The organism is Sphingomonas eleionomae (assembly GCF_049889035.1).
Taxonomy (GTDB): domain Bacteria; phylum Pseudomonadota; class Alphaproteobacteria; order Sphingomonadales; family Sphingomonadaceae; genus Sphingomonas.
Window position 1 is genome coordinate 446957 of sequence record NZ_JBLTWP010000002.1, and the last position, 55237, is coordinate 502193.

Below are 55237 nucleotides of genomic sequence, written 5' to 3' on the forward strand. Positions count from 1 at the left end.
GGCCCGGCTGGCAAAGGAGGACTGAACGATGGCATGGGTCTGGCTGATCCTGGGTGGATTGTTCGAAGTGGGGTTCACCACCAGCCTTCGCCATGTCGACGGCTTTCGCAGCCTGCCCTGGACGATCGCCTTTCTGGTCAGCGTCACCCTGTCGATGCTGCTGCTGGAAATCGCGGCGCGCACGATTCCCATGGGCACGGCCTATACCGTCTGGGTTGGGATCGGCGCGCTCGGCACGATCCTGGTCGGCATCCTTGCCTATGGCGAAAGCGCAACGCCGGTGCGGCTGTTGCTGATGCTGGCGCTGATCGGTTGTATCGTCGGGCTGAAGCTGACGGCGGGTAAATAGGGCCGGACAGCAAAGGGGCCGACGCACCATCGGTGCACCGGCCCCATTTCAAACAGCTTGAACGGTTCAGCCCTGAGCGGTTTCGACGCCGGTCTGATCGACGGATTCGGCCGCAGCCTCCTTGTCCTGCTTGTAGCGTTCGATCGCTTCAAGCGTGATGCGGCGCGCATCTTCCGCCCCGCCCCAGGTGCCGACGCGGACCCACTTCTTCTTTTCGAGGTCCTTGTAGTGGGTAAAGAAATGCTCGATCTGCTCCATCACGATACCGGGCAGATCGTCCTTTTCCATCACGTTGGAATAATAGGGAAAGACAGTGTCATGCGGCACGCAGATCAGCTTTTCGTCGCCGCCCGCTTCGTCTTCCAGGTTCAGGACCGCGATGGGGCGGGCCGCAACGACGCAGCCGGGGACGAAGGGCGAGCGGGCGATGACCAGCGCGTCCAGCGGATCGCCATCGGGCGACAGCGTGTGCGGCACGAACCCGTAATTGGCCGGATAGCGCATCGGGGTGTGCAGGATGCGATCGACAAACAACGCACCCGACGCCTTGTCGAACTCATATTTCACCGGCTCGCCGCCGGTCGGCACTTCGATGATGACGTTCAGGCTGTTCGGCGGATCATTGCCGACCGGCACCATGTCGATACGCATTGCTTTTTCCCCTTGGCTATTTGGCGCTGAGCAGCCGGTCGAGGCCGTTTTCTCCCGCGCCAGTCTTTTCGAGGCGCGGATAGCGCAGCCCATCGTGATAGTCGATGGCGGCCTCCCGGAAATGCGTGCCATATTTGACCAGCAACCGGATCGGCTCGCGTCCGCCCTTTGCAGCCTTCACCGCCGTCTTCAACTGGTCGGGGGTATATGCCTCGCCGCCCACCGCAGTCACGGTGCCGCCCACCGCAAGTCCCGCCTTGAACGCCGGGCTGCCCCAGTCGACGCCGCTGATCGTGCCGTCCTTGCCGATGGTCAGGCCCAGCGAATAGGTGAGGTTGACCCCTCCGGCCTTGGCCTCCGACCCCTTCAGGAAGGCGGTCGGCTCTTCGCTGTACACCAGCTTGTAGCCATTGCCGGTAAACCCGCCCAGCGGCGCACCCTGGCTGACCAGTTCGGTCCGCGCCTTCAGATGCTTCGCCCAGTCAAAGGGCTGAATGCCGTTCAGGATGCGGACGACATCGTCGAACGTATAGGTGACGACGCCCCAGTCGCCGTCATTGATGCCGAAAAACGCCTTGGCGAAATCGTCCATCGATTTGGTGCTGCCCGAAAGCTCGCGCAGCTTGGCATCCACCTCAAGCCAGATCAGCAGGCCTTCATTGTAGTAATCCTCGCTCCGCTGCCAGCTGGTCCAGCCCTTTGGCCGGCGGGCGGAGATGATGGGATCGTTCGTCGTGTCGATCAGCGGACGCCAGGTGCGGCCCGCGCGCGTGTCGAGCGTTGCTGCAATGTTGGCCAACATGTCCAGCGTATCCTGCTTGCCGACAATGCCGGAGCGCGCCTGCAGGACATAACCCCAGAACTGCGTCTGCCCTTCATAGACCCAGAGCAGGCTGTCGCGCATCGGATAGCGGAAATCCGGCGTCCACAGATCCGCCCCGCGGCGAAACTTGCCGTTCCAGCTATGGGTATATTCGTGCGGCAACAGGTTGCGGCTGCCCGGCCCCTTGTCCCATTCGGTGAAATAGCCGGGGCCGACCCCGTTTTCGGAGCTGCGGTGATGCTCAAGGCCGATCCCGCCCATCTCGTCGGTAATGGCGAACAGGAATTCATACTTGTCGTAATGCTGCGCGCCGAACAGCTTCACGCCCTGTTCCACCAGCCGCTTGTGCGCCTCGATATGCTCCGGCTTGGCCTCCAGCTCCTTGGGATTGTCGGCAAAGACGTTGAGGTCGACGCGGTCGGACAAGGCCCATTCCTTGAAATAGGCACCGGCAAAGACCGGGCTGTCGACCAGCGTGTCGTAATCGGTCGTCTGATAGCTGTAGACCGACCCGCGATTGGTGGCGGGCAGACCGGACCGCGCAGTCCAGCCATCGGGATAGGTCACGGTCATGCTGACCGGGATGTTCCGCGTGAAATAGCCGGCGGGATACAGGCTCATCGAATTGGGCTGAAGGTTCAGCATCTTGGGCGCCATCACGATGCGGCCCTGATTGCCCTGCGTCGCGGAGGCGAACTGGAACCGCGCCTCGACCGAACGGACGCCGGCCGGGATGTCCAGGTGAAACGCGTTCATGTCCAGCACGTCGCGTTTCCACGGGATCACCTTGCCATTGCCGGTAAAGACCAGGCCGGTCAGCTTTTCGATCTGCCCGCGCGGGGCATGGGCACCGGGCAGCCATTCGGGGAACAGCAGGATCATCGGCCCGGCCTTGGCAACCGGGATCGTCTCCTTAACGGTAAAGATCCCCTGCGCCACGTTGGTTGCGTCGATCTCCAGCTTCAGCGTGCCGGGATATTGCACGTCGCGCGCGGCCGGCACCTTGTCGACGATCGGCACCGGCTGCGGCTTGCTGTTCTGGGCAAGTGCGGGCGCAGTGGTGGCAAGCAGCAGCGCGCCAAGCGCGAGAGGACGGTTCATCAGGCGGGAGACCTTTCGGCAAATCGGTGTGATGCAGTGCAGTAAAGCGCCGCATCTGCCGCTCGTCCAGCCCAATCATCAATCATCCTTCACGGCTTGCTTACCATTGCCGCGCTACTCGGGCGGGGATGTATCACGACGCCACCCTTGCCCCGCGCACGGATGCCGATCCGCGGCCGCGATCGGCCGTGTCGCACGGGGTCGGGCTTGCCGGGCTGGCCGGCATGACGGCGTGGCTGGCGCTGGCCCTTTGGCTGGGCATGGACGGACCATTCGCCGCGCTGGTCAATGTTGCGGCGGCGGGCGTGCCGATGGTCCTGTGGTCGGTGCTGGTTGACAAGGTGCACCGCAACCCGTCGACCGGGATCGACTGGTCGCTGAAGCGGCCGCTCAGGGACAGCATCGACACCAGCATTACCAAGCTGGTCGGCCTGTGGCTCACCTGGGCCGCGATCGCAGGTGTCTATGCCGTTGCCCGCTTCTACTGGCAGGGCAATTACCAGTTCGCGATGTGGTGTTTCCAGATGGCCGCGCCGTGGCTGCTTGCGCTGTCCATCCCCTATGTCCTGTGGATCGACCGTCACCTGGTCGAGCCGCGCGACGGCCCCTGGCACCTTGGCGCGTGGCTGATGAACCTGGATGAGCCGATCGACCGGGAGGCCATTTACGGCCATTTGCGGGCATGGGCAGTGAAGGGGTTTTTCCTGGCCTTCATGCTCGCGATCGTGCCAGGCGGCTTTGGTGAGGTGATCCGCTGGGACCGGTCGATGCTGCTGGGCGATCCGGTGATGCTGGCGCGCTTTCTGATCACCCTCATGTTCATGGTCGATGTCGCGTTCGCCACATCGGGCTATATCCTGACGATGAAGCCGCTGGATGCGCATATCCGGTCGGCCACGCCGTATACGGCCGGATGGGTGTCGGCGCTGATCTGCTATCCCCCGTTCGCGCTGATGGGCAATGGCGGGCCGCTGGATTATCATCCCGGCACATCGGAATGGACGTTCTGGCTGCGCGATTATCCGGCGGTCATGGCCGGGTTCGGCGCAGTACTGGTCGCGCTGACCGCCATCTATGCTTGGGCGACAATCGCGTTCGGCATCCGGTTTTCAAACCTGACCCATCGCGGCATCCTGACCCACGGTCCCTATGCATGGACCCGGCATCCCGCCTATGTGTCCAAGAACCTGTTCTGGTGGATCGCCACGCTGCCGTTCCTGACGACGACGAACAGCTGGACCGATGCGATCCGCAACACGGTGCTGATGGCGGCGGTGACAGGCGTCTATTACTGGCGCGCGAAAACCGAGGAAAAGCACCTTGGCGCCGATCCCGACTATCAGGCCTATAGCGACTGGATGACCCGCAACGGGCCGGTTCCGCGTTTCTTCGCCGCTATCCGCCGGGTTGCCGCGACGCGCCTCTGATCAAATCTGGCGGGGCGTGCCATCGGTCAGCACATGGCTGCACAGCTGCGCCTGCGGCGTGTCGCCGTCATGCAGCTGGGCAACCGTGACCCAGCCGTCGGCGCGCAACTGTGCCGCCACACCGGCATCGGTGCCGATGGGCAGGAACAGGCGGCGGCGTTCTGCAACCGCCAATCCCGCTTCCAGAATGGGATCGGCATAAAGCGAAAAGCCGATGGCCGGTTCGGCAACGCCGCCATCGTGCATCACGACATAGGCGCCGCCCCGGCCGATTTCGCCGCGCACCCCGGCGGCAAAGATCGAAAAGCCCAGCCAGCTTTGATATTCGAACCCATGCCGCTCTGTGGGGTCCAGCGTCAGGGAAACCTGCCCGCCAATGCCCTCGGCCAGCGCGCGCAGCCCGTCGATCCGGCTGGCCAGCGCGCCGGAGGCATCCCATGCGGCCAGCCGCTCGATGGCGCGCCCGAACGGCCCCGCCGCCTCGATCAGCGGCAGATAATCTGGCGCGATCGCCGCAACGCCGGCGTGATCCTTTGCATCCAGCCGTTCGTTGAGCGCCGCCAGCTGCGCAGGCGACAGCCGGTCGCCGGCCAGCGTCTCGACCAGATCGGGCAGCGTGAAATCGATGGACAATCCGGTCAGTCCGGCCGCCGTCAGCGCCTCGACTGCCACACCCACCACTTCGCGCGCGGCGCTGACCGAATCGAGGCCGATCAGCTCTGCCCCGATCTGACGCAGCGCGCGATCGGGCGCTAGCTGACCCGCGCGCAGCTTCAGCACCGGCCCGGCATAGGACAGGCGGACGGGGCGCGGATGGTGCGCCATCCGGCTGGCGGCGATGCGGCCGACCTGTGCCGTGATGTCGGGGCGGATGGCCAGGGTGCGCTGCGACACGGGATCGACGAAGCGGACCGCATCCTTGAGGCTGGACGCCTTGAGCCGCTGGCCAAGCGTGTCGGCAAACTCCGCCAGCGGCGGATCGACCTGCTCATAGCCATGGGCAAAGGCGGTATCGAGGATGCGCCGCTCCAGCCGGGCCGCGGCATCGGCCAGCGGCGGCAGGCGGTCGTGAAATCCTTCGGGCAGCAATCCGGTCATGGCTGCAAGCCGCTAGTCGAAGGGGCCGCTCATCACAAGCGGCCCCCCGAATGTTGCGGTCAGAACTTGAGCGCCATCGCCGTCTTGACGCCGGGCAGGGCGCGGACGCGGGCGATCAGCTCGGGCGTCACCGCCTCGTCGACCGACAGCAGCAGCACCGCCTCGCCGCCCGCTTCGCGGCGACCGAGGTGGAAGGTGCCGATGTTGACGCCCGCCTCGCCCAGCGTGGAACCCAGACGACCGATAAAGCCGGGCGCATCCTCGTTGACGACGTACAGCATGTCGCCGGCCAGATCGGCCTCGATCTTGATGCCGAACAGCTCAACCAGGCGCGGGGCCGCGTTGCTGAACAAGGTGCCTGCAACCGATCGCTCACCGGCATCGGTCTTGACCGACACGCGCACCAGGCTGTTGTAATCGCCCGCGCGTTCGTTGCGCACCTCGCGCACCTCGATCCCGCGTTCCTTCGCCAGGAACGGCGCGTTGACCATGTTCACCGTGTCGGAATGGACGCGCAGAAACCCGGCCAGCGCCGCCGACACCATCGGTTTCAGGTTCAGTTCCGCTGCAGCCCCTTCGGCATGGATGGAGACCCGCGGCACGCCGCCATGGGCCAGCTGGCCGACCAGGCTGCCCAGCCGTTCGGCCAGCGCCATATAAGGCTTCAGCCGGGGTGCCTCCTCTGCCGACAGGCTGGGCACGTTCAGCGCGTTGGTGACGCCGCCGGTCAGCAGGTAATCGGCCATCTGTTCGGCGACCTGCAACGCGACATTCACCTGCGCCTCGTTGGTCGATGCGCCCAGATGCGGCGTGGCGACAAAGTTGGGCGTGCCGAACAGCGGATGCGCCTTGGCCGGTTCCTCGACAAACACGTCCAGTGCCGCGCCCGCGATATGGCCCGAATCCAGGCCCGCCTTCAGCGCGGCCTCGTCGATCAGACCGCCGCGCGCACAGTTGATGATCCGCACGCCCTTCTTGGTCTTGGCCAGGTTTTCTGCCGACAGGATGTTGCGCGTCTGATCGGTCAGCGGCGTGTGCAGCGTGATGAAATCGGCCCGGGCAAGCAGTTCGTCCAGCTCCACCTTGTCCACGCCGATTTCCAGCGCGCGCTCGGGCGACAGGAACGGGTCGAATGCCGCGACCTTCATCTTCAGGCCTAAAGCACGGTCGGCAACGATCGATCCGATATTGCCCGCACCGATCAGGCCCAGAGTCTTGCCGGTCAGCTCGACGCCCATGAACCGGTTCTTTTCCCACTTGCCCGCCTGCGTGCTGGCGTCCGCCTCCGGCAACTGGCGGGCGAGCGCGAACATCAGGGCAATGGCGTGTTCGGCGGTGGTGATCGAATTGCCGAATGGCGTGTTCATCACCACGACACCGGCTGCGCTGGCGGCGGGGATGTCGACATTGTCGACGCCGATGCCGGCACGGCCGACGACCTTCAGATTGGTGGCATGGGCCAGAATGTCCTTGGTCACCTTGGTCGAGGACCGGATGGCCAGGCCGTCATATTCGCCGATGATCGCCTTCAGCTCATCGGGCGTCTTGCCGGTGATCTCGTCCACCTCGACCCCGCGATCGCGGAAAATCTGGGCGGCGAGCGGGGACATTTTGTCGGAAATCAGAACCTTGGGCATTTTTCTTCTCCCTCTCCCCTTTAGGGGAGTTTTGCGGTCGGTCATGCCCCCGGCATGACCTGAACAGCGCGGGGCGCGGTTCACCTAAAACTGGCCGGGGAGAGGGGCAGTTTCTCGCTCCGGCCCTATGCTGTGAGTGGATTGCTTGTGGAGCCGCCCCTCTCCCAACCCTCTCCCCTGAAGCGGAGAGGGCTATAAGGGTTTCAGGCTGCCTTGACGGTCGCGTAGGCCCAGTCGAGCCAGGGACCGAGCGCCTCGATATCGGCGGTATCGACCGTGGCGCCGCACCAGATGCGAAGACCGGCGGGCGCATCGCGATATCCGGCGATGTCGAATGCGGCCCCTTCCTTTTCCAGAAGGCCCGCCATCTGCTTGATGAACGCCTCGTCCGCGCCCTCGACGGTCAGGCAGACGCTGGTGCGGGACCGCGTGGCCGGATCGGCGGCAAGATGGCCCAGCCAGTCGCGTTCGGCCACGATCCGGTCGAGCGCGGCGGCATTGGCATCGCTGCGCGCGATCAGCCCCTCAAGGCCGCCAAGCGACTTGGCCCATTCCAGCGCAAAGATGGCATCCTCTACCGCCAGCATCGACGGCGTGTTGATCGTCTCGCCCTTGAACACACCCTCGGCCAGCTTGCCCTTGGCCATCAGGCGGAACACCTTGGGCAGCGGCCAGGCGGGGATATAGGTTTCCAGCCGTTCCACAGCGCGCGGGCCAAGGATCAGGACGCCATGCGCGCCCTCGCCGCCCAGCACCTTTTGCCAGCTGAAGGTGGCGACATCGATCTTGGTCCAGTCGATGTCATAGGCGAACACCGCACTGGTCGAATCGGCGAAGGACAGCCCCTCGCGGTCGGCCGGGATCCAGTCCGCGTTCGGCACGCGAACGCCGCTGGTCGTGCCGTTCCAGGTGAACAGCACATCGTTCGACCAGTCGACCGCGTTCAGATCAGGCAGATGGCCGTAATCGGCGCGGATGACGGTGGGATCGAGCTTCAGTTGCTTGACCGCATCGGTCACCCAGCCTTCGCCAAAGCTTTCCCATGCCAGCGCGGTGACGGGCCGTGCGCCCAGCATTGCCCACATCGCCATTTCATAGGCGCCAGTGTCGGACGCGGGCACGATACCGATGCGGTGGGTGTCCGGCAGGCGCAGCATCTCGCGCATCAGGTCGATGGCGTATTGCAGGCGTTGCTTGCCAAGCTTTGACCGGTGCGAACGGCCGAGCGAATCGACGGCCAGCTTGTCGAGCGACCAGCCGGGCGGCTTGGCACAGGGACCGGAGGAAAAATGGGGGCGCGCCGGAAGAGTGGCGGGCTTGGCGGGCGCAAGGGTTGCGCCGGCGGCAGTCAAGTCAGTCATGTCAGTCTCTCCTTGCAGAGAGCACGCGCGGCGTTGGGACCGCGTGGCCCATCGACCGCCCTATAGACCCGCACTTCGCTGTCAACCGATTTCGCCGGGCCGTCCGGAATGTGCGGCCTGTCGTGCCGGGCGTTGCGTGGTTGCCCCGCCATCCGTCATAGCAAGGCCATGCCCAGTTGCTTGCGTCCGACCCTCCCTTTCATCCTGCTCCTGATGCTGGCCGGATGCGTGTTCGGCGGGGGCGGGGATGAACGCTCGCAACAGCGCATCCGCCCGCGGGCCGGCGGGCCGGTGACCGTGCGGCGTCCAGCGACGGCGGATACGCTGCAATGCCATGCCGAGCTGGCGCAGGCGGGCGTCAGCTTCACGCCCTTGCCCGATCAGGATTTCGGCAGCGGCTGCCTGGTCGAAGGCGCCGTGCGGCTCGACGATTACGGCCTGCCGACCAGCGGGCTGAAGGCGATCCGGTGCCCGCTGGCCCAGCGATTTGTGGCCTGGACCCGCTATGCGGTGCAGCCTGCGGCCCGGATCGTTTATGGTCAGGCGGTGGTGCGCATCGAAACCTATGGCACGTTCAGTTGCCGGGGCATCGTGGGCAACGGCACTGCGGCGAGCGGCCGGGTGTCACAGCACGGGCTGGCCAATGCCATCGACATTGCCGGCTTTACCCTGTCCGACGGGCGCCGGGTGACACTGACCGATGGATGGAACAGCCAAGACGAGCGCGATCGCAGGTTCCTGCGCCTAATCCACGAAAGCGCGTGCAAGCGGTTCACCACGGTGCTCAGCCCCGATTACAATGCCGCGCACTACAACCATTTCCATTTCGACATGAGCGGTCGCGGCTTTTGCCGGTAAGGCGGGGTCAGCCCGCAGCCTCGACCTGTTCGGCCAGTTCCAGCCACCGCATCTCGGCCGCGTCCTTTTCATCCCGCGCCTTGGCGATGGCGTCGGTCAGCGCGGCAAACCGCTTTGGATCGGCTGTGTAGAGTTTCGGATCAGCGAGCGCCGCCTCGTCCCGCGCAATGGCGGCATCCAGTTCCTCGATCCGCTTGGGCAGCAGATCATAGTCGCGTTGATCCTTGTAACTCAGCTTGACCGATTTCGGCTTGGGCGGCGCGGCCTCGACGGGCTTGGCGGTCGCCTTCTTCGCCTCTGGTCGGATGCGGCGCTTGTCCTCCCAGTCTGCATAGCCGCCGACCACCGCATCGATGGTGCCGCTGCCGTCCAGGCCCAGCGTGACTGTTACCGTGCGGTCCAGAAAGTCGCGGTCATGGCTGACGATCAGGACGGTGCCGTCATATTCGCCGATCACGTCCTGCAACAGATCGAGCGTTTCGAGGTCCAGGTCGTTGGTCGGTTCGTCCAGCACCAAGAGGTTGCTGGGCCGGGCGAATTCGCGCGCCATCAGCAGTCGCGACCGTTCACCGCCGGACAGGGTGCCGACTTTCGCGTCCACCATTTCCGGCGGGAACAGGAATTCCTTCAGATAGCCATGGACGTGCTTGCGCGTGCCCCGCACGTCCAGCCACTCGCCGCCATCGGCCAGCACGTCCCGCACCGTCTTGTCCGGCGCCATCTTGCTGCGCTGCTGGTCGATGACGATCATGTCGATGGTCTTGGCCAGCTTGATCTCGCCCGCATCGGGCGCGACTTCGCCGGTCAGCAGCTTGATCAGCGTGGACTTGCCCGCGCCATTGCGCCCGACAATGCCGATCCGGTCGCCGCGCGTGATTCGAAAGCTGAAATCCCGGATGATCGCCCGGTCGCCATAGGATTTGGTTACGCCCTTGGCGTCGATCACGACTTTGGTCTTGCTGTCATCGGACGATGCGGCAAGTGCGGCCGTGCCCTGCATCCCGGTCATCGCCGCCCGTTCGGCGCGCATCTCGATCAGCTTGTTGAGCCGCCCCATGTTGCGCCGCCTGCGCCCGGTGACCCCGCGCTGCAGCCAGTGCTCCTCCAGCTTCAGCCGGGCATCCAGCCGTTCGGCCGCGCGCTGTTCCTCGGCCTCGACCTGTTCGGTCCATGCCTCGAACCCGCCAAAGCCGATTTCGGAGCGGCGCATGGTTCCCCGGTCCAGCCAGAAGGTCTGGCGCGTCAGGCGCGTCAGGAATGTGCGATCGTGGCTGATCACGACGAACGCGCCGCGAAACCGGGTCAGCCAGTCCTCCAGCCATTCGATTGCGGCGATATCCAGATGGTTGGTCGGCTCGTCGAGCAGCAGCACATCGGGATCCTGCGCCAGCGCGCGGGCGATTGCCGCCCGCCGCCGCTCGCCGCCCGATGCGGTCGCCGCCTCGCGCTCCATGTCGATGCCCAGCTGGTCGGCGATGGCCGCGACCTCGTGCCGTTCCGGCGCATCCGCACCCGCCAGCGCAAAGTCCATCAGCGTCGCATGGCCAGCGACAGAAGGGTCCTGTTCCAGCAGGATGACGCGCGTGCCCGGCACGATCACCCGCTTGCCCTCGTCCGCCTCGATCTTGCCCGACAGCAGCTTGAGCAGCGTCGTCTTGCCTGCGCCGTTCCGCCCGATCAGCGCCAGCCGGTCGCGCGCGCCGATATACAGGTTCAGCCCCTGGAACAGCCAGCCGCTGCCCTGGACCAGACCCAGATTTTCAAAGCTCAGAATGGGTGCCGCCATGCCGCGCCACCTAGGTGGACTGTGGCGCTGCGGCAAGCACCGGAAAGGATTCGGCCTTGCGCGGCGCTTACCGTCCCATTCACGGGTTGTTCAACGCGGCAATTTTATGGCAACGCCCATGAATATGGCGGGCAAATCCCTCTTTCTGGCGGCGCTTGTGCTGGTCAGCGGTGCAGGCTTCGACGCGGCGGCGGCGCAGCGGCGCCCGCGCGTCGACCAGCAGGCAGCGCATCAGGGCCGTGCCGAAGGGCGATTGCTGCCGTCCCGCGAGATCGAGCGGCGCGTCGTTCCCCAGATGAAGGGCGCGGAATATCTGGGTTTCGATTTCGATTCGGGGACCGCCATTTACACGCTGAAATTCCTGCGCGATGGCAATGTGATCTGGGTTGATGTCGATGCACGGTCGGGTCGCATCCTGGGTCGCACCGGCCGCTAACGCGGTACACACGCAAAAAAGAGGAGCAACGGATGCGCGTTCTGATCGTCGAGGATGAGCCCAATCTGCGCCAGCAGCTCCATAACACGCTGGTCGGCGCCGGATATGCCGTGGACACCGCCTCCGATGGCGAAGAAGGGCATTTTCTCGGCTCGACGGAGAGCTATGACGCAATCATCCTCGACCTGGGCCTGCCCGAAGTGGACGGGCTGACCGTCCTTGACCGCTGGCGGCGGGAAGGGCGGACGACCCCCGTGCTGGTGCTGACGGCCCGGGACAGCTGGTCGGACAAGGTCGCCGGGCTGGACGCCGGTGCCGATGATTATGTCGCCAAGCCGTTTCAGTCGGAGGAGCTGATCGCCCGTCTGCGCGCCCTGATCCGCCGCGCGTCTGGCAATGCGTCGGCCGAACTGATCGCGGGCGACATTCGCCTCGACACGCGGTCGGGCAAGGTGACCAAGGCCGGCGAGCCGGTGAAGCTGACGGCGCAGGAATATAAGCTGCTGTCCTATCTGCTGCATCACAAGGGCAAGGTGGTCAGCCGGACCGAGCTGATCGAGCACATCTATGATCAGGATTTCGACCGCGATTCGAACACGATCGAGGTGTTCGTGACGCGCATCCGCAAGAAATTGGGCGCGGACGTTATCACTACGATCCGTGGCCTGGGCTACAGCCTGGACGAACCGGCCGACGCCTGAGGGGCGGCGCGGGATGCGGGCTGGCATGGCATTGAGCAACCTGTTTCCCCGGATGTCCTGGCCGCGGGACAAGGCGAGCCGCGCCGCAGCCCCGGACGACGTCACCCCCTCGCGCCATGTGCGGGTGACGGGATCGCTGAGCAGGCGGATGATCGTCATCGCCACCGCCTGGATCCTGCTGTTGCTGGCGGGCGGCGGCTTTGCCCTTGATCGGGTGCTGACCAGCACGATCACCCGTACGTTCGACGATCAGCTGACCTATGTGCTCAAGACGCTGATCCTGTCGGCCGAACTCGATTCAACGGGGCAGGTGGTGTTCAACCGCGAACTTGCCGATCAGCGGTTTCTGGAGCCCAGCTCCGGCTTTTACTGGCAGGTCAGCGGCGGCGGGGTGGAACCCTTTCCCTCCCGCTCGCTATGGGACCGCCGGTTGCGCACCGACGGCGTGCATTTCGATCGCGGCGTCCATGTCTATGACAGCAACCAGTTTCGCGACGAGGTGCTGCGGGTTGCCGAACGCGACGCGCAATTGCCGGGATCAAAGACCGTCTGGCGGTTTCAGGTGGCACAGGACCGGGCGGCGCTGAATGGGCAGCTGGCGGAACTGCGTCAGACGGTCGTGCGCAGCTTCGCCATTCTCGGCATCGGTCTGATCGTGATGGCGGTGCTGCAGACCTGGTACGGCCTGTTGCCCCTGCGCAAGGTTCAAAAGGAAATCGCCAATCTGCGCGCCGGAACGACGACCCGGGTGGCAGGCACCATGCCGGCCGAGGTTGCGCCGATGATCGAGGAGCTGAACGCACTGGTCGCGCATAACGACCGTCAGGCGGAAGAGGCGCGCCGCCATGCCGGCAACCTTGCCCATGCGCTGAAAACGCCGCTGACGGTCATCATGAACGGCGCGGCGGCGGGTCAGGCTGATCTGGCCGACACCGTGATCCGGGAAGCGCGCACGATGCGGCGACAGGTGGACCACCATCTGGCCCGCGCCCGCGCAGTCGGCAGGCGGGGGTCGGCGCACAGCCGCGCCGCCGTATGGCCCTCGGTCGAGGCGGTCGAGCGGGCGGTTGCCCGGCTCTATCCCAATGTCCGCATCGATGTGACCGGACCGACCGATCCGATCGCCCGGATCGAACGTCAGGATCTGGACGAAATCCTGGGCAATCTGGTCGAAAATGCCGCCAAATATGGCGGGGGCAGCGTGTTCGTCACCGTGGTGACCGAAGCCGGCTATGTCGAAATCCAGGTCGAGGACGATGGCGTCGGCATTCCGGAGGCGGATCGCATCCGCATCTTTGACCGCGGCGTCCGGCTGGACAGCGGCAAGCCGGGCACCGGCCTTGGCCTGGCCATCGTGCGCGACGTTGCCGAATTGTACGAAGGCACCGTGGCGCTGGAGGAAAGCGAGGATCTGGGCGGCCTGCTCGTCCGGCTGCGCCTGCCGTCCGCCTGAACCGGCCATGGTCCCTGCCATGGTCCGCGCCCTCGTCGGCCCGGCCATTTCCTTTCCTGCCCATGCACAGTAAGGGGCAGCGCCATGCCGCCTGCGCTTGCCCATATCGACACCTGGATCTTTGATCTGGACAACACGCTGTATCCGGCGTCGTCGAACCTGTTCGCCCGGATCGATGCGCGGATGACCGATTATATCGCCCGGCTGCTCGGCCTGTCGCAGGACGAGGCCTATGCCCTGCAAAAGCAGTATTATTTCGATCATGGGACGACGCTGGCGGGGCTGATGGCCCGGCATGGCGTCGATCCGCAGCATTTCCTGGACGATGTCCACGCGGTCGAACTGGACGTGATCGACCCCGACCCGGTGCTGGCTGCGCGCATCGCGGCGCTGCCTGGCCGCAAGCTGGTCTTTACCAACGGCGATACCGCCTATGCCGAGCGGGTGCTGGACAAGCGCGGGCTGGGCAGCGTGTTCGAGGGGGTGTGCGACATCCTGGCTACCGGACTGGTCCCAAAACCCGATCCGCGCGCCTATGCCACGCTGTGCGCCGATCATCGGGTGCAGCCGCAAAACGCACTGTTTGCCGAGGATCTGGCCCGCAATCTTGCGCCCGCCAAGGCCATCGGCATGGCGACGCTGTGGATCGACGGCGGATCGGAACAGCCGCCCGCCGACGCCCTGCCCGATTATATCGATTTCACGACGCATGACCTGAGCCACTGGCTCGCAGACCTTCATGGGGAACTCGCATGACCGACGCGCTTCAAGCCACCATCGATCAGGCATGGGACGATCGTGCCAGCCTGTCGCTGACCACCACCGGCGAAGTGCGCGATGCCGTCGAATCGGCGATTGCGCTGCTGGACGCGGGCGAGGCGCGCGTGGCCGAACCGGATGGCGAAGGGGGCTGGCGCGTCAATCAGTGGCTGAAAAAGGCGGTGCTGCTGTCGTTCCGCCTCAATGACAATGTCGTCATCGATGGCGGTGCGGCGGGGGCGCCCGCATTTGACAAGGTGCCGAGCAAGTTTGCCGGATGGGACGATGCCCGGTTCCGTGAGGCGGGGTTCCGCGTCGTGCCCGGCGCGGTTGCGCGGCGCGGGTCGTTCATCGCCAAGGGCGCGATCCTGATGCCCAGTTTCGTCAACATCGGCGCCCATGTCGGTGAGGGGACGATGGTCGACACCTGGGCAACGGTCGGTTCCTGCGCGCAGATCGGGCGGAACGTTCACCTGTCCGGCGGTGCCGGGATCGGCGGGGTGCTCGAACCGCTTCAGGCAGGCCCCGTGGTGATCGAGGACGGCGCATTCATCGGCGCGCGTGCCGAAGTGGCAGAGGGCGTTCGCGTCGGCGAGGGCGCAGTCCTGTCGATGGGTGTCTATCTGGGTGCGTCGACCAAGATCATCGACCGCGAGACGGGCAAGGTTCACCGCGGCTTCGTGCCCCCCTATTCGGTGGTGGTGCCCGGCAGCATCGGCGGCGGCGACGGCAAGCCTGCGCTGTATTGCGCCGTGATCGTCAAGCGGGTCGATGCCCAGACGCGGTCGAAGACCAGCATCAACGATCTGCTGCGCGATTAAGGGCGGGTCGGGCCGGCTTAGCACCAATGAGCTGGGCGCAAATGAAAAAGGCGGGGCCGAAACCCCGCCTTTTTCAATTCTGGTGCGGCCGAGAAGACTCGAACTTCCACGTCCTTTCGGACACAACGACCTCAACGTTGCGCGTCTACCAGTTCCGCCACGGCCGCACGTGAAGGACCGGGTGGCTGGCATCCGGTCGCTGGCAGGTCGCGGCCAATAGCAAGGCGGCGCGGGGCTGGCAATGAGTCAAATCCTGCCGCCCCGCCGCTATCCGACCAGCCCCAGGCCGATCACCAGCATCAGGAACAGCGTCAGGATGATCGTAATGAACACCGACAGCATCGCCGTTCGCCACAGCGCGCTGAACCGGGACAGGCGATAGGCGCCGCGCAACTGGCGATAGAGGTGGAAGGGCGGGGCAAGCATGATGACCCAGCCAATCAGGGCCCAAGAGGCACCCAGCCCCTGCGCGATCGTCACCGTGATGAACAGAAGGGACATGAACGAAATGGAATAGGTGACAAAGATCGCATGGTCGTACCCGCGCAGGCCCCGTTTCCATGCGAACAGAATCCAGACGAACGGGATTGACAGCGGGATCAGCAACCAGCTGAATTTATAGGTATTTGCCTGCAGCTTATACAGCATCAGGCCGGGATCGGATCGTGCCTTGGCAATGCCCTTGTCCAGCCGTTTCCACCCCGTCTTGATCGCGCTGTCGCCATCGTCACCGTTGATGACAAAGGCGGGACCCATGTTTTTCAGGATATCCGCCTGGATCTTGAGCTGGTTGACCTTCTGCACCTGAGCGGGTCGTCCGGGCATATCCTGGGGCATGGCGTCCAGCCTGGCCGTTTCCGTGCTGAGCTGCGCGCGGACCTTGCCAAGCTCTTCCTTCATTTCGGCCGACGCCGCCGGGTCCATCTTCACTTCTGTCGGCACCTGGATGCCCATGATCTGGAGCACGGCGAACATGGTGAAGATGGAAAACAGGAACATCGCCATAGGCGAGACGAATCGCGCCCGTTCGCCATCGATATAGCGCCGGGTCAATTCGCCCGGCCGGGTGATCAGCATGGGCAGCGTCGCCCACATCTTGCCTTCGAAATGCAGGACGCCGTGCAGCAGATCGTGCCAGATCGCGCCGATACTGCGATGGACATGGCCGGCCTGCCCACACCGGTGGCAATGCGGCCCGATCAGCGTCGTCCCGCAATTCAGGCACAGCGTGCCCGCATCGCCATGTCCCTCACCGGCGCGCGGTTCCACCGCACGACCCATCAGCGCGCCCGTGGCAAGTTCCCCTGCCGCCTCGATTCCCCCCGTCATGTGCGAAGGGCTATCAATTTTTCCGCTGCAATGCGAGAGAGGGGGCCGGAGAAAAGCCGATGACCGCAACCGTCGAAATCGCCCGCCCCGCTGCCGATCCCAAGGCGTTGATCGAGGGGATGGCCCGCGCCGCCCGCGCCGCATCCGCTGCGCTGGCGGCAATGCCGACGGCTGAAAAGGCCGCTGCACTGCGCGCCTGTGCCGCCGCCATCCGTGCGCATGGTGCGGCGATCATCGCTGCCAATAGCCGCGACATGGACCGCGCCGCCGCCAATGGCCTGTCGCCTGCCATGCTTGATCGGCTGAAGCTGGACGACAAGCGGGTGGAGGGCATGGCGGCAGGGGTCGAGGCTGTGGCGGGCCTGACCGATCCGGTGGGTCGGGTGATCGACCAGTCGACCCGGCCCAACGGGATGCTGCTGAAGCGGGTGCGCGTGCCGATCGGGGTCATCGGCATCATTTATGAAAGCCGCCCCAATGTGACCGCCGACGCCGGCGCGCTGTGCGTCATGGCGGGCAATGCCGCGATCCTGCGGGGCGGATCGGAAGCGATCGAGAGCAACACCGCGATCCATGCCGCGCTGGTCGACGGGCTGGCGGCGGCGGGTGCGCCGGTGGACGCGATCCAGCTGGTTCCCACGACCGACCGTGCGGCGGTGGGCGCGATGCTGGGCGCGGACGGCCTTATCGACCTGATTGTCCCGCGCGGCGGCAAGTCGCTGGTCGCGCGGGTGCAGGCAGAGGCGCGGGTGCCCGTGCTCGCCCATCTGGACGGTATCTGTCACACCTATATCGACGGGTCGGCCGATCCGTCGATGGCGCTGGCCATTGCAGTGAATGCCAAGATGCGCCGGACGGGCATTTGCGGGGCAACCGAAACGCTGCTGATCGACCGGGCATTTGCCAATCCCGCGCCGATCCTGGCCGCGCTGGCCGAGGCGGGTTGCGAACTGCGCGGAGACGATTCGGTGCGCGCCATCGAACCGCGCGTCGTACCGGTCGCCGCCAATGACTGGGACACGGAATATCTGGAACCGATCCTGTCGGTGGCGCTGGTCGATGGCGTCGATGCGGCGATGGCCCATATCGACCGGCATTCCAGTCGGCACACGGACGCGATCATCGCCAGCGATGCCGGTATTGCCAAGCGATTCCTGAACGGCGTCGATTCGGCGATCGTGATGTGGAACGCCTCTACCCAGTTTGCGGATGGCGGCGAGTTCGGGCTGGGCGCGGAAATCGGTATTTCGACCGGCCGCCTGCACGCGCGCGGTCCCGTCGCGCTGGAAGGGCTGACGACGTACAAATGGCAGGTGATCGGCACCGGCCAGGTGCGGCCGTAACCGGGGGCGCGTCGTCTGAAGCGCATCGGCATCCTGGGCGGATCGTTCAATCCCGCCCATCGCGGCCACCGCCATATCTCGCTGGAAGCCATGCGGGCGCTGGGGCTGGACGAGGTGTGGTGGCTGGTATCGCCGGGCAACCCGCTGAAGGACGGGGCATCGGACATGGCGCCGCTCGACCGGCGGCTGGCATCCGCCCGCGCCATGGCCCGGCGCGCGCCCATCCGGGCATCGGCATTGGAGACGCGGCTGGGCACCCGGTACACGCTGGATACCGTGCGCGCGATCCGGCGGCTCTATCCGCGCCACCGCTTCATCTGGCTGATGGGCGCGGACAATCTGGCCCAGTTTCACCGCTGGCGCGGCTGGCGCCGGATCGCGCAGGAGGTTCCGATTGCGGTTCTGACCCGTCCGGGGTATGATGACGATGCTCGCGCGAGTGCCGCGATGAGCTGGCTGCGGCGGTTCGTCCGCCCCGCAGGCCAGGGCAGGAACTGGACGAAGTGGAGATTGCCGGCCCTCGTGCTGCTGCGCTTCCGCCCCGATCCCACCTCGGCGACCCGCATCCGGGCCGTCAACCCCGGCTGGCACAGGCCACCGGGATCCCCAACCCGCCCATCCTTCCCCAGCCGCTAGGAGGTTCCTTGGCAACCCGACCCCAATCCGTGTCCCCATCCAGCCCGCAGGAAGCGGAGGCGTTGCACCAGCTAGTCCTCGCCTCGCTGGACGATGACCAGGCGGTGGAAACCGTTTCCATCCCGCTCGCCGGCAAGTCGAGCATCGCCGATTACATGGTGATCGCATCGGGCAAGTCGACGCGGCAGGTGGCATCCATGGCGACCAAGCTGGCGGAAAAGATCAAGGCGCAGTGCGGCCGCACGGCGCGGGTCGAGGGGCTGGCAACGGCCGACTGGGTGCTGATCGATGCGGGCGACGTGATCGTCCACCTGTTCCGCCCGGAAGTACGCAGTTTCTATAATCTCGAGCGGATGTGGTCGTTCGGCGATACGCCGGCGGCCGGCGGCGCCGCCTGATTCCGCCCGCCCGACCCGGCTGATGCTGCTGCACATCGTCGCGCGCGGGCGCATCGGCCGGGGGGCGGAGGCGGAGCTGGTCGACCGCTATCTGAAACGGGTCAGCTGGCCCGTCCGCATCACCGAATTGCCCGATCAGGGCGGGCGCATCCCGCCCATCGAGCCGGGAACCCGTCTGGTCCTGCTCGATGAAAAGGGGCGCGACCTGCCGTCCGTCGATCTGGCGGCGACGCTGGGCCGCTGGCGCGACGATGGCGTGCGCGAGGCGCGGTTCATGATCGGCGCTGCCGACGGGTTTGACGATGCTGAGCGAAAATCGGCGGACCTGCTGCTGTCCTTTGGCCGCCTGACCTGGCCGCATATGCTGGCCCGCGCGATGCTGGCCGAACAATTGTGGCGATCGGTCAGCATCCTGTCCGGCCATCCCTATCATCGGGAGGGGTGATGGCAGCCCGGCCGATCCTCGCCCTGATCGCGCTGGCCACGCTGGGTGCTGCGCCAGCGGCCGACATTGCCCGCCAGCGCGCCGCCCTGGCCGAGGCGCGGCAGGCCAGCGCCGCTGCGGCCGAGCGTGCGCGGGCGCTGGAACAGCAGGCGGCCGATGCCGGCGATGCGGCGATCCGTGCCGGACAGGCGCGGGCGGCACTGGTCGCCCGGATTGCGGAAGCGGAGGCCGAACTGACGGCCGCGCGGGCGCGTGTCGCCCTGGCCGCGCGGCTGCTTGGCGAACAGCGCCGTCGATTGGTGGAGCGGCAACAGGGGATCGTGCGGCTGATCGCGGCGATCCAGTCACTGGCCCGCCGGCCCGCCGCGCTCGCGCTGGCCCGGCCGGGCAGTACCGACGATATCGTCCATGCCCGGGCCGTGCTGGGCACGCTGGTCCCCGTGATCCGCCAGCGCACGGCAGCCATCCGTCGGGAAATTGCCGGATCGCAGCGGCTGCGCGCGGCGGCGAGCCAGTCGGTCGATGCCCTGTCCCGGTCCCGCGCGACGCTCGAGACACGGCGGATCGAACTGGCCCGCCTCGAATCGACCGAGCGGCTGCGCGCCGAACGACTGGGTCGGGTGGCGCTGGGCGAAAGCGACCGGGCCATCGCGCTGGGTGAACGGGCACGCGACCTGATCGACCAGATGGCGGAGGGGGACCGCGCACAGGCAGTGCTGGGCGACCTGATGGCGTTGCCCGATCCGCTGCCCCGGCCGGGCAAGAGCGGGGCGACGGCGGCGGTACGCGGCACGGCGCCGGGTTACCGCGTGCCTGCGATGGGCCGGGTCGTTGCCGGCTATGGCGGCGTCACTTCTGCCGGGGTGCGCGCGCGGGGCACGACGCTGGCAGCAGCGCCCCTGGCGGTGGTTGTCGCCCCGGCACAGGGTCAGGTGATCCATGCAGCTTCATTCCGCAGCTATGGCGGGGTCGTCATCGTCGATCACGGCGCTGGCTGGACCACCCTGATTTCCGGCCTGGATACGATCAGCGTCCGGACGGGGCAGCAGGTGGCGGCGGGCCAGCCGCTTGGTCGCATGGCGGCCAGCGGCACGCCGGAACTGACCGTTGAACTGCGCCGACGCGGCCGTCCCGTCGACTGGCTGTCGCTGATCGACTGAGGGCCCTTGGCGGGGGGCGCGCCGCCCGCTACGCCTTGGGCCATGCCTCCCTATCTCGAACTCATGCAGCGCGCGCTCGACCACGGGGTGGAACAGCGCGATCGCACCGGCGTCGGCACGCTCAGCGTGTTCGGCCATCAGATGCGCTTTGATCTGGCCAAGGGCTTTCCGGTGCTGACGACGAAAAAGCTGCATCTGCGATCGATCATCATCGAACTGCTCTGGTTCCTGCGCGGCGACACCAATGTGCGCTGGTTGCAGGATCGCAAGGTCAGCATCTGGGACGAATGGGCCAATGCGGCGGGCGACCTAGGCCCCGTGTACGGCAAGCAATGGCGGCACTGGGAAACGCCCGATGGTCGCACGATCGACCAGATCGCCGATCTGGTGCAGCAGATCCGCACTCAACCCGCCAGCCGCCGCCAGATCGTGTCTGCGTGGAACCCCGGCGAACTGCACCGCATGGCGCTGGCACCGTGCCATTGCCTGTTCCAGACCCATGTGGCGAACGGCAAGCTGTCGCTGCTGCTGTATCAGCGGTCGGCCGATATCTTTCTGGGCGTGCCGTTCAACATCGCCAGCTATGCGCTGCTGACGCACATCCTTGCCCAGCAATGCGATCTGGAGGTTGGGGAATTCATCTGGACCGGTGGCGATTGCCACCTCTACCTGAACCACCTCGATCAGGCGCGCGAACAGCTGTCGCGCACGCCCGGCCCGCTGCCCCGGCTTGAAATCCTGCGCCGCCCGGACAGCATCGACGGGTATGACTATGAGGATTTCGTGATCCACGATTATGTGGCGCAGCCGCATATCAAGGCACCGGTGGCGGTATGATGACGCTTTACCTTGCCCGGGCGACCAATGGCGTGATCGGCCGCGACGGCGATCTGCCCTGGCGGCTGCCCGCCGATCTGAAGCGGTTCAAGGCGCTGACCATGGGCAAGCCGATGGTGATGGGCCGCAAGACGTTCGAAAGCTTCCCCAGCCCACTGCCCGGCCGCCGCCATATCGTGCTGACCCGCGATGCGAACTGGTCCGCTGCCGGAGCCGAGGTGGTGCACAGTGTCGATGCCGCGGTGGCACTGGCGGGCGATGTTCCCGACGTGGCGATCATTGGCGGGGCAGAGGTTTTTGCCCTGTTCATGCCCATGGCCGACCGGATCGAACTGACCGAGGTTCATGCCGAGCCGGAGGGGGACGCCAGCGTTCCCGCCTTTGGCCCGGAATGGCGGGAGGCGGCGCGGGAGGACCATGCCGCCGAGGGGGATCGCCCAGCGTTCAGTTTCGTGACGCTCGTTCGCGGGTAAGCGCCGTTCGCCTTGGACCATCGCCGGGAACCGCGTTAGCATCGCGCGGGAAAAACGGGATGAGGAGGGGGCGATGATCCGCAAGCTGCTGCTGGGTGTGCTGGCCCTTGTCCTGATCGCTGCCACCGCCTTTTTCACCCTGGCCCCCGGCATCGCCGAGCGGGGGATGAACCGTGTCGTTGCCGGCCAACGGCCTGAAATCACGCCCGCTGCCCGCGCGCTGCACCGCCGGCTGGCGGTGGCAGATCTGCATGGCGATACCCTGTTGTGGAAACGCAGCCTGCTCAACCGCTCTGACCGCGGGCAGGTCGATCTGCCCCGGCTGCGTGCTGGCAATGTCGCGCTTCAGGTGTTCTCCAGCGTCACCAAGACCCCGAAAAATCAGAATTACGCCGCCAATACGGGCGAAACGGACAACATCACCCTGCTCGCCATCGGGCAGATGCAGCCGCCGCGCACCTGGGGTTCGTTGCTGGAACGATCGCTGTTCCACGCCGAAAAGCTGCGCGCGGCAGAGGCCGGATCAGCCGGCGCGTTGCGGGTCATCGACAGCCCGGCGGCGCTGGACGGCCTGGTCGCCGATCGCCGTCGCGGGGTAAAGGTGACCGGCGCCTTGCTGTCGGTCGAGGGGCTGCACAATCTGGAGGGGCGGCTGGACAATGTGGACCGGCTGTATGCCGCCGGATTTCGCATGGCCGGCCTGGTGCATTTTTTCGACAATGAAGTCGCCGGGTCGATGCACGGGGTGGCCAGGGGCGGGCTGACCCCGCTGGGGCGACAGGTGATCCGGCGGATGGAGGCGCGCGGCATGATCGTCGATATCGCCCATGCCAGCCATCAGTCGGTGGCCGAAATCCTGGCCATGGTCCGCCGGCCTGTCCTGTCCAGCCATGGCGGTGTTCAGGCGGTTTGCCGGGAAAACCGCAATCTGACCGATGATGAGATCCGCGGCGTTGCCCGCACCGGCGGGGTGGTCGGCATCGGTTATTGGGACGGCGCGGTCTGTTCCGTGGACGTATCGGCGATCATCCAGTCGATCCTGCACGTCCGCGATGTTGCCGGCATCGACCATGTCGGACTGGGATCGGATTTCGACGGCGCAGTGACCACCGGGTTCGATACCGGCGAACTGGTCCTGATCACGCAAGGGTTGATCGATGCCGGCCTGTCCGAACGCGATATCGCAAAGGTGATGGGTGGCAATGTGCTGCGCGTGCTGCGGGCAGGGATTGCGCCGCTGCCCTAGCGGATGACGGATGTGCCGGATGCGGACGGGCTGGCCCGCCCGGTTCCGGTCAGACCCGCATCGGCATCAGGACGTAGAGCGCGGCCGATTTGTCGTTTTCGCGGATCAGTGTGGGCGCCCCGGCATCGGCCAGATGCACCTCGATCGCATCGCCTTCGACCTGGCTCAGAATGTCGAGCAGATATTTGGCGTTGAACCCGATTTCGAATCCCATGGCGGCATAGTCGCCGGGCACTTCCTCGGCAGCGGTGCCGTGTTCCGGGCTGGTGACGGACAGCGTGACCTTGTCCCGGTCCAGCGCCAGCTTGACGGGCCGCGCCTTTTCCGTGGCGATGGTCGACACGCGGTCGACGCCGGCCATCAGGCTTTTCGGATCGATCTTGAGGAGCTTATCATTCGCGGTCGGGATGACGCGGCTGTAATCCGGGAAGGTGCCGTCGATCAGCTTGGACGTCAGGATCGCCTGTCCCAGGTCAAAGCGGATCTTGGACGTGGACAGCGAAACGCCGACCGATCCGTCCACTTCGTCCAGCAGCTTGCGCAGTTCGTTCACGCATTTGCGCGGCACGATCACGCCGGGCATTTCCTCTGCGCCATCGGGGCGCGGCACGGTGACGCGGGCCAGCCGGTGGCCGTCGGTCGCCGCGGCCTTCAGCACCGGCTGCGCCTCATCCGTCACGTGCAGGAAGATGCCGTTCAGATAATAGCGCGTTTCCTCGGTAGAGATCGCAAAACGGGTCTTGTCGATGATCTGCTTGAGCGTGGCGACGGGCAGTTCGAACTGGACCGGCAATTCGCCCTCGGCAATCACCGGGAAATCGTCGCGCGGCAGCGTCTGCAGGCTGAACCGGGCGCGGCCGGCCGTCACGGTCAGTCGGCCGTCGCCGGCGGCCAGTTGCACCTGCGCGCCCTCCGGCAGCTTGCGGGCGATGTCGAACAGCATGTGCGCGGGCACCGTGATCGCGCCCGACGTTTCGATATCGGCCTTCAGCGTCTCGTCCACCTGCAGGTCGAGGTCGGTGGCCATCAGGCGGATGACACCGTCGCCGGTGGCGTCGATGAGGACGTTGGACAGGATGGGAATGGTGTTCCGCCGCTCCACCACCGAATGGACATGGCTCAGCCCCTTGAGAAGCGTCGCGCGTTCGATCGTGGCCTTCATGTCCGTTCTATCCCCCGGGGCTTCTCGCCCTGTTTTCCGATGCCGTTCCGAGTGGACTGGATTCGGTTAACAGCTGGTAATACCGCCTCATCCTTAACGGCAAAAAGGGCCGGGGCAAGCGGCCCCGACCCTTTCCCGCCTGATTTGGCGATGCTTGCCGATCAGAAGCGCAGACCGACGCCCGCGACAACCTGATGCCGGTCGGTATCGACATCGAAATTGCCGATCGTGCCGCCTTCGTTGAACTCCAGGCGGGCATCGCCATAGTTGGAATAGCGATATTCGACCTTGGCAAAGGTGTTGGTGCCGATGGCCTGCTCAACGCCGGCGCCCAGACGATAACCGTCCAGCTTGAAGTTGCGGCCGACCTCGGTCACGCCGTCGCTGGCCGTCGCGTCCAGACGGGCATTGGTATAACCGGCCTTCGCATAGACAAGGGTCGACGGTGTGGCGAGGATACCGGCGCGGGCGCCGACATACAGGTCACGACCGGTCTTCACCTGGCCATAGCCGAAATAGTTCGGATCGGTGTTGTTGTTGTCGACGCTGGCGGTCGAATCGCCGATTTCCGCTTCGGCACCGATCACGGCGCCACCGATCTGGTAATCATAGCCCAGCTCGGCGCTGTACTGGAAACCGTCGATCGACTGATCGTCGCCATCGATGTCCGAATCCTCGGTGCTGCCCGAACGCACATTGTCATAGCCGCCGAGCACGGCGATCCGTCCGCCCGTCCAGTTGGGCGCGGTATCCTGCGCCATGGCCGGCGTTGCGATCGTGGCGGCGCCAAGCGCCAAAAGGGTAAGGGTACGCATAACAACTCCTACTCAAAAACTCCGCTGCAAGAGCGCGGAGAGGCGGGTTAAGCGCAGGGCGACGCTGTCAGTTGCATGAACCGCACGTAAACGCCGATTAACCGTTGCAATTTCGCCACAGGGGCTTGAAACCATGGGGTATGAAAACAACCCGCTGGCCATTGCACGGGCGCGTCGGGACCGGCGTCTCCGGGAAATGCGTGGCTTTTTCCGCGCTGGTACTGGTCGGCCTGCTGGTCGCAGTGGACCCGGCGACTGCCCGGAATGTGATCGGCGTTTATGGCGCATGGGGTGCATTTTCCGACGCGATGCCCCGGCGATGCTATGCGATGGCACGTCCGCTGGATCGGGGCGGAGCGGCATTTGCGGCGATCGCCAACTGGCCGGGCGAGCGAATCAGGCATCAGTTGCACCTGCGATTGAGCCGCCCGCGCAGCGAGCGCGCACCCGTGACGCTGGCCGTCGGGGAACGGCGTTTCGTACTGATGGCCGGGCCATCGGACGCGTGGTCGCCCGATGCAGCAACCGATCAGGCGATCGTCACCGCAATGCGATCGGCCCGGTCGATGACGGTCGAAACCATCGCCGCCAATGGCCGGCCATTTGTCGACAGCTATGCCCTTAACGGGGCGGCGGCGGCCATCGATGCGGCCCGGCTTGGCTGCGGCACCGCCCCCCGACGCTGACGATAGGTCACGCAACTGGCATTCGGGCGCCAAATCGCCTATGTGGCGGTCATGCTCGACACCGTATCGCCGTCCATGCCCATTCCGGGGCATATCGACCCCGTGCCCGTCCCCCGCGCCCCTGCCGCGCGGACGGACGGCCGCATCGACCTGGTCGGGCAGTCGCGCGATGCGATCCGCGCCGCGCTGGAAGCTGCCGGGCTGGAGCCGAAGCAGGCCAAATTGCGCGCCAAGCAGATCTGGCACTGGATTTACAATCGCGGCGCGACCGCCTTTGATCAGATGACCGACATCGCCAAGGCGCAGCACCCATGGCTGGCCGAACGCTTCGTGATCGCCCGGCCAGAGGTGGTGGAGGCGCAGGTCTCGTCCGACGGCACGCGCAAATGGCTGCTGCGGTCGGATGACGGGCAGGATTACGAGATGGTATTCATCCCCGATGCCGATCGGGGGACGCTGTGCGTGTCGAGCCAGGTCGGCTGCACGCTCAACTGCCGGTTCTGCCATACCGGAACCATGCGGCTGGTCCGCAACCTGACCGCCAGCGAGATTGTCGGGCAGGTGATGCTGGCGCGCGATGCGCTGGGCGAATGGCCGAGCCAGCCCGAGGGGCGGATGCTGACCAACATCGTGATGATGGGCATGGGCGAGCCGCTGTATAATTTCGACAATGTCCGCGATGCGCTCCATATCGTCATGGATGGCGACGGCCTTGCCCTGTCCAAGCGGCGCATCACCCTGTCGACCAGCGGCGTCGTGCCGATGATGGCGCGGGCGGGCGAGGAAATCGGCGTGAACCTGGCGGTTTCGCTGCACGCCGTGACCAAGGAGGTGCGCGACGAAATCGTGCCGCTGAACCGCAAGTTCGGGATCGAGGAACTGCTTCAGGCGTGTGCCGATTATCCGGGCGCCAACAATGCCCGCCGCATCACGTTCGAATATGTGATGCTGAAGGACAAGAATGACAGCGACGCCGATGCGCGCGAACTGGTTCGCCTGATCCGCAAATATCGCCTGCCGGCCAAGGTTAACCTGATCCCGTTTAACCCCTGGCCCGGCGCGCCTTACGAATGTTCGACCCCGGAGCGGATCCGCGCGTTTTCGAACATTATTTTCGAGGCAGGGATTTCCGCCCCCACGCGCACCCCGCGCGGCCGCGACATCGATGCGGCGTGCGGGCAGCTGAAGACCGCGGCGGAAAAGAAGAGCCGGGCGGAACTTGATCGGCTGGCCGAGGAAAAGCAGGCCGCGCTGGGGTAAATGCCGCGCGCGTTGATCGTCGCGCCGTTACCCCCGCATGACCGGAAGCGGGATTATGGCTGCGCTTCGAACTGCGACAGCGCCTTTGTCGCAGCATCGCCGGCCGGTTTCCCGCTGCCCAGCGTTGCGGCGGCGGTCCAGGCGGCCTTGGCCTTTTCCTCATCGCCGGTAACCGCCCAGATATTGCCAGCCTCCAGCTGAACCGAGGCGTCGTCCGGTGCCAGTTCCAGGGCCTTGTTGATGTGCTGCACCGCCATCGGCATTTCGCGCAGCCGCCGCGCGAGCGTTGCCGACAACAGCCATGCCAGCGGATCGCGGTCGGCCAGCTTCAATGCCTGATCAAGGTCCGCCCGCGCGCTTTCCGGTTCGCCCTGCGCCACCCGGATCCGCGCCCGGTCCAGATACGCCTCGCCAAGCGCCGACCCGTTCAGCAGGCCGCCCGCGAGTGCCGCATCGATCGCCGATCGCGCGCGGCCAAGATCGCCAGCGGCGGCCCACGCATTGGCGGCCTGGGTCCAGTAATTGCCGGTCAGCCGCTCCTGCGCCACTTCGGCGGCACGGGCTGCGCTTTCAAAGGTTTCGGCCGCGCCCCGATAATTGCCGCGATTGCTGTACGCCATGCCCAGGCATTGCTGCGCCAGGTAGCCGCCGCCCGCCAGCCGCCAGTCCACCGCTTCCTTTTCGGCGGCATCGGGTTGTTCAGTGGCCAGGTCCAGGCAGCGGTCATACCGCGCGCGATCCTCTGCGCTGGGCGTCGCGGCGGCCTGAATGGCAATCAGCAGGGGCAGGATCATCGGGGCGTGCTCACATCCTCGATCGCGCGGCAGATCATCGCGATGTCGCTGTCGCCGGACAGCCGGTGGTCGCCGTTCTTGATCAGCCAGGTCTGCACCTCGGCTGAACGCAGTTGCCCGGCCAGATGCACGGCCCGTTCCCATGGCACATCGGGATCCGCCTGCCCCTGCAGGATGCGGACCGGGCAATCGATGGAAATGGTGCCATGGGTGATCCGGTTCGCCTCACCCGAGGACCAGAAGGCGCGGGTAAACACCGTGGGTTGCGGCGAATAGGTCGACGGCCGTTCGACGCGCCCTTCCTGAAGCAGCTTCAGCTTTTCGTCCTGCGAAAAGCCCCAGTCGGTAAAATCCGGTGCGGGCGCGATCAGGACCATACCCGCCACCCGGTCTGCCCGTTCGCGTGCGGCAAGCAGCGCCAGCCACCCGCCCATCGACGATCCGACCAGGATCACCGGGCCGGTCGCCACCCGGTCGATCATCATCAGCACGTCGTCGCGCCAGTCGGCCAGGGTGAAATCCTCGAACGCGCCCTCGCTTGCGCCGCAGCCCCGATAATCGAACCGCAGCACCGCCTGACCCCGCGCCATCGCCCATCGTTCGATGGCGACCGCCTTGGCCCCGGTCATGTCGCTGGCATAGCCGGGCAGAAAGACGATGGTCGGGCCGGTGCCCGGGCGGTGGAAAAAGGCGATGCGTGCGTCGGTCATGGGCCAGCGATGCGGGGTCGCGCCGGGCGGCGCAACCCCTGTTCGTTCACTTGGTCAGGAATGCCTGCAGCTCGCGCGAAAAGGCCGCGGGCTGATCGAGCATGATGAAGTGCCAACTGTCCGCCACGGGCACAAGCCGGGCGGGCGATCCGGCATATTCGCGTTCCCACAGCGTCTTGGCCATCGGTCCCGCCCCGGTTGCGTACAGCACGGTGAAGGGCGCCGTGATCGCGGACAGGCGGGGACGCATGTCGAGCACGATATCCTCGTACGTCGCCTGAGCCACGACCCGCGGGTCGGCCATGCGCGACCAGTTCGCGACCTGAATCCGGCCGGCGGGGGTGATGGACCAGATGCCGCCCGGATCGCTGGTCACCGGGGTGGAGGCGGCGGGCATCGCCCCGGCGGTAATGGCGGCGCGCACGCGCTGCGCCTGTCCCTCTGCCGTCGCCGCGTCGGATGCGCCGAAAAGCACGCCGAAAAAGGGCAGGGTGTCGACCGCCATGATCCGGCCCGGCAACGCGGGATGATCCGCCGCCAGCTTCATCGCGACAAGGCCGCCCAGCGAATGGCCGATCACCGCCGGCTTGTTCAGCTTTTCGCGGGCAGCATAGGTGGCAAGGTCGGTGACGATGCCGTCGATAATGCCGGGGGACAGGTTCTTGCCCGGATCGTCATTGGCAAATCCGTTCACCTGAACCAGCAGGACGCGGTGCGTCTTTGCCAGGTCGGGGGCAACGCCGTCCCATACGGCGCGGGGGCTGGCCATGCCGGGGATCAGGATGACCGGATCCCCCGTACCCATGCTGGTGATCGAGATATGGTCCATGCGGATTTCGGGCGTGGCAGGCTGGGCCATGGCATGGCCGGACAGCAATGCGACGAGCATCAGGGTGATGAGGTGGCGGATCATTGGGCGTCCTCCCTGGACGGATTGGCGAAAATCGATTCGATCGGCAGGTCGAACAGATCGGAAATCCTGAAGGCGAGCGGGAGCGAGGGGTCGTAGCGGCCGGTTTCGATGGCGTTCACGCTCTGGCGCGACACCTCCAGCCGTTCCGCAAGATCCTGCTGGCTCCAGCCGCGTTCGGCGCGCAGCACGCGGAGGCGATTCTTCATGCCTCGCCGCCCGCCCGCTCGCGCAGGGCCAGGACGCACTGGGTGATGCCCCAGCCTGCGCACCACAGGACGAACGCCCAATAGGCGGGCAGGTGCGGCAGGACGCCGCCATCTTCCAGAAAGCCCCAGACCGTCGTCACCGCCAGCATCAGGCCGGTGCCGCCAAGCATCGCAGTGACCATCGTCTGGCGGACATATTCGTCCGTGGTTTCGACGATCAGCCGCCCGATCACCCAGAGTAGGATGACGATGGGGAGGGCGGGCAGCACCGACAGCAGGACAAGAGCCGCGCCCTGGGGGTCCCATTGCCGGATGGCCCAGTTGGCGAAGAACAGGGCGGCCATATAGGTGGCCATGGTCGGCATGAAGCGGCGCAAATAGCGGCGCGTGGCGGCTGGCACTTGGCTCATGTGGAAACCTCCCTTTCCGAATCGACAAGGGAACTTTACATTTGGCCAGCGCGCTATGTCAAGTCAGCTTTCCATATTGGAAAGCCTGCTGTCCAGCCTGACGACCATGTCTGCTGCCATCAGGCTGAGCGTGTCGTCGCGCGCGCCCATCACCACGATGCGGTCCCCCGACCGGGCGAGGGCGACCAGCGTCGCGGCGGCATCGTCGCGGAGGGGAACGTGGCGGGCGTCGCGGCCCTGCGCCGATATGTCCGCCACGATATCGGCACTGGTGACGTCGCGCGACACGGTGCCGCCCTGATAGACGGGGTCGGGCAGGACGAGTACATCGTCCGGCGACAGCCGGTCGGCGAACATGGCGACCAGTTCGGCGCGCATCACCCGCAGCGGGCCATAGCCATGCGGCTGGAACAGGACGAGCAGGCGGCCGGGAAAGGCGTGCAGCGTGTCGAGCGTCGCGGCGATCTTTTCCGGGTTGTGCCCGAAATCGTCGATCACGGTCACGCCGCCTGCGTCACCCACCCGGTCGAACCGGCGGCGAAGGCCGGTAAAGCCCTGAATGGCCGCAATCCCCTCTGCCAGCGGCACCCCGGCGGCCAGTGTCGCGCCCAATGCCGCCAGGGCATTGGCGATGTTGTGGCGGCCCGGAACGGACAGGGTGACGCGGCCCTCCATCTGCCCGGCAGCCGCAAGATCGAAGGCGATGGCAAAGGGCTGTTCGGCGAGGTTCCGTGCAGACAGGTCAGCCTCGCCCTCGACGGAAAAGGTCAGGTCCGCTGCGGGTGCGCGGGCGTCGAGCAATGCCATGGCCTCTGCATCATCGGCATTGACCACGGCGGTGCCCGCCCCGGCGATGAAATCCCCGAACAGGATGCGCAGTTCCTCCATCGACTTGTGGTCATGGCTGACATTGTTGAGCACCGCGATATCGGGGCGATAAAGGGCGATGGAGCCGTCGCTTTCGTCCACTTCGGTGACAAAGGGGTCGCCCGGCCCAACAAGGGCACTGGCAAAGGGGGCGTCTGCGGTGGCGAAATTCTTCATCACCGCACCATTCATTACCGTCGGATCGCGCCCGGTGGTGTGCAGGATATGGGCGATCATGCCGGTGACGGTCGATTTGCCGCTGGTGCCCGCCACCCCGATGCGAAGGCGGCTGTCGTTGAACAACCGGCTGAGCAGTTCGGCGCGGGTCATCCGGGCACAGCCGAGTTCAGCGGCGCGCACCATGTCGGGCACGATTGCCTCGACTGCGGCAGAGGCGATCACGACCTGATCCGGCGAGACGATCCCGCTGCCATCCTGTGGGTGGAGTGCGATGCCCAGGGCGCGCAGGGCATCGAACTTGGCAGGCACGCGGCCGGCATCCAGCCCCCGGTCCGATCCCGCCACCGTCGCGCCGCGCCCGGCCAGGATCATCGCGAGCGGCATCATCCCGCTGCCGCCGATGCCGACCAGATAGTATGATTTGCCGTTATCCATGGCGCCGGGCTATCGGGGGAATGGATGGGGGGCAAGGCATGGCCCGCCCGTTCCGGTGAATTGAGGCAGGGAGCGGTTGGAGATGCGCATCGGGGTCGTCGCACCGGCGCGAAGGGTCAGCGAGGAAGGGTCGTTGCGGATGCGGGCGTTCATGGCGCTGCATTTTCCCGCGCATGACCTGATCTTTCACCCGCAATGCTTTACGGAGGCCGGGCATTTTGCCGGGACCGACGAGCAGCGGGCGGCGGCGTTCCTGGATTATGCCAATGATCCGTCGATCGATGCCATCTGGTTTGCGCGCGGCGGATACGGGTCGAACCGCATCCTGGACCGGGTGATCCCCGAACTGAACGATGCAGCGCGGGCCAAGACCTATATGGGATTTTCCGACATGGGGTTCCTGCTGGGTGCGCTCTATGCCCGGCGGATCGGACGGCCGGTTCATGCCAGCATGGCCAGCAGCCTGGGCCGCAACGATGCGGGCGAGGGCGCCGGATGGGCGCTGGGCTGGCTGATCGACCGGGATCGGCGCGCGCTGGAGCCGAGCCTGGCCGACGGACGGCCGGCGGCGGCATTCAACCTGGCCATCCTGGCGGCGATGATCGGCACGCCGTGGCTGCCCGACCTGACCGACCATGTCCTGATGATCGAGGAGGTGGACGAACCGCTGTACCGGATCGACCGGATGCTGTTCCAGGTCGCCAATGCCACCCAGCTGAAGGGGATTGCGGGCATCCGGCTGGGCGCGGTGACGGCGGTGGTCGAAAATGACGTGCCGTTCGGCGAAAGCGTGGAGCAGATCGTCGAGCGATGGTGCCGGGCGATGGAGGTGCCGTTTCTGGGCCGGGCCGAGATCGGCCATGTCGAATTGAACCGCGTGGTGCCGTTCGGCGTGGCGTGACCGGTTGACAGTTTTGGCACAAAAAGCGGGTTTTTGATCGCCAACCGGGGCCATGCGCCAGCAAGGCGGCGGCACTGCGCCACCCGCGTCGCAAGGGCACGACGGCGACGCGACACCAGCGCGACAGGACGGCGTCGCCCGTGCGACAGACGCGACACCGAAGCGATGCGCACGCAACAGGCCGCTGTCGGTGAATGGGGCAGGGATGCCGGGTACATCCCGCCATTCAACCTGCTCAAATCCTACATTGCGAGGATTTTCTGGTGGATCAGCAGCACTGGGTCGCAGGGCGGGTGACGGGGGTTGCCGCCCCACGCCGTCCCAGGAACAGCGACAGGCCGAAGATGGCAAGGCCGCCGAGCGCGAGGCCCGCGCCGACCCAGCCGGTCGAGGTCCAGCCATAGCCCGCCGCGATGGCCGCGCCGCCGAGCAGCGGGCCAAGGGCATTGGCGACGTTGAACGCGCTGTGGTGCAGGGCCGCGGCCAGCGTCTGCGCCTCGCCCGCCACGTCCATCAGCCGCGTCTGCAGCACGCTGCCCAGGCCCCCGCCCATGCCGATCAGGAACACCGACAGCGACAGCGTGACGATATCGCCCGCCGCAAAGGGATAGAGCGCCAGCGTCGCCGCGCTCCACAGGAGGAGGCCGATGACGGTTGGTACCAGCGCCCGGTCGGCCAGCCAGGCCGCGCCCAGATTGCCGATCATCATGCCGGTGCCAAACACCGCGAGCACGGCCGGCACCCATGCGGCGGAAACGCCCGTCACCTCGATCATCGTGGAGGCGACATAGGTATAGACGGCGAACATGCCGCCAAAGCCGATCGCGCCGACGCCAAGGGTCAGCCACACCTGGGCTTTTCGCAGGGCAGCCAGTTCGCGCAGCGGGCTGGCCCCCGCCTGCGGCCGATCCTGCGGGGCGAAGCGCCAGACCATCGCGGCGGTGATCAGCGCGAGCACCGCGACGATGCCAAAGCCCCAGCGCCAGCCCAGCCACTGACCCAGCAGATTGGCGGCGGGCACGCCGATGATCGTCGCAACGGTCAGGCCCGACAGGACGAGCGCCACCGCCTGTGCCCGGCGATTGGCGGGGACAAGCCCGGCGGCGACCAGCGCGGCAACACCGAAATAGGCGCCGTGCGGCAGGCCGCTGAGAAAGCGGAACACCAGCATCCAGGTGTAATCCGGGGCAAAGGCGGACAGGCCGTTGGCAAGCGCGAACACCGCCATCAGGCCGATCAGCAGGGTGCGCCGCGCCACGCGGGCCGACAGGACGGCGATGACCGGCGCGCCGACGACGACGCCCAGCGCATAGGCGCTGATCACATGACCGGCGGTCGGTGCATCAATGCCCAGCCCTTCGGCGAAATAGGGCAGCAGGCTCATCGCGGCGAATTCGGTCGTGCCGATGGCAAAACCGCCCATCGCCAGCGCCAGCATCACCAGCGCGACGGGCGGGGTGCGGGCGGCGGGCAAGGCCGTGGCCGTGGAGGGAGCGGACGAATGGGGGGCGGTCATGGCCGAAACTCTGCTGCAATGCACAATCGCGGCAGATGGTAGCGGTCACAACCGATGGCAAGGGCCGAAAGCCGCGGATACGTATGCGCGCGAACCGCAGGGCGCGGCCCCCCGATGCGATCAGATCAACGGGCCGTTGGCGACAGGTTCGCCGAAATCGGGGGTGCCGTCGGGGCGGTACCGGATCGGTTGCACCCGCGCATGGCGATTGGGGTCGAACAGGGGATTGCCCGCAATCTCCCGATAGTCCCGGCCGTGATAGACGAGGAGGTCGCGCGCCCGTTCGTCCACGACAAAGCTGTTATGGCCGGGGCCATAGACGCTGTTCCGATCCGACGAGGCGAACACCGGGACAGGCGATTTGGCCCAGTTGCCCGCGTCCATGATGTCGGCATCGGCGCGGGCGGTGAGCATTCCCATGCAGTAGCGCGCATCCGTGGCGCTGCCCGAATAGGTGAGGAACAGGCGGCCGTTGCGGGCGAGGACGGCCGGTCCCTCTGCCACCTTGTATCCCTGTACCTCCCATTCCAGCGTCGGCACAGTGAGGCGCACCGGCTGCGCGGCCAGCGTGGTCGGCGTGTCGATGGGCGCCAGATAAAGGTTGCTGTTGGTGGCGATGCCCGGTTCGGTCTGTGCCCAGCACAGATAGCGCCGGCCGCGATGCGCAAAGCTGGTACAGTCGAGCGTGAAGGTGTCCCATGGCGTTTCAAGCTGGCCGAGCAGCGACCATTTGGCGTTGGTCGGATTGCTGTCGGACGAGGCAAGGACATAGGTGCGGATGCGGAATTTCTGATCCCCGTCGCCGGCGGCGAAATAGATGTGCCAGCGGCCGTCGAAGAAATGCAGTTCCGGCGCCCAGATATAACCGGCCATCCGCCCGCTGGCCGGGCGTTGCCAGATCACGACCTCTGGCGCTGTGGCAAGGCCCGCGATGGTGCGCGCCCGGCGCAGGACGACCCGGTCATATTCGGGGACCGATCCGGTGAAATAATACCATCCGCCCTGGCGCAGGATGTGCGGATCGGCGCGTTGCAGGACCAGGGGGTTTGCCGCCCGCGCCCTGGCGGCCGCAGCCGCGCCGGTGGATGTAGCGCCCATGCCGACCGGCAGGGCGAGCCCGGCGGCAAGAACTTCCCTGCGCCGCATGATGAAATCCGCTCCCATATCGTGACTGTGCCGCGTCGGGCCGCAAGGGGCAAGGTTTGTCGGACAAATGCAGGGTTCAAACAGCCTGCTTGCCACTTTGCCCCGCGCGCGGGCATAAGCCGCGCGATTTATCCACAGTGCAACGAAAAGGGTTTCCCCCGTGTCCGAGATGTTCCGCATTACGCTGCCCGACGGTTCCGTCCGCGAGGTAGCCCCGGGGACTACCCCGGCGGACATTGCCGCCGCGATCGGGCCTGGCCTTGCCAAGGCTGCGATGGCCGCGCGCGTCGATGGCGAAGTGCGCGACATCATGCGGCCCTTTGACGGGGATGCACAGCTTGCGCTGATCACCGCCCGGGACGAGGCGGATGCGCTGGAACTGGTGCGGCATGATTATGCGCACATTCTGGCCGAGGCGGTGCAGGCGCTGTTCCCCGGCACGCAGATCACGTTCGGCCCGGCGACGGACGACGGCTTTTATTATGACGTGAAGGCCCCGGCGACGCGCGAACCGTTCGGCATGGACGACCTGCCCGCCATCGAGGAAAAGATGCGGGAGATCATCCGCGCCGACAAGCCGCTCAGGCGCGAGGTGTGGAGCCGCGAGGCGCTGATCGAGAAGTGGCGGGCCGAGGGCGAGACGTTCAAGGCGGAATGGGCCGCCGAACTGCCCGAGGGCGAGGAGCTGACCGTTTACTGGTCCGGCGGCGACTGGCTGGACATGTGCCGGGGGCCGCACCTGGCCAGCACGGGCAAGGTTGCGGCGGATGCGTTCAAGCTGACCCGCGTGTCGGGCGCATATTGGCGCGGCGATCAGAAGAATGCGCAGCTGACGCGCATCTATGGCACCGGCTGGCTGAACAAGAAGCAGCTCGACGCGCATCTGACCAAGCTGGAGGAAGCGGCCAAGCGCGACCATCGCCGGCTGGGCGCGGAGATGGACCTGTTCCACCTGCAGCAGGAGGCGCATGGCAGCGTCTTCTGGCACCCCAAGGGGTATCTGATCTGGCGCGAGCTGGAGGCGTATATGCGCCGCGCGATCGACGCCGCCGGATACCGCGAGGTCAAGACGCCGCAGGTGATGGACGCGCGCCAGTGGGAACAGTCCGGCCATTGGGGCAAGTATCGCGAGAACATGTTCGTCATTCCCGACGAGGTGCCGAACGTCGATGACGAAGGGCCGATCGTTTCCGACGATGCGGACTGGATGGCGCTGAAGCCGATGAACTGTCCGGCGCACGTCCTGATCTTTCGTCAGGGGATCAAGTCGTACCGCGACCTGCCGATGCGGTTGTATGAGAATGGCTGCTGCCACCGCAACGAGCCGCACGGCGCGCTGCACGGCCTGATGCGGGTGCGCCAGTTCACGCAGGACGATGCTCACATCTTTTGCCGCGAGGATCAGATCGTCGCCGAGGTGCAGGCGTTCTGCGAACTGGCCGACCGCATCTATCGCGATTTCGGCTTTACCTATTCCATCAAGCTGGCGCTGCGCCCCGAAAAGCGGTTCGGCAGCGAGGAGATGTGGGACAAGGCCGAGGCGGAACTGCGCGATGCCGTGGTACGTGCCGGGCTGGCGACCGAGCAATATGGCTGGGAGGAACTGCCGGGCGAGGGGGCGTTCTATGCCCCCAAGCTGGAATGGCACCTGACCGACGCGATCGGGCGGACGTGGCAGGTCGGCACGATCCAGTCGGACCGCGTGCTGCCCGAGCGGCTGGACGCCAGCTATGTCGCCGAGGATGGCGAGCGGCACCGGCCGGTGATGCTGCACCGCGCGATCTTTGGCAGCTATGAGCGGTTCATCGGCATCCTGATCGAGCATTTCGCAGGGCGTCTGCCGGTGTGGCTTGCCCCGGTGCAGGCGGTGGTGGCGACGATCGTTTCGGACGCCGACGACTATGCGCGCGAAGTTGCCGAGGCGCTGAAGGCGGCGGGCATCCGCACCGATACCGACCTGCGCAACGAAAAGATCAATTACAAGGTGCGCGAACACTCGCTGGCCAAGGTTCCCAATCTGGTGGTCGTCGGCAAGCGCGAGGCGGAGGAGCGCACCGTGGCGCTGCGCGTGCTGGGCGGTGAGGGACAGAAGGTCATACCGCTGGACGATCTGGTCGCGCTGATCAGCGGCGAGGCGACACCGCCGGACCTGCGCTGAGCACGCACATCGCATAAACCGGCGGCGGTGCCACGAACAGGTGCCGCTGGCGAAGCCAGCCGATCGCGCCGCCCGGTTGCCGCTGCTGAAGCCAGCTGCGTTCGACCCGCCAGCCGCCGAAACCGGCTGCTGTTGCGGCGTCGGCACATCCGCGTTCGCCGATCAGCAGCACCCGGCCGTGTCGCTGACCCGGATCGGCCAGTGGCAGCGCCCGGACCGCGGGCACGAGCGCCAGGAACCGGGCCGTGCGCGCCTCGACAAACAGGGGTGCCGGCGTCTCTTCGATCCAGCGCGGGGCGGCTGCGGCCTGATCCCGCAGCCCCGCCCGGTCATGGACGGCCGCCAGCCCCTTGAGCAGGATCAGCGCGCCGATCACCACCGTCAGGCTGCGATAGCGGGGCCAGAGCCGGACGGCGAGGATGCCGAAGAACAGGCTGGCCGTCGCGGCGACAGGCAGGAACATCCGCGGCTTGGGATCGACCGCCAAGCCATAGGTCAGCACGGCGAACCACAGGATCGCCATCGCCGCGAACAGCCTGAGCACGCGCTCTGCACGGCCCGAGGCACGCAGCCAACCCGGGTGGAGCAGCGCCAGCGCAGCCCCGCCCAGCAGGGTGATCGACACGCCGGGGTGCAGCACGAAGTTCAGCAGGCCGTCGATCAGCCAGTGCACCTCAATCCCCAGCGGCCGACGCCATCCCCCGATATATTCCGGGTTGAACAACGGGCTGTGCGACGGATCGACGCCCGGCAGCAATTCGGTGGACGGGATGGTCGTGTGGCCGAGCGACAGCCGCCATGGCAGCAATGGATCGCCGGCGGCGATTCCATAAATGACGGCTTCTGCCATGCTGGGCAGGGCCGCTGCGCCGATCAGCGGCAGGAAAAACCGGCGATCGGCGGGGCGCAGCAGCGTCAGACCGGCCAGCGGGAGCAGCGCCAGCGCGGTCGGCCGCGCTTGAATGGCCAGGCCGACGGCCAGCCCGGCGGCGATCGCCCAGCGTTGGCGGCGGTCGTCCATCAGCCGGACCGCGCACCCCATGGCAAGCAGCGTGAACGCCAGTTCCGGCATGTCGATGTTGAGTTCGGTCATCCCGCTGGTGAACACGGGCGTGAGCGCAAGCGTCGACCCGGCGATGATGCCCGCCCGCGCCCCCGCCACCTGCCGCACCAGATCGGTCAGCAGGGCAAGCGCCGCCAGCGCATAGGCCAGCGGCGCGGCGGCAAGCGCCAGCTGCCCCTCGCCCAGCAGGCGCAGCGACAGACCTGTCGGCAGCACGATCGGCCAGCGCCGCCACCAGTGATCGATGGGCAGGCACGCGCCATGTTCCGACGCGCATCGCGCCGCGACCAGATAATGATATCCATCGCCGCCCCCGCCCATATAGCCGGTCGGATTGATCGCCGCGAGGGCAAGCGCCAGCAGCAGCACGGCCAGCACCGGCACAATCCCGGATGATCGACCCGTTCGGACCGGGGACAGGGGGGCAGAAGGGGACAGGTGCTTTTCCTGAACGGCGACGGGCGGGTACCGGTGGGGTTAGTCCATCATGGCTAATGCCCGGTTAAGCGCCCCCGGCCTGTCCTGACCCGGCACTTGCCTGCAATCCTGCCAGTTTCCTGCGCACGCTCGCCCTGCTCGACGAGCGGCGACCACGGACGCCTGCGCCGAGCCAGTGGCGCCTGGGTCAGGGCCGCCATCCAATGAAGTCGGCGCCGAATGGGCACGAATGGGACGGTGCGCCGGACATGAAAGGTTTCAGTTATGTTAAGATTGTGCTCTACATTTGTTACAGATGCGAACACTCTCACCCGAATGGATCCTGCGTCGTCACCTTCAGATCATTCTGATCCTGGTCGCGGCCCATATTGTTGTCGGCATTTTCGCCGCGATGGGCCGTGCCGGGTTGCTGGGCATGTCGCGTCTGTTCCGGCTATCGGGTGAAGCCAATTTCCCCTCGCTGTTTTCCGCCGCGGCATTGTGTGCGTCCGGTGTCGTCGCGGGCGCGGTCGCGCGGCGGACCGAGGGGCATGCAAGGCTCGGCTGGAATCTGATCAGCGTCTTTTTCCTCATCCTCGCCGTCGACGAGGGTGTCAGCCTTCATGAACAGCTGAACCGGGTTGAGGCCTATCTGGACCCGCGGCTGTCGTTCAAACTGTTGGGGGTAAGCCTGTATCTGCTGGCAGGCCTGACCCTCGCCTGGTACCTGTTTGGCTGGTGGCGGACATTGCCCCGGCCATTGGGGCAACGCCTGGTCGGTGCGGCACTTCTCTTTGCTGTGTCGGCAGCGGGCGTTGAAGTCATCGAAATCCAGATCTTGACCAAGGCCGGTCTTGATGAGTTCTCCTGGCCCGCGACACTGCTGTTTGCGGTCGAAGAAGGGGGCGAGATGGTGGCGGGGGCGTTGTTTCTCCACATCTTCCTGACCCGCTTTGTCCAGCTTGGTGGCGGAACGATCGGGGTTTCGATCGTGGCGAACGATCACCGTCCGGAGCGGGAGCACGGGAAGGTGGAAGGGGTCACGCGCTTTTCCTGAACGGCGAAGGGCGGGATGCCCGTGCCATCGGGCCATCATGGCCAATGCCCGGTCAAGCATGCCCGCCCCGCTGTCCGCGGCGGCCCTTCTCATTTGCCGTGTTCAACGCTATGTATCGCGCCGAAGTGTAAGAACGAAGGAGCTGTTTCTATCCGTCCTCCCCTGACCCGGCGCTCCATGCAGGCGCCCGTACCGCTTAACGGCCCGCGGTATAATGAATTCATTCAGTCGCCCAAGGTGCGCGTCATCGACGAGAATGGCGAAAATCTCGGCGTCATGTACACGCGTGAGGCGATGGCCCAGGCCGCGGAGGTCGGGCTCGACCTGGTTGAGGTGTCCCCCAATGCGGACCCGCCGGTCGCCAAGTTCCTGGATGTCGGCAAGTTCAAGTACGAGGCCCAGAAAAAGGCCAACCTGGCCCGCAAGAGCCAGAAGACGCAGGAGATCAAGGAGATCAAGATGCGTCCGAACATCGACGATCATGATTATGATACGAAGATGAAGTCGATCCACAAGTTCCTGGGCGAAGGCGACAAGGTCAAGGTGACGCTGCGCTTTCGCGGCCGCGAGCTGAGCCATGGCCAGCTGGGCATGCGATTGTTGCAGCGGGTGCAGGAAGACTGCGCCGAGGACGGCAAGGTCGAAGCCTATCCCCGGATGGAAGGGCGCCAGATGCTGATGGTGCTCGCGCCGAAATGATTGCGGGGGGCCGGTGGTTCCCCCTGGCATTCCGTCTTGTCATCGCCTCGCTTGACAAGCGGCCATTCCCCGGCCCATAGCGCCGCCTCCACAGCGGCCCGTCCGTTGTCGTGCTGCCGTAGCTCAGTGGTAGAGCGCATCCTTGGTAAGGCTGAGGTCGCGAGTTCAATCCTCGCCGGCAGCACCATTTTCCCCGTGAAATGGCGAAGAAGATCCATGCGGCGCGTGCCGGGTATGGCCATGCCCGCAACCGGCGGGTCAGTGCCGGTCGCGGGATGCCGGTGGGACGGCGGCGCGAATCAGAAGCGGGAACGCAGCCCGACGGACGCGCTGCGCGGCGTGCCCGGCTGAACCCACAGCGTCGAATAGCTGTTGGCGTACCAATGTTCGTCGAACAGGTTGCTGATTTCGGCGAACAGCTCGGTATCCTTCACCAGCTCCACCTGCGTGAACAGGCGGACCAGGGTGTGCGAGGGCAGCGTGAAATCGGTGCCCGTTTCGCCCGCGCGCTTGCCGACATATTGGGCGTTGGCACCCAGCACGACACCGCGCTCGCCCAGCATGAACCGCTTGCTGGCCATCAGATTGAGCGTGTGGTCGGGAATGTTGATCAGCGGATCGCCGGGCCGGATCTGAAACGAGAAATTGGGATCGAGCACGGTCGAGCGCGCCTGTGCATCGACATAGGCATAGCTGAGCCGAACATCGACATCGCCGGGCAGCGTGCCGCCCAGATCAACCTCGACCCCCCGGCTGCGCGCGCGGCCGATGGCGACGGAGAAACCGGGGTTCGCCGTATCGCTGGCCAGCACATTGGCCTTGTCCATCTGAAACACCGCGACCGTGCCGGTCAGAGCGCCGCCAAGCAGGCTGAGTTTTGCGCCGCCCTCGACCGATTTGCTGGTTTCCGGATCGAAGATCGCGCCGCTGACATCAGTGCCGATATTGGCGCGGAACCCCTCACCATAGGTGGCATAGAGGCTGACCGCGTCGCCGAGTTCATAGACGGCGCCAACCTGCGGGCTCAGCCGGTCGGCCTTGCGGCTGGACAGGATGCCGGTGATCCGGTTGTCGGTCCGCAGCAGAAAGCTGTCATAGCGCGCGCCGACCCGCAGCTGCAGCCGGTCGGACAGTGTGATCTGATCCTGCACATAGCCGCCCGTGGCCCGCTGGACGTCCAGCCGGTCGTTCTGCGGTGCGGGCACCGGTGCGGGGAAGCGGCCATAGGCCGGGTTCAGGATGTCGAGGACATAGCCCGCCCGGTCGGACGGATTGCTGCTGAGCCCGGGCGGCCGGAAACGGCGGAAATCCTGATAATTGTTGAACTGGTCATGATCCGTGCCGATCAGCATGCGGTGCGTGAGCGCGCCCGTGTCGAACCGCCCCGCCAGTTCGGCGCGCAGGACGAAATGATCCGAATCATACAGCCGAGAGCGGCGCTGGCGCGACAGCGAGCGGCCGTCGCGAAACAGTTTCTGCCGCGAAGCGACGAGTTCCGGGTCGGACGAGGTGCCGGTCAGCAGCGTCTCGCGATAGCTGGCCCCCAGCGACAGGCTCCACGCATCGGAAAAATCATGCTGCAGGCGCAACTGATGCCCGGTCGCGCGGGCGACATGATCGCCGTCCCCCGGCTCGCCCAGATAGCGGGTGCGCGGCACGGTGTTGAAATCGCCGTTCAGGACGACGATGCCGCGATCAAACGGCACCGCGACGCGCGTCTTTTCAAGGTCGTAGGTCAGCCGGGTCCGCTCGCCCAGCCGGACGCCGACCGACGGAAGAAAGCCCCAGCGGTGCGTCCGGATGAACTGGCGGAAGCTGTCCGACCGCTCGGCATAGCCGATCAGGCGCACCGAAACCGGCCCGGCAACGGCCAGATTGACGTCGGCATCGCTGCGCCATCGGTCGAAACTGCCCGCCTGCAGCGACACGGTGCCGAACGTCTCGCCAATCTGGGCCTGTTTGGTGACCAGGTTGATGGTGCCGCCCGGTTCCCCCCGGCCGAACAGGGCGGCGGCCGGCCCCTTCAGCACCTCGACCCGCTCGATCCCGGCCGCATCGCGCTGGCCGCCAAAGCCGCGCCCGCCATTGAAGCCATTGACCAGAAAGCCGCTGGGCAGATTTTCGTCGCCCGCAAATCCGCGCACGGCAAAGGCATCCCACAGGCCGCCCAGCGTATTCTGACGAGCGACCGAGGCATCCAGATCAAGCGCGTCGGTCAGCCGCAGGATGTTGTTCCGCTCCAGCGTCGTGCCGTCGATCACGTCGATCGACTGGGGAATTTCCCTGAGCTGGAAATCGCCGCGATACGCCTGGCGCACGCCGGTGATGACGATGTCGTCCCCGCCCGGTGCCGCTTCGGCCTCCGCCACCGGATCGGCCGGTTCCGCCGCCCGGCCAGGCTGGCACCAGCCGGCGATGCCGGCGAGCAGGAATGTGCGGATCAATGCGCCCTTGGTCATTCGGAACCCCCATGTTGCGGCAGAAACCGGGGCCGCCCGGGCGGCCGGTCAGCGCGCGCTGATGCAGGAGCGATCGGCGCAAGTCAATGTCATGGTATATCATTCAAATTGACAGATCGGTTCGGGCCGTGTTGAGAGGGCGGCCATGACCAATTCCGATCCAATTCTGCCGGTCCAGGTCGCGGACCTTGTGGTGAAGCGCGGCGAGCGGACCATTATCGATCACCTGTCGCTGACTGTCGGCGCGGGCGAGATCTATGCGCTGCTGGGCGGCAATGGCGCTGGCAAGTCGACGACGCTGGCGACCCTGCTCGGCTTTCTGAAGCCGGTTTCGGGCAGCGTGCGGATCGACGGGATCGATCCGGGCGAGGCACCCGATGCGGCCCGGCGGCGCATCGCGTTCCTGCCGGAGAATGTCGCGCTGTACGATCATCTGACCGGGCGGGAGAATATCGATTATTTCCTGGCGCTGGCCGGCGATCCGCGCAGCACCGCGGAAAAGGAAGCCGCGTTCGATGCCGCCGGATTGCAAGTCGAAGCGCGCGGCCGGCGCGTCTCCGGCTTTTCCAAGGGGATGCGGCAAAAGGTGGCGATCGCGCTGGCCGTGGTGCGGCAGGTGCCGCTGCTGTTGCTGGACGAGCCGACATCGGGGCTGGACCCGCGCGCAACGGCGGATTTCAACGCGCTGCTGCGGCAGCTGCGCGAACGAGGCACGGCGATCCTGATGGTGACCCATGACCTGCTGGGCGCGGCCGATTGCGCCGACCGCATCGGCTTTCTGGACACCGGGCGCATCGTCGAGGAGGTGACGAGCGCGCAAGGATATGACGTCATGGCGCTGCACCGCCGATATGGCGAGGCACGGGCGGCGTGACGACGGGATTGAGGATCGCGCGCGACGAATGGCGGCTGATGCGGCGCAATCGCGTGGCGTCGCTGGCCATCCTGATGCTGATCGCGCTGTCGCTGGTCGCCGCGCTGACCGCGATTTCGCATCGCCAGGCAAGCGATGGCATCCGCAGCCGGTTTCAGGCGCAGGCCGATCAGGAGTTTGACGGTCAGCCGGCCCGCCATCCGCACCGCATGGTGCATTACGGCCATTTCGTGTTCCGCCCGCTGCCCGTGCTGGCCGGGTTCGATGCGGGCGTCGATGCCTTTACCGGATCGACCATCTTTCTGGAGGGGCACCGGCAGAACACGGCCAATTTCGGCGATGTGCGGCAAAGTTCGCTGCTGGTCCGCTTTGGCCAGCTGACCCCGGCATTCGTCCTTCAGGTGCTGGCGCCGCTGGTGCTGATCTTTGTCGGCTTTGGCGTGGTCGCGCGCGAGCGGGAACGGGGCACGTTGAAAATGCTGTATGCCCATGGGGTCAGCGCGTCGTCGGTGCTTGCCGGCAAGACGCTGGCGCTGGGCGGGGTGGCGCTGCTGCTCGGCCTGCCGGCCCTGGCGGCGCTGGCATGGATGACCATGGTCGGCGGCGCGCCCCCGGTCGAGGCGGCGGGGCTGGCGATCGGGCATGGCGTCTATCTGGCGGTCTGGGTGATCCTGGTCACCGCCGCCTCTGCCTTTGCAGGACAGGCGCGGGCGGCGCTGATCGCCCTGATCGGGCTGTGGGCGGTCACGGTGATCCTGTTGCCGCGCATTGCGACCGACATGGCGCTGGCCGCACGGCCGACCGCCAACCGGATTGAAACCGACGTCGCCATCCAGCGCGACCTGAGGCAGCTGGGCGACAGTCACAATCCCGACGACCCGCATTTCGATGCGTTCAAGCGGGCGACGCTGGCGCGGTTCGGCGTGTCGCGGGTCGAGGACCTGCCGTTCAATTATCGCGGGCTGCTGGCGCTGGAGGGCGAACGCCTGACCTCCGGCCTGTTCGACGCCTATGCGCGGCGGCAATTCGATGCGCAGCGCGATCAGTCCGGTACGGTCACCCTGATCGGCCTGTTGAGCCCGACCATTGCGCTGCGATCGCTGTCGATGGCGATGGCGGGCACCGATCTGGAAAGCCATCGGCGGTTCCTGACCCAGGCCGAACGCTATCGTTATGCCATCGTGCAGCAGCTCAACCGGCTGCAGGCGGTGTCCGTCACCTATGCCGATGACGGCGCGCGCAACAGCGATGTCGAGGCGGCCCGCCGGGTGCGCATCGACCCCGGCAACTGGCAGCAAGTCCCCGATTTCAGCTATCGCGGCACGACCACCGCCGAAAAACTGGCCGCCGCATTGCCCGCGATCGGCGTGCTGGCCGCTTGGCTGGTGCTGGCCGGCCTGTTCATGGCGCTGGCCCTGCGCCGCGTGGCGGAGGCGGGCCGATGACCCTGTGGCGGCATGAACTGCGCCTGTTCCTGCGTCAGCGCATGGCCCTGCCCGCGCTGGTGCTGACCCTGATCCTGGCCATGGCCAGCGTTGCGGCGGGGCTGGGCGAAATTGCCCGGCAAGAGGCGGCGATTGCCCGCATCCCCGCGCTGCAGCGGGAAGATGTCGGCGCCATTGCCGAGTTTGTCCTGCGCAAGGGGGATGCGGGCGATGCGGCCTATTACACCCCGCACGCGACCTGGGACCCGCCATCGCCGCTGGCCTTTGCCGCGATCGGCCAGCGCGATGTTGCGCCCTATATGCTGCGCGTCCGCGCCCTGGGGGTGGAGGGGCAGATTTACGATGGCGAACTGTACAATGCCGAACTGGCGCTGCCCGGCCGGTTCGACTGGGCATTCGTCCTTACGTACCTTACGCCGCTGATCCTGGTGGCGCTGCTGCACGACCTGGTGTCGGGCGAACGGGAAAGCGGGCGGATCACCCTGTTGCGGGCGATGGCGCGCAGCGAACGCGCGCTGTGGCTGCGCCGGATCGGGTTGCGGGTTGGCCTGGTCTATGCCGCGCTGATCCTGCCGCTGATCGTCGGGGCGGTGCTGTCGGGGGCGGGGTCATGGGACCTTGCGCGGATGATGGCCCATGCGCTTGGTTATTGCCTGTTCTGGACCGGCGTCATGCTGGCCATCGGGGCAGCCGGATGGTCGTCGGTCGCCAATGCAGCCACCGGCGCTGCCATGTGGTTCGGCACCACGCTGGTCCTGCCGGCGCTGGCCAATCTGGCGGTCAACGCGGCCATTCCCGTGCGGCAGGGGGTCGAGTTGACGCTGGCCCAGCGCGAGGCGGTGCATGGCGGCTGGGACCGGCCAAAGGATGCGACGATGGCCGCGTTCTTTCGCACGCATCCCGAATGGAGCGGTACGAGGCCGGTCGGCCTTGCCTTTCACTGGAAATGGTATTTCGCGTTTCAGCAGCTGGGCGATGAAAGCGTGGCCGGACAAAGCCGTGCCTATCGTGCCGCGCTGATCGATCGGGATCGCTGGACCCGAAGGCTCGGCTGGGTGTTGCCGACGGTGGGCATCCAGACGGCGACGCATCGCATCGCGCGTACCGACCTGACCGCGCAGATCGCGTATCAGGACCGGATCCGCGCCTATCACGCGGCGATCCGGCGGTTTTTCTATCCCTATCTGTTCAACGACGTGCCGTTCACCCGGGCCGATTTCGACCGGATCCCGAAATGGCAGCCGGGCGGCTGAGCCGCGCCTGATCCGGGGGTCATCCGGTCCGGGCCACGCAAGCGATGCGTGGCCCGGCCGGGCAGGGGATCAGAAGTCGAAGCGGACCGTTGCCAGCACGGTGCGGCCGGCGATGGACCGGGCGCGGACGATGCCATTGGCGGGAATCGACCCTTCCTCCGCCTCGGTATAGCCGGTGCTGTTGAACAGGTTGGTGGCATTCAGCCCCAGTTCGACCCGCTCGACGGGCCGCACGGCAAGGAATGCGTTCACCTGAGCATAGGCGGGCAGTTCCAGCTGATTGTCGTCCTGTGCATAGCTGGCGGTCGTACCGATCACGTTGGCACCCAGCGTGAAGACGTCCGACCGGTACTGGGCCGTTGCCTGATACACCAGATCGGCCTGACGCCGCGGCTTGTTGCCGACAACGGCTGCATTCAGCGATTCGACGATTTCCGCATCGGTCCAGGTGGCACCGGCGGACAGGTTGAACGGCCCGGTGGTGTAGCTGCCTTCCAGTTCGATGCCATAGGCCTTGTACCGGTTGTCGAACAGCTCCAGCGGCGCGATTTCGACGTTCGTTTCGGCGGTTTCGGCATAAAAGCCGGTGGCATAGAGGCCAAAGCCGTTGGCCCGGTATTTCAGGCCCAGCTCAAGCTGATCCACCGTTGCGACCACGCCCTGATCGCCGCCCGGCGTGCCGCCATCGACAGTGCTGATCGCGGGGGTGAACAGGCTGCGATCGGCGGTGTGGCGGCCGCCCTGGCTGTACCGGGCAAAGACGCCCAGATCGTCGGTCAGCAGGTAGTTGGCGCCCAGCGAGAACGAGAAATAGTCGAAATCGTAATTGACCGGCCGCGCAGCGCCCAGCGGCAGCACCGCCGTCTGCCGTTCGGCAATGCTGATCACGCCGTCATTGTTGATGTCGACCGCCGCAATCCCCGCGCCAAACCCGGTTTCCGCGCCGGTGATGGAGCCATCGGCATTGCCGAAGTCATAGCGGACGCTGGCGTCCAGCGTCAGGCGGTCGAGCTTCGTCGACAGCGACGCGAACGGCGCATAGGTGCTGTAGGCCACGTCATAGCTGCGGCGGCAGCAATTGCCGAACGCAGCCGCGCTGTATCCGGGAACGCCATTCTGGGTGACGCGGGTGCCGTCGGCGCGCAGGATGTCGACCAGCACGGAATCGCCATTGCCCTGCACCGTCTGGACATGGGACGTCCACAGCCAGTCGGTGTTCACATCCTGACGCGAGAAGTAAAAGCCGCCGGTCAGCGTTGCCGTGGCACCGCCCAGGTCCAGATCCTTTGCCACGCGGAAATCATTGGTGACATTGTCCAGGCTGTTCAGCCGGGTGTTGAACACCACGACATTGGTGAGCAGGCCATTGCCGCCGATCGACGCCGCATTGGCGGCATTGCCGGTTTCCGGGCCCGATGCGAAGCGGATCGTCGCGCCCGGGCCGCCGATGCCGTTGGCGATTTCCTGTGCCGAGCCCACCGCCGCGGGGAAGGGCGAGAGGAAGCCGCCGCTATTGTCGGCAAAGCGGAACCGGTTGGTCAGCGTCCAGCCCGAACCCACTTCCACCTGCGATTCGATGCCAAGCGCCAGGCTGCGCACGGACAGGCCGTCGCGATAGTCGTAGGTGGCGGGATTGTTGTTGCCATCCAGCGTCAGGACGGGCGGCAGGAACCGGCTGTACAGCGATCCGGTGCGCGGATCGAACCCGGGCAGGCCGCGATATTCGGGGCTGCCATTGCTGCCCGTCACCTGAACCGGCTGGGGCAGGATGGTCGGCGTCGTGTCGTCCAGATACTTGGCCGAAAGGCGGATATAGCCATTGGCGAACGACTTGGTCAGGTTCGCCTTGATCTGCCCGCCATTATAGCCGTTGTAGCCGATGTCCCGCGGCCCTTCGCCGGTCCGGTAGAAGCCGCCGACATGGAAGGTGAGGTCCTGGGCAATCGGGGCGCCATAGTCGAAATCGATGCGATAGGTTTCGAAGTCCAGGCCGACGGTACCCTGAATCGCGCCGCCCTCGCTCGTGCCGGTTTTCGAGATGAAGTTGATGACCGCACCCGGCGCGTTGGACGCAAAGGTGGAGGCGGAACCGCCGCGCACTGCCTCGACACGGGCGACATTGCGGTCGGCGCGCAGGAAATTGTCGGCATTGCCGAACACGATGTCGCCGAATTCAAGGATGGGCAGGCCATCTTCCTGAAGCTGGATATAGCGTGCGCCGCCGGTCGATACCGGCAGGCCGCGCACGGCGATGTTCGCATTGCCCTCACCGCCCGACGCTTCGGACCGGATGCCGGGAATCTGACGGATCAGGTCGGCGGAAGAGGGCGGGTTCAGCCGGACCAGGTCCTCGCTGCTGATCGAGCTGACCGAGATCGAGCTTTCCAGGCGGTTCTGGCCGCGGGCGACGGCGGTGACGATGATCGCCTCATCCTCGGCGGCCGCATCGGCCGGGGCGGCGACGGCGGCCGCATCCGAAACTTCCTGGGCATGGGCGGGGATCGCAAGTGCGCAGATCGCTGCGGTGGCACATAGTGCTGACCGGACGGTCATAATCTCTCTCCTCACAGACCGGGCTTATGCCCTTGACCGTATCAGCTATCGCCGCTGCAATGGATTGCAAAACAAAAATTGCAACCGATTGCATGAGGCGGATCGCTTGTTGCCGAAATGCCACATCCGTACTATTCCGGGGGTTGTCGGCCCAAAACCCGTCCGAAGTCCAAGCCTGTGCCTGATTTCCTGCAATCGGTTGCAACCAATCTCGATTTCTGCTTTCCCTGTGGCAGGAGCAGGATAACAGGCCAGAGCAGAACCATGACAAACGCCGCCAATCCGGGATGGTCATCGAACCGAATCCTGAAGTTGCTGATCTTTCTGATGTTCGCGGCGTTCGCGATGACGACCGATTCGGTCGGCACCGTCATCCCCAGCATCATCAGGGAATTCCAGCTTGGCCTGACCGCGGCCGGATCCTTTCATTACGCCACCATGAGCGGCATCGGCATTTCCGCCCTGTTCCTGGGCTTTCTGGCCGACCGGCTGGGCCGCAAATGGACGATCCTGATCGGTCTTGGCCTGTTCGGGCTGTCATCGGCCGCCTTTGCGGTGGGGCATGATTTCACGCTGTTCGTCGTCCTGTTGTTCCTGTCGGGTCTGGGCATCGGCATCTTCAAGTCCGCGGCGCTTGCGCTGATCGGCGATATTACCGGTTCGACGCGGGAACACGCATCGACCATGAACCTGGTCGAGGGGTTTTTCGGCACGGGCGCGATCATCGGCCCGGCCATCGTCGCCTATTCGATCCAGCAGGGCGCAAGCTGGAAATGGGTGTATCTGATCGCCGCGATGCTGTGCCTTGTGCTGATTGCCGGCATGGTCGCAACGCCGGTCCGCAGGCATGAAGTGCGGGCCGAGGCGCCGGCCAGCGCCGGACAGTCGCTGGCGTTGCTGCGCGATCCGGCGACCTGGATCATCGGTGTCGCCCTGATGCTGTATGTCGGGGCAGAGGCCGCGATCTATGTCTGGGCGCCCACCTATTTCACGGGCTATGACGGATCGCTGGCCGTGCTTGCCGGCTATGTCGTCTCCATCTTCTTCGTGCTGCGTGCCGCCGGGCGCTTTGTCGGTGCCTGGTTGCTGGCCCGCCATGACTGGAAACGGGTCATCGCGATCTGCAGCACGGGCATGGCGGCGCTGTTCGTCATCGCCCTGATCGGCGGGCGCGACGTTGCGGTGGTTGCGCTGCCCGCGACGGGCATTTTCATGTCGGTCATCTATCCCACGCTCAATTCGACGGGGATCAGCTGTTTCGAGCGGGACCGCCACGGCTCCATCGCCGGGCTGCTGCTGTTCTTTACCTGTGTCAGCGCGGTGCTGGCACCACTGGCGATGGGTGTGGTCGGCGACCTGTTCGGCGCTGAATACACCATCGTGCTGGGCGGCCTGTTCGCCGTGGCACTTGCCCTTCTGGCGCTGTGGACGCTGCGCCGCGACCCGCTGGGCGCGCGCCTCGATGCCCGCAACCAGTCCATCCCATCCGAAGCCCATTGATAAGGCCAGCCCGATCCCATGTCCCCTTCCAGCGCACAATCCGATTCGACCAAGGCGACGACACCCCTGTCCGGCACGGGAACGCCGCGCGTGAGCCATTGGAATGCCGACATGGTTGCGCGCATCGGTGAGGGTGCGTCCGCCCCCCGGCTGATCGAGGAAGCGGATATCCAGCGGATTTCCGACGATCTGGACATCTGGGACGCATGGCCGGTGCAGGATCGCGACGGCGCCCCGGCCCGGATCGGCGGCAATGGCGATACGCTGTGGATGGCGCTGGGCGCGCCGCGGTTCGATGATCCGGACGAGCGGCACGGCCATGCCCGCATTCACCTGTTGCTGCACAGGGCAGGGAAGTGGCAGCCGCTTGGCCCGGCCATGCCCGACGGATTTTCGCCGGGCAGCCGCGAATGGTCCGGTTCGGCCGTACTGGAGGATGACGGGCACACGCTGCTGCTCTATTTCACCGCGACCGGACGCCGGGGGGAGGTGACCGAGAGTTTCGAACAGCGCCTGTTCACGGCCACCGCAACGCTGACCGGGGCTGCGGACGGCTATGCGCTGACCGACTGGCGGGCGCTGCGCGAAATCGTGTCGCTGGACCCCGCCCACTATATGCCCACGACCGGACCGGGCGGCGGTGTGGGCACGATCAAGGCGTTTCGTGACCCGGCCTATTTCCTGGACCGCGACACTGGCCTGCACCACCTGTTCTTTGCCGGATCGCAGGCGGGATCGTCGTCGCCCTATAACGGCGTGATCGGTTCGGCGCAGTCCGATGACGGCGAGCAATGGGTGCTGACCGCGCCCCTGCTGAGCGCGGATGGGCTGAACAACGAGCTGGAGCGGCCGCATGTCGTTCGCCGCGACGGGCGATATTATCTGTTCTGGTCGACACAGCGCCATGTGTTCAATCCCGAAGGCCCGGCCGGGCCGACCGGCCTGTACGGGGCGGTGGCCGATTCGCTGGCGGACGGGCAGTGGCGGCCGATCAATGGCACCGGCCTCATCTTCATGAACCCCGGCGATGCGCCGCGTCAGGCATATAGCTGGCTGGTGCTGCCGGACCTGTCGGTCATCAGTTTCATCGACGATTGGGGGATGGGAGAGCGGACCGGACCCGATCGCCGGTTCGGCGCGACCTTTGCCCCGACGCTGCGCCTGTGGGTCGATGGCGACCGGGCAGGGCTGGCGCAGGAATGATCGCCGCGCGGTCCGCCCCCGTGCCGCGCCGCTTGATCGCCCCGACCCGCAGCCTAAAAGCGGTGCGGTGACAGGCCATCGGCGTGTCGATGACCTGGGCAGGAGCGGCGATTTGGACCCTAAAAAGGTAAGGACGATCCACGATCTTGCCCGGCTGGCGGGAGTGTCGCCGTCGACGGTCAGCCGTGCCCTGGCCGGCAAGAGCGTGGTCAACGCCGAAACATCGCAGCGCATCATCGACCTGGCCGCCCAGCATTCGTTCCGGCCGAGCAGCTATGCCCGCAACCTGCGGATCAAGCGGCGCGGCGCCATCGGCGTCATCATCCCGCTGGGCCATGAACGCGGCCAGCACATTTCCGACCCGTTCTTCATGGCGATGATCGGCGCGCTGGCCGACGAACTGACCGAGCGCGGGTTCGACCTGATGCTGTCGCGCGTCATTCCGGACGGGGACGACTGGCTGGAGCGCATGATCGCGCTGGACCGCGTCGACGGATTTATCCTGATCGGCCAGTCGGACCAGATCGGCGTGCTGGAGGCGGCGGCCGACCAGTATCTGCCGCTGGTGGCATGGGGCGCGCATAATCCGGGCCAGCGCCATTGCTCGGTCGGCACCGACAATTTTGCCGGCGGGCAGATCGGCGTCCAGCATCTGATCGACCGCGGGTGCCGGCGCATCGCCTTTCTGGGCAATCCTCAGGCGGTGGAGATCGAGCATCGCCTGGCTGGTGCGCGGCACGCCGTTGCGCAGGCGGGGGGGCAGGTGATGCTGATCGATTCGCCCACGCACCTGGTCCGCGATCTGAGCACCGACGATATCGGCGCCTTTCTGGATGCTCAGCAAACCCTGCCGGACGGGATGTTCGCGGCATCCGACGTGATTGCGCAAAGCGCGATCCAGGTGCTGGCCAGCCGGGGCATCACCGTGCCCGGCGATATCCGGCTGGTCGGGTTCGACGATCTGCCCTTTGCCGCCACCATGATCCCGGCGCTGACCACCGTGCGGCAGGATATCGCCAAGGGCGCGGCGATGCTGGTCAAATCGCTGCTCGAACGCATTGCGGGCGAGGCATCCGGGTCGATCGTCCTGCCCCCGCGCCTGATCGTGCGGGCCACCAGCTGATTGGCAGCCGATCGGCGGTTCGCTGCACGGGGTCGTCGCGGTCAGTAATCGACGGCATAATCCTTGCGGAACGCCATCCCGGAATAGGCGCGGCGCATGGTCCATGGTTCGGCAGCGGCGGTCCAGTACGGATGGTCCGGCGGCAGGCCAAGCGCGACCAGCCCTTCCGATGCGATGTACATGCTGCCTGCGTTGGAATAGCGGTCGCCCAGTTGCGGCTGGTACCCGACAAACCCGATGGTCAGAAATCCGCGATCGTCAAAATTGGACGGCGCGGAAAAGATGCGACGTTGAACCGCCATGCTGGCGCTGCGCACCTGTCCGGGGGCAAGCGTGTCGGGCAGCAATCCCCGCCACGCCAGATATCCCAGCGGCTGAAGCAAGGCCGTGCGATAGGTCAGCGACCGGCCGATCGGCGGATAGGCGCCGTCCGGCCCGATCAGGCGTTCGAGATGCTCGGAAAAACGCTGCATCCGGCGAATCGCCAGCGCCAGTTCCTCAGCCGGTTTCAGGTTGTTGAACCGCGGTTTTTCCCTGGTCAGCACCTCCAGGATCTGCACCAGCATGGGGTGGATGACATAGCTGTTGTAATAATCGAAATGGAACCGCTCGCCATCGCCGTACCAGCCGTCGCCGGCATACCATTCCTTGAACTTCTTGATGGTGAGGTCGACCCGCATCGGGTCCCATTCCTCGCCAACCGAAAGCAGGAACACCTCGTTCATCGCCGCAAACAGCAGCCAGTTCTGATAGGGCGGCGACACGCTGCGCAGGCGTTTGATTTCCTCGACGATCCTGCGTTTGGCGGATGCGTCCAGCGGATCCCACAATGCCTGCGGAGCGCGGATCAGCGCACTGGTGAAATAGGCGGAATCGACAAGCGCCTGGCCTGCGCCCTGCCACAGCAGATAGTCGGGGTCGCCGGGCGTCACCGACCGCGTCAGGCAGGCCAGCATATCGTCGCGCATTGTCCCGCGCAGTTTTCCCTCTTCGCTGGAATCGACGGGCAGGGTTAGCCATGGCGCGATGCCATCGGCCAGCCGGGCAAAAGCCTCCATATAACCAACGCGCGGATTGCGGCCGTCCCAGATCGGACTCAGTTCGGGGGACCATTCGCGCTGAAGCCGGCCCTTCGCCATGCGACTGACCACCGGCTGGGCCATCCGCCGCAACAGGGCGACCGCATCGGCCCGGTCGGTAACCCCGTCGGGCAGCTGGGGCGCAGGCCCCGTCTGCGCAAGCGCCGCTGCACCACCCGCGCCCGTTCCGGCAATCAGCGGAACGGTCATCACGCCGGCCGCATGACGCAGGATGCCCCGCCGGTTCGTCTGACCCGTCATCGTGCCGTCCGCTTTCCGGTACCGCTGCGCCCGAACGCGACCACCGTGTCGCGGGCATAGGCATCCCATTTCGCGCGCGTGGTAAAGCCCCCTTGCCCGCCGCTCCATGCCGATCCGGAATAATAGGTGAACGGCTCTCCCGGCATCACCCGGATCAGGGCGAGATGATTGTCGGCATCCGTGACGACGCGGACAAGGCGTTGGGGATCGACACGGATTGCCACGGCCATCCGCCCGCGCCCGTCCTCGTCCGGCCCCCACCAGCTCAGCAGCCCATGCGCAGGATCGACGGTCAGCTCGCCCTCGCGCGGCCCGGTCGTGCGGCGGCCGATACCGATGCCGATCAGCAGCGGCTCATCGGTGTCGGAGTGGATGGTCGAGACAAGCTGCGTGAAATGCGTGCCAAGGGGCAGGGTGAAGCGGCGCGTTTCCCACACCCGCCGATCGACGCCGACCGGCCATGGCGCATATTTCACCTCGAATTCGGCGACCGGGCCGCCGGTTTGCAGGATCCGGTGCGTGGCATAATTGCGCGACGTCCACAGTTTGTTGTCGTGCCAGACGCCCAGCCCCCCGGCCCCCCTGCCGGTGCCGACGCTGTAGAAATCCAGGCCGGAACCTTGGTCGCGATGATAATCCGCGCTGCGCAGCTGACGATCGGCAAAGGGCAGGGCGGTCCGTTTGCCCCAGGCATCGATCCCGGATCCCGACGGCGGCTCGGCCGCTTCAAGGGGGCGGCCATAGATGCGATGCGCCGTCCGGTCGTTTTCCCACAACAGGTCGCCATACCGGTATGTCGCCAGCGTCACGACGGCCGCCGGCTTGCCCGTCCCGGCGTCAGCCCCCCGGTCCTGCACCGGCGCAGGCTGTGCCCACAGCGCCGTCAGCCCCAGGGTTGCCAACATGGCGGTCATTGTATAGCGCATACCATCTCCCGTCGCTGAAATAGGTATGATATCATACA

Annotated in this window: 51 protein-coding genes and 2 tRNA genes (1 of these 53 only partly in view); 30 read left to right on the forward strand and 23 right to left on the reverse strand. The window is 66.0% G+C overall.

Features of this window, described 5'->3' with window-relative positions; all coding sequences use genetic code 11:
• Both ACNI3Q_RS06355 and ACNI3Q_RS06360 read left to right on the forward strand, forming a co-directional pair.
• Nucleotides 1-25 carry the end of a GNAT family N-acetyltransferase gene (locus tag ACNI3Q_RS06355; RefSeq protein WP_426275641.1) on the forward strand. The gene continues 449 nt to the left of window position 1, outside the view, so the window shows 25 of its 474 coding nt (coding positions 450-474); its start codon lies off the left edge, out of view; it ends in the stop codon at nt 23-25.
• A 3-nt stretch (nt 26-28) separates the two neighbouring features.
• Complete coding sequence (locus tag ACNI3Q_RS06360) at nt 29-349, forward strand: DMT family transporter (RefSeq protein WP_426274971.1); 321 nt, start codon at nt 29-31, stop codon at nt 347-349.
• 66 nt (nt 350-415) lie between these two features.
• Here the strand turns inward: ACNI3Q_RS06360 and ppa are convergent, their stop codons facing one another.
• Both ppa and ACNI3Q_RS06370 read right to left on the reverse strand, forming a co-directional pair.
• A complete protein-coding gene (gene ppa / locus ACNI3Q_RS06365) occupies nt 416-1000 on the reverse strand; it encodes an inorganic diphosphatase (protein WP_260020915.1) in 585 nt (194 codons plus the stop codon).
• Between the two features lie 16 nt (nt 1001-1016).
• On the reverse strand, nt 1017-2924 hold the full coding sequence (locus ACNI3Q_RS06370) for a M61 family metallopeptidase (protein ID WP_426274973.1): 1908 nt from the start codon (nt 2922-2924) through the stop codon (nt 1017-1019).
• Nucleotides 2925-3052: 128 nt separating this feature from the next.
• Between ACNI3Q_RS06370 and ACNI3Q_RS06375 the strand changes: the two genes are divergently transcribed.
• Entirely contained in the window at nt 3053-4351 is a 1299-nt protein-coding gene (locus ACNI3Q_RS06375) for a methyltransferase family protein (protein WP_426274975.1), read from the forward strand.
• On the opposite strand, the gene ACNI3Q_RS06380 is transcribed toward ACNI3Q_RS06375, so the two are convergent.
• From ACNI3Q_RS06380 to ACNI3Q_RS06390, 3 genes are all read right to left on the reverse strand, one after another.
• Nucleotides 4352-5449, reverse strand: coding sequence for an ATP phosphoribosyltransferase regulatory subunit (locus ACNI3Q_RS06380; protein WP_426274977.1), 1098 nt, complete (start codon nt 5447-5449; stop codon nt 4352-4354). It abuts the gene before it with no gap.
• A gap of 59 nt (nt 5450-5508) precedes the next feature.
• Complete coding sequence (gene serA / locus ACNI3Q_RS06385) at nt 5509-7086, reverse strand: phosphoglycerate dehydrogenase (protein ID WP_426274979.1); 1578 nt, start codon at nt 7084-7086, stop codon at nt 5509-5511.
• 203 nt (nt 7087-7289) lie between these two features.
• Complete coding sequence (locus ACNI3Q_RS06390; protein WP_426274981.1) at nt 7290-8447, reverse strand: phosphoserine transaminase; 1158 nt, start codon at nt 8445-8447, stop codon at nt 7290-7292.
• Between the two features lie 168 nt (nt 8448-8615).
• Here ACNI3Q_RS06390 and ACNI3Q_RS06395 point away from each other — a divergent pair, with 168 nt between their 5' ends.
• The gene (locus tag ACNI3Q_RS06395; RefSeq protein ID WP_426274982.1) at nt 8616-9305 is read left to right on the forward strand and encodes an extensin-like domain-containing protein; all 690 of its coding nucleotides are present in this window, start codon (nt 8616-8618) and stop codon (nt 9303-9305) included.
• A 7-nt stretch (nt 9306-9312) separates the two neighbouring features.
• Here the strand turns inward: ACNI3Q_RS06395 and ACNI3Q_RS06400 are convergent, their stop codons facing one another.
• Complete coding sequence (locus ACNI3Q_RS06400) at nt 9313-11091, reverse strand: ABC-F family ATP-binding cassette domain-containing protein (protein ID WP_426274984.1); 1779 nt, start codon at nt 11089-11091, stop codon at nt 9313-9315.
• 106 nt (nt 11092-11197) lie between these two features.
• On the opposite strand from ACNI3Q_RS06400, the gene ACNI3Q_RS06405 reads away from it, so the two are divergent.
• The 5 genes from ACNI3Q_RS06405 (at nt 11198) to dapD (ending at nt 15261) form a co-directional block, all read left to right on the forward strand.
• On the forward strand, nt 11198-11527 hold the full coding sequence (locus ACNI3Q_RS06405) for a PepSY domain-containing protein (RefSeq protein ID WP_426274986.1): 330 nt from the start codon (nt 11198-11200) through the stop codon (nt 11525-11527).
• A gap of 32 nt (nt 11528-11559) precedes the next feature.
• Nucleotides 11560-12228, forward strand: coding sequence for a response regulator transcription factor (locus ACNI3Q_RS06410; protein WP_260020927.1), 669 nt, complete (start codon nt 11560-11562; stop codon nt 12226-12228).
• Between the two features lie 148 nt (nt 12229-12376).
• Nucleotides 12377-13681, forward strand: coding sequence for a sensor histidine kinase (locus tag ACNI3Q_RS06415; protein ID WP_260021609.1), 1305 nt, complete (start codon nt 12377-12379; stop codon nt 13679-13681).
• 84 nt (nt 13682-13765) lie between these two features.
• The gene (locus ACNI3Q_RS06420; protein WP_426274989.1) at nt 13766-14437 is read left to right on the forward strand and encodes a pyrimidine 5'-nucleotidase; all 672 of its coding nucleotides are present in this window, start codon (nt 13766-13768) and stop codon (nt 14435-14437) included.
• Nucleotides 14434-15261, forward strand: a complete 828-nt coding sequence (dapD, locus tag ACNI3Q_RS06425; protein WP_426274991.1) for a 2,3,4,5-tetrahydropyridine-2,6-dicarboxylate N-succinyltransferase — start codon at nt 14434-14436, stop codon at nt 15259-15261. The genes ACNI3Q_RS06420 and dapD overlap by 4 nt, the downstream gene beginning before the upstream one ends.
• A gap of 80 nt (nt 15262-15341) precedes the next feature.
• Here dapD and ACNI3Q_RS06430 read toward each other — a convergent pair.
• A tRNA-Leu gene (locus ACNI3Q_RS06430) sits at nt 15342-15428 on the reverse strand.
• 100 nt (nt 15429-15528) lie between these two features.
• The gene (locus tag ACNI3Q_RS06435) at nt 15529-16590 is read right to left on the reverse strand and encodes a DUF3667 domain-containing protein (protein ID WP_426274993.1); all 1062 of its coding nucleotides are present in this window, start codon (nt 16588-16590) and stop codon (nt 15529-15531) included.
• A gap of 59 nt (nt 16591-16649) precedes the next feature.
• Between ACNI3Q_RS06435 and ACNI3Q_RS06440 the strand changes: the two genes are divergently transcribed.
• From ACNI3Q_RS06440 to ACNI3Q_RS06475, 8 genes are all read left to right on the forward strand, one after another.
• Nucleotides 16650-17933 (forward strand): glutamate-5-semialdehyde dehydrogenase, encoded by a 1284-nt coding sequence (locus tag ACNI3Q_RS06440; RefSeq protein WP_426274995.1) that lies wholly within the window; start codon nt 16650-16652, stop codon nt 17931-17933.
• A gap of 15 nt (nt 17934-17948) precedes the next feature.
• On the forward strand, nt 17949-18569 hold the full coding sequence (locus ACNI3Q_RS06445) for a nicotinate-nucleotide adenylyltransferase (protein ID WP_426275643.1): 621 nt from the start codon (nt 17949-17951) through the stop codon (nt 18567-18569).
• An 8-nt stretch (nt 18570-18577) separates the two neighbouring features.
• Nucleotides 18578-18967 (forward strand): ribosome silencing factor, encoded by a 390-nt coding sequence (gene rsfS / locus ACNI3Q_RS06450; protein ID WP_426274997.1) that lies wholly within the window; start codon nt 18578-18580, stop codon nt 18965-18967.
• Nucleotides 18968-18989: 22 nt separating this feature from the next.
• Nucleotides 18990-19412 carry a 23S rRNA (pseudouridine(1915)-N(3))-methyltransferase RlmH gene (locus ACNI3Q_RS06455; RefSeq protein ID WP_260020932.1) on the forward strand — a complete coding sequence of 141 codons (423 nt, stop codon included), beginning with the start codon at nt 18990-18992 and terminating at the stop codon, nt 19410-19412.
• On the forward strand, nt 19412-20572 hold the full coding sequence (locus ACNI3Q_RS06460; RefSeq protein ID WP_426274999.1) for a murein hydrolase activator EnvC family protein: 1161 nt from the start codon (nt 19412-19414) through the stop codon (nt 20570-20572). The genes ACNI3Q_RS06455 and ACNI3Q_RS06460 overlap by 1 nt, the downstream gene beginning before the upstream one ends.
• A gap of 42 nt (nt 20573-20614) precedes the next feature.
• Nucleotides 20615-21409 (forward strand): thymidylate synthase, encoded by a 795-nt coding sequence (locus ACNI3Q_RS06465; RefSeq protein WP_426275001.1) that lies wholly within the window; start codon nt 20615-20617, stop codon nt 21407-21409.
• Entirely contained in the window at nt 21406-21882 is a 477-nt protein-coding gene (locus tag ACNI3Q_RS06470) for a dihydrofolate reductase (protein WP_426275003.1), read from the forward strand. Before ACNI3Q_RS06465 ends, ACNI3Q_RS06470 begins: the two co-directional genes overlap by 4 nt.
• 73 nt (nt 21883-21955) lie before the next feature.
• Complete coding sequence (locus ACNI3Q_RS06475; RefSeq protein ID WP_426275005.1) at nt 21956-23128, forward strand: dipeptidase; 1173 nt, start codon at nt 21956-21958, stop codon at nt 23126-23128.
• 49 nt (nt 23129-23177) lie between these two features.
• On the opposite strand, the gene dnaN is transcribed toward ACNI3Q_RS06475, so the two are convergent.
• Entirely contained in the window at nt 23178-24290 is a 1113-nt protein-coding gene (gene dnaN, locus ACNI3Q_RS06480; RefSeq protein ID WP_426275007.1) for a DNA polymerase III subunit beta, read from the reverse strand.
• Nucleotides 24291-24451: 161 nt separating this feature from the next.
• Nucleotides 24452-25105 carry an outer membrane protein gene (locus tag ACNI3Q_RS06485; protein ID WP_426275009.1) on the reverse strand — a complete coding sequence of 218 codons (654 nt, stop codon included), beginning with the start codon at nt 25103-25105 and terminating at the stop codon, nt 24452-24454.
• A gap of 200 nt (nt 25106-25305) precedes the next feature.
• Between ACNI3Q_RS06485 and ACNI3Q_RS06490 the strand changes: the two genes are divergently transcribed.
• Both ACNI3Q_RS06490 and rlmN read left to right on the forward strand, forming a co-directional pair.
• Nucleotides 25306-25791 carry an invasion associated locus B family protein gene (locus ACNI3Q_RS06490; RefSeq protein ID WP_426275011.1) on the forward strand — a complete coding sequence of 162 codons (486 nt, stop codon included), beginning with the start codon at nt 25306-25308 and terminating at the stop codon, nt 25789-25791.
• A gap of 51 nt (nt 25792-25842) precedes the next feature.
• Nucleotides 25843-27051, forward strand: a complete 1209-nt coding sequence (gene rlmN / locus ACNI3Q_RS06495; RefSeq protein ID WP_426275013.1) for a dual-specificity RNA methyltransferase RlmN — start codon at nt 25843-25845, stop codon at nt 27049-27051.
• 53 nt (nt 27052-27104) lie between these two features.
• On the opposite strand, the gene ACNI3Q_RS06500 is transcribed toward rlmN, so the two are convergent.
• The 6 genes from ACNI3Q_RS06500 to ACNI3Q_RS06525 form a co-directional block, all read right to left on the reverse strand.
• Nucleotides 27105-27845 (reverse strand): tetratricopeptide repeat protein, encoded by a 741-nt coding sequence (locus ACNI3Q_RS06500; RefSeq protein ID WP_426275015.1) that lies wholly within the window; start codon nt 27843-27845, stop codon nt 27105-27107.
• The gene (locus ACNI3Q_RS06505) at nt 27842-28555 is read right to left on the reverse strand and encodes an alpha/beta hydrolase (protein WP_426275017.1); all 714 of its coding nucleotides are present in this window, start codon (nt 28553-28555) and stop codon (nt 27842-27844) included. Before ACNI3Q_RS06505 ends, ACNI3Q_RS06500 begins: the two co-directional genes overlap by 4 nt.
• Nucleotides 28556-28601: 46 nt before the next feature.
• Complete coding sequence (locus ACNI3Q_RS06510; RefSeq protein ID WP_426275021.1) at nt 28602-29468, reverse strand: alpha/beta fold hydrolase; 867 nt, start codon at nt 29466-29468, stop codon at nt 28602-28604.
• Nucleotides 29465-29674: a helix-turn-helix transcriptional regulator gene (locus ACNI3Q_RS06515; RefSeq protein WP_426275023.1), complete on the reverse strand. Its 210-nt coding sequence runs from the start codon at nt 29672-29674 to the stop codon at nt 29465-29467. The genes ACNI3Q_RS06510 and ACNI3Q_RS06515 overlap by 4 nt, the downstream gene beginning before the upstream one ends.
• Entirely contained in the window at nt 29671-30084 is a 414-nt protein-coding gene (locus ACNI3Q_RS06520; protein WP_426275025.1) for a hypothetical protein, read from the reverse strand. Before ACNI3Q_RS06520 ends, ACNI3Q_RS06515 begins: the two co-directional genes overlap by 4 nt.
• 63 nt (nt 30085-30147) lie before the next feature.
• Nucleotides 30148-31566 carry a UDP-N-acetylmuramate--L-alanine ligase gene (locus ACNI3Q_RS06525; protein WP_426275027.1) on the reverse strand — a complete coding sequence of 473 codons (1419 nt, stop codon included), beginning with the start codon at nt 31564-31566 and terminating at the stop codon, nt 30148-30150.
• An 82-nt stretch (nt 31567-31648) separates the two neighbouring features.
• On the opposite strand from ACNI3Q_RS06525, the gene ACNI3Q_RS06530 reads away from it, so the two are divergent.
• Nucleotides 31649-32467 carry an LD-carboxypeptidase gene (locus tag ACNI3Q_RS06530; protein ID WP_426275029.1) on the forward strand — a complete coding sequence of 273 codons (819 nt, stop codon included), beginning with the start codon at nt 31649-31651 and terminating at the stop codon, nt 32465-32467.
• A gap of 268 nt (nt 32468-32735) precedes the next feature.
• Here ACNI3Q_RS06530 and ACNI3Q_RS06535 read toward each other — a convergent pair whose 3' ends face one another.
• Together ACNI3Q_RS06535 and ACNI3Q_RS06540 are read right to left on the reverse strand one after the other, a co-directional pair.
• On the reverse strand, nt 32736-33890 hold the full coding sequence (locus ACNI3Q_RS06535) for an MFS transporter (RefSeq protein ID WP_426275645.1): 1155 nt from the start codon (nt 33888-33890) through the stop codon (nt 32736-32738).
• 213 nt (nt 33891-34103) lie between these two features.
• Nucleotides 34104-35129, reverse strand: coding sequence for a glycoside hydrolase family 43 protein (locus tag ACNI3Q_RS06540; RefSeq protein ID WP_426275031.1), 1026 nt, complete (start codon nt 35127-35129; stop codon nt 34104-34106).
• A 160-nt stretch (nt 35130-35289) separates the two neighbouring features.
• On the opposite strand from ACNI3Q_RS06540, the gene thrS reads away from it, so the two are divergent.
• Entirely contained in the window at nt 35290-37287 is a 1998-nt protein-coding gene (gene thrS, locus ACNI3Q_RS06545; RefSeq protein ID WP_426275033.1) for a threonine--tRNA ligase, read from the forward strand.
• Here thrS and ACNI3Q_RS06550 read toward each other — a convergent pair.
• Nucleotides 37253-38728: an ArnT family glycosyltransferase gene (locus ACNI3Q_RS06550; protein WP_426275035.1), complete on the reverse strand. Its 1476-nt coding sequence runs from the start codon at nt 38726-38728 to the stop codon at nt 37253-37255. The genes thrS and ACNI3Q_RS06550 overlap by 35 nt on opposite strands.
• 346 nt (nt 38729-39074) lie before the next feature.
• Here ACNI3Q_RS06550 and ACNI3Q_RS06555 point away from each other — a divergent pair, with 346 nt between their 5' ends.
• From ACNI3Q_RS06555 to ACNI3Q_RS06565, 3 genes are all read left to right on the forward strand, one after another.
• Entirely contained in the window at nt 39075-39824 is a 750-nt protein-coding gene (locus tag ACNI3Q_RS06555; protein WP_426275037.1) for a hypothetical protein, read from the forward strand.
• A 177-nt stretch (nt 39825-40001) separates the two neighbouring features.
• Nucleotides 40002-40523, forward strand: coding sequence for a translation initiation factor IF-3 (gene infC, locus ACNI3Q_RS06560; protein WP_260020954.1), 522 nt, complete (start codon nt 40002-40004; stop codon nt 40521-40523).
• Nucleotides 40524-40635: 112 nt separating this feature from the next.
• Nucleotides 40636-40710: transfer RNA gene (locus ACNI3Q_RS06565), tRNA-Thr, on the forward strand.
• A 112-nt stretch (nt 40711-40822) separates the two neighbouring features.
• Here ACNI3Q_RS06565 and ACNI3Q_RS06570 read toward each other — a convergent pair.
• Nucleotides 40823-42982 carry a TonB-dependent siderophore receptor gene (locus ACNI3Q_RS06570; RefSeq protein WP_426275040.1) on the reverse strand — a complete coding sequence of 720 codons (2160 nt, stop codon included), beginning with the start codon at nt 42980-42982 and terminating at the stop codon, nt 40823-40825.
• A 145-nt stretch (nt 42983-43127) separates the two neighbouring features.
• On the opposite strand from ACNI3Q_RS06570, the gene ACNI3Q_RS06575 reads away from it, so the two are divergent.
• Genes ACNI3Q_RS06575 through ACNI3Q_RS06585 form a run of 3 tightly spaced genes read left to right on the forward strand, consistent with a single transcriptional unit; the run spans nt 43128 to nt 46554 of the window.
• On the forward strand, nt 43128-43856 hold the full coding sequence (locus tag ACNI3Q_RS06575) for an ABC transporter ATP-binding protein (protein WP_426275042.1): 729 nt from the start codon (nt 43128-43130) through the stop codon (nt 43854-43856).
• Nucleotides 43853-45301, forward strand: coding sequence for an ABC transporter permease (locus ACNI3Q_RS06580; RefSeq protein ID WP_426275044.1), 1449 nt, complete (start codon nt 43853-43855; stop codon nt 45299-45301). The genes ACNI3Q_RS06575 and ACNI3Q_RS06580 overlap by 4 nt, the downstream gene beginning before the upstream one ends.
• Nucleotides 45298-46554, forward strand: a complete 1257-nt coding sequence (locus ACNI3Q_RS06585; protein WP_426275046.1) for an ABC transporter permease — start codon at nt 45298-45300, stop codon at nt 46552-46554. The genes ACNI3Q_RS06580 and ACNI3Q_RS06585 overlap by 4 nt, the downstream gene beginning before the upstream one ends.
• A 69-nt stretch (nt 46555-46623) precedes the next feature.
• Here ACNI3Q_RS06585 and ACNI3Q_RS06590 read toward each other — a convergent pair whose 3' ends face one another.
• Nucleotides 46624-49107 carry a TonB-dependent receptor domain-containing protein gene (locus ACNI3Q_RS06590; RefSeq protein WP_426275048.1) on the reverse strand — a complete coding sequence of 828 codons (2484 nt, stop codon included), beginning with the start codon at nt 49105-49107 and terminating at the stop codon, nt 46624-46626.
• 264 nt (nt 49108-49371) lie between these two features.
• Here ACNI3Q_RS06590 and ACNI3Q_RS06595 point away from each other — a divergent pair, with 264 nt between their 5' ends.
• The 3 genes from ACNI3Q_RS06595 to ACNI3Q_RS06605 all read left to right on the forward strand — a co-directional run bounded on the left by ACNI3Q_RS06595 (nt 49372) and on the right by ACNI3Q_RS06605 (nt 52933).
• Nucleotides 49372-50607 carry an MFS transporter gene (locus ACNI3Q_RS06595; RefSeq protein WP_426275050.1) on the forward strand — a complete coding sequence of 412 codons (1236 nt, stop codon included), beginning with the start codon at nt 49372-49374 and terminating at the stop codon, nt 50605-50607.
• An 18-nt stretch (nt 50608-50625) separates the two neighbouring features.
• Complete coding sequence (locus tag ACNI3Q_RS06600) at nt 50626-51810, forward strand: glycoside hydrolase family 68 protein (RefSeq protein WP_426275052.1); 1185 nt, start codon at nt 50626-50628, stop codon at nt 51808-51810.
• Between the two features lie 67 nt (nt 51811-51877).
• Nucleotides 51878-52933, forward strand: a complete 1056-nt coding sequence (locus ACNI3Q_RS06605) for a LacI family DNA-binding transcriptional regulator (protein WP_426275054.1) — start codon at nt 51878-51880, stop codon at nt 52931-52933.
• Between the two features lie 41 nt (nt 52934-52974).
• On the opposite strand, the gene ACNI3Q_RS06610 is transcribed toward ACNI3Q_RS06605, so the two are convergent.
• Nucleotides 52975-54273 (reverse strand): DUF2264 domain-containing protein, encoded by a 1299-nt coding sequence (locus ACNI3Q_RS06610; protein ID WP_426275056.1) that lies wholly within the window; start codon nt 54271-54273, stop codon nt 52975-52977.
• Nucleotides 54270-55178, reverse strand: a complete 909-nt coding sequence (locus ACNI3Q_RS06615; RefSeq protein ID WP_426275058.1) for a DUF4861 family protein — start codon at nt 55176-55178, stop codon at nt 54270-54272. Before ACNI3Q_RS06615 ends, ACNI3Q_RS06610 begins: the two co-directional genes overlap by 4 nt.
• Nucleotides 55179-55237: the final 59 nt, after the last annotated feature.

What these genes read in the sequence shown, in the direction of transcription:
- ACNI3Q_RS06360 (WP_426274971.1), top strand. Translation starts at nt 29, where the DNA reads ATGGCATGGGTCTGGCTGATCCTGGGTGGATTGTTCGAAGTGGGGTTC.
- ppa (WP_260020915.1), bottom strand. Translation starts at nt 1,000, where the DNA reads ATGCGTATCGACATGGTGCCGGTCGGCAATGATCCGCCGAACAGCCTG.
- ACNI3Q_RS06370 (WP_426274973.1), bottom strand. Translation starts at nt 2,924, where the DNA reads ATGAACCGTCCTCTCGCGCTTGGCGCGCTGCTGCTTGCCACCACTGCG.
- ACNI3Q_RS06375 (WP_426274975.1), top strand. Translation starts at nt 3,053, where the DNA reads ATGTATCACGACGCCACCCTTGCCCCGCGCACGGATGCCGATCCGCGG.
- ACNI3Q_RS06380 (WP_426274977.1), bottom strand. Translation starts at nt 5,449, where the DNA reads ATGACCGGATTGCTGCCCGAAGGATTTCACGACCGCCTGCCGCCGCTG.
- serA (WP_426274979.1), bottom strand. Translation starts at nt 7,086, where the DNA reads ATGCCCAAGGTTCTGATTTCCGACAAAATGTCCCCGCTCGCCGCCCAG.
- ACNI3Q_RS06390 (WP_426274981.1), bottom strand. Translation starts at nt 8,447, where the DNA reads ATGACTGACTTGACTGCCGCCGGCGCAACCCTTGCGCCCGCCAAGCCC.
- ACNI3Q_RS06395 (WP_426274982.1), top strand. Translation starts at nt 8,616, where the DNA reads ATGCCCAGTTGCTTGCGTCCGACCCTCCCTTTCATCCTGCTCCTGATG.
- ACNI3Q_RS06400 (WP_426274984.1), bottom strand. Translation starts at nt 11,091, where the DNA reads ATGGCGGCACCCATTCTGAGCTTTGAAAATCTGGGTCTGGTCCAGGGC.
- ACNI3Q_RS06405 (WP_426274986.1), top strand. Translation starts at nt 11,198, where the DNA reads ATGGCAACGCCCATGAATATGGCGGGCAAATCCCTCTTTCTGGCGGCG.
- ACNI3Q_RS06410 (WP_260020927.1), top strand. Translation starts at nt 11,560, where the DNA reads ATGCGCGTTCTGATCGTCGAGGATGAGCCCAATCTGCGCCAGCAGCTC.
- ACNI3Q_RS06415 (WP_260021609.1), top strand. Translation starts at nt 12,377, where the DNA reads ATGATCGTCATCGCCACCGCCTGGATCCTGCTGTTGCTGGCGGGCGGC.
- ACNI3Q_RS06420 (WP_426274989.1), top strand. Translation starts at nt 13,766, where the DNA reads ATGCCGCCTGCGCTTGCCCATATCGACACCTGGATCTTTGATCTGGAC.
- dapD (WP_426274991.1), top strand. Translation starts at nt 14,434, where the DNA reads ATGACCGACGCGCTTCAAGCCACCATCGATCAGGCATGGGACGATCGT.
- ACNI3Q_RS06435 (WP_426274993.1), bottom strand. Translation starts at nt 16,590, where the DNA reads ATGACGGGGGGAATCGAGGCGGCAGGGGAACTTGCCACGGGCGCGCTG.
- ACNI3Q_RS06440 (WP_426274995.1), top strand. Translation starts at nt 16,650, where the DNA reads ATGACCGCAACCGTCGAAATCGCCCGCCCCGCTGCCGATCCCAAGGCG.
- ACNI3Q_RS06455 (WP_260020932.1), top strand. Translation starts at nt 18,990, where the DNA reads ATGCTGCTGCACATCGTCGCGCGCGGGCGCATCGGCCGGGGGGCGGAG.
- ACNI3Q_RS06460 (WP_426274999.1), top strand. Translation starts at nt 19,412, where the DNA reads ATGGCAGCCCGGCCGATCCTCGCCCTGATCGCGCTGGCCACGCTGGGT.
- ACNI3Q_RS06465 (WP_426275001.1), top strand. Translation starts at nt 20,615, where the DNA reads ATGCCTCCCTATCTCGAACTCATGCAGCGCGCGCTCGACCACGGGGTG.
- ACNI3Q_RS06470 (WP_426275003.1), top strand. Translation starts at nt 21,406, where the DNA reads ATGATGACGCTTTACCTTGCCCGGGCGACCAATGGCGTGATCGGCCGC.
- ACNI3Q_RS06475 (WP_426275005.1), top strand. Translation starts at nt 21,956, where the DNA reads ATGATCCGCAAGCTGCTGCTGGGTGTGCTGGCCCTTGTCCTGATCGCT.
- dnaN (WP_426275007.1), bottom strand. Translation starts at nt 24,290, where the DNA reads ATGAAGGCCACGATCGAACGCGCGACGCTTCTCAAGGGGCTGAGCCAT.
- ACNI3Q_RS06485 (WP_426275009.1), bottom strand. Translation starts at nt 25,105, where the DNA reads ATGCGTACCCTTACCCTTTTGGCGCTTGGCGCCGCCACGATCGCAACG.
- rlmN (WP_426275013.1), top strand. Translation starts at nt 25,843, where the DNA reads ATGCTCGACACCGTATCGCCGTCCATGCCCATTCCGGGGCATATCGAC.
- ACNI3Q_RS06500 (WP_426275015.1), bottom strand. Translation starts at nt 27,845, where the DNA reads ATGATCCTGCCCCTGCTGATTGCCATTCAGGCCGCCGCGACGCCCAGC.
- ACNI3Q_RS06505 (WP_426275017.1), bottom strand. Translation starts at nt 28,555, where the DNA reads ATGACCGACGCACGCATCGCCTTTTTCCACCGCCCGGGCACCGGCCCG.
- ACNI3Q_RS06510 (WP_426275021.1), bottom strand. Translation starts at nt 29,468, where the DNA reads ATGATCCGCCACCTCATCACCCTGATGCTCGTCGCATTGCTGTCCGGC.
- ACNI3Q_RS06515 (WP_426275023.1), bottom strand. Translation starts at nt 29,674, where the DNA reads ATGAAGAATCGCCTCCGCGTGCTGCGCGCCGAACGCGGCTGGAGCCAG.
- ACNI3Q_RS06520 (WP_426275025.1), bottom strand. Translation starts at nt 30,084, where the DNA reads ATGAGCCAAGTGCCAGCCGCCACGCGCCGCTATTTGCGCCGCTTCATG.
- ACNI3Q_RS06525 (WP_426275027.1), bottom strand. Translation starts at nt 31,566, where the DNA reads ATGGATAACGGCAAATCATACTATCTGGTCGGCATCGGCGGCAGCGGG.
- ACNI3Q_RS06530 (WP_426275029.1), top strand. Translation starts at nt 31,649, where the DNA reads ATGCGCATCGGGGTCGTCGCACCGGCGCGAAGGGTCAGCGAGGAAGGG.
- ACNI3Q_RS06535 (WP_426275645.1), bottom strand. Translation starts at nt 33,890, where the DNA reads ATGGGCGGTTTTGCCATCGGCACGACCGAATTCGCCGCGATGAGCCTG.
- ACNI3Q_RS06540 (WP_426275031.1), bottom strand. Translation starts at nt 35,129, where the DNA reads ATGCGGCGCAGGGAAGTTCTTGCCGCCGGGCTCGCCCTGCCGGTCGGC.
- infC (WP_260020954.1), top strand. Translation starts at nt 40,002, where the DNA reads ATGCAGGCGCCCGTACCGCTTAACGGCCCGCGGTATAATGAATTCATT.
- ACNI3Q_RS06570 (WP_426275040.1), bottom strand. Translation starts at nt 42,982, where the DNA reads ATGACCAAGGGCGCATTGATCCGCACATTCCTGCTCGCCGGCATCGCC.
- ACNI3Q_RS06575 (WP_426275042.1), top strand. Translation starts at nt 43,128, where the DNA reads ATGACCAATTCCGATCCAATTCTGCCGGTCCAGGTCGCGGACCTTGTG.
- ACNI3Q_RS06585 (WP_426275046.1), top strand. Translation starts at nt 45,298, where the DNA reads ATGACCCTGTGGCGGCATGAACTGCGCCTGTTCCTGCGTCAGCGCATG.
- ACNI3Q_RS06590 (WP_426275048.1), bottom strand. Translation starts at nt 49,107, where the DNA reads ATGACCGTCCGGTCAGCACTATGTGCCACCGCAGCGATCTGCGCACTT.
- ACNI3Q_RS06595 (WP_426275050.1), top strand. Translation starts at nt 49,372, where the DNA reads ATGACAAACGCCGCCAATCCGGGATGGTCATCGAACCGAATCCTGAAG.
- ACNI3Q_RS06600 (WP_426275052.1), top strand. Translation starts at nt 50,626, where the DNA reads ATGTCCCCTTCCAGCGCACAATCCGATTCGACCAAGGCGACGACACCC.
- ACNI3Q_RS06610 (WP_426275056.1), bottom strand. Translation starts at nt 54,273, where the DNA reads ATGACGGGTCAGACGAACCGGCGGGGCATCCTGCGTCATGCGGCCGGC.
- ACNI3Q_RS06615 (WP_426275058.1), bottom strand. Translation starts at nt 55,178, where the DNA reads ATGTTGGCAACCCTGGGGCTGACGGCGCTGTGGGCACAGCCTGCGCCG.